At 53.1% G+C, this 57,671-nt stretch carries 45 protein-coding genes and 1 pseudogene; 27 read left to right on the forward strand and 19 right to left on the reverse strand.

Translation table 11 applies throughout. The features are described from left to right. Positions 1 to 50: 50 nt before the first annotated feature. Complete coding sequence (locus FH603_RS15745) at positions 51 to 233, forward strand: DUF3995 domain-containing protein (protein WP_222439555.1); 183 nt, start codon at positions 51 to 53, stop codon at positions 231 to 233. A 209-nt stretch (positions 234 to 442) separates the two neighbouring features. On the opposite strand, the pseudogene FH603_RS28605 reads toward FH603_RS15745, so the two are convergent. The 3 genes and pseudogenes from FH603_RS28605 to FH603_RS15760 all read right to left on the reverse strand — a co-directional run. Further along, positions 443 to 577 (reverse strand): annotated as a pseudogene (locus tag FH603_RS28605) (AraC family transcriptional regulator); the annotation flags it as partial. Positions 578 to 620: 43 nt separating this feature from the next. Next, positions 621 to 1,547, reverse strand: coding sequence for an alpha/beta fold hydrolase (locus tag FH603_RS15755; protein WP_186738496.1), 927 nt, complete (start codon positions 1,545 to 1,547; stop codon positions 621 to 623). 128 nt (positions 1,548 to 1,675) lie between these two features. Continuing rightward, positions 1,676 to 2,554, reverse strand: a complete 879-nt coding sequence (locus tag FH603_RS15760; RefSeq protein ID WP_186738497.1) for a helix-turn-helix transcriptional regulator — start codon at positions 2,552 to 2,554, stop codon at positions 1,676 to 1,678. A 395-nt stretch (positions 2,555 to 2,949) separates the two neighbouring features. On the opposite strand from FH603_RS15760, the gene FH603_RS15765 reads away from it, so the two are divergent. Together FH603_RS15765 and FH603_RS15770 are read left to right on the forward strand one after the other, a co-directional pair. Further along, a complete protein-coding gene (locus FH603_RS15765) occupies positions 2,950 to 5,877 on the forward strand; it encodes a hybrid sensor histidine kinase/response regulator transcription factor (RefSeq protein ID WP_186738498.1) in 2,928 nt (975 codons plus the stop codon). Between the two features lie 172 nt (positions 5,878 to 6,049). Continuing rightward, complete coding sequence (locus FH603_RS15770; RefSeq protein ID WP_186738499.1) at positions 6,050 to 7,897, forward strand: PD40 domain-containing protein; 1,848 nt, start codon at positions 6,050 to 6,052, stop codon at positions 7,895 to 7,897. 234 nt (positions 7,898 to 8,131) lie between these two features. Here FH603_RS15770 and FH603_RS15775 read toward each other — a convergent pair whose 3' ends face one another. After that, positions 8,132 to 8,452 (reverse strand): hypothetical protein, encoded by a 321-nt coding sequence (locus FH603_RS15775; protein ID WP_186738500.1) that lies wholly within the window; start codon positions 8,450 to 8,452, stop codon positions 8,132 to 8,134. Positions 8,453 to 8,706: 254 nt separating this feature from the next. Here FH603_RS15775 and FH603_RS15780 point away from each other — a divergent pair, with 254 nt between their 5' ends. From FH603_RS15780 to FH603_RS15805, 6 genes are all read left to right on the forward strand, one after another. Next, positions 8,707 to 9,012 carry a YtxH domain-containing protein gene (locus tag FH603_RS15780; RefSeq protein WP_186738501.1) on the forward strand — a complete coding sequence of 102 codons (306 nt, stop codon included), beginning with the start codon at positions 8,707 to 8,709 and terminating at the stop codon, positions 9,010 to 9,012. 226 nt (positions 9,013 to 9,238) lie between these two features. Further along, entirely contained in the window at positions 9,239 to 10,225 is a 987-nt protein-coding gene (locus tag FH603_RS15785; RefSeq protein ID WP_235985263.1) for a YrzE family protein, read from the forward strand. A gap of 180 nt (positions 10,226 to 10,405) precedes the next feature. Beyond that, positions 10,406 to 11,326 carry a YsnF/AvaK domain-containing protein gene (locus FH603_RS15790; RefSeq protein WP_186738503.1) on the forward strand — a complete coding sequence of 307 codons (921 nt, stop codon included), beginning with the start codon at positions 10,406 to 10,408 and terminating at the stop codon, positions 11,324 to 11,326. Between the two features lie 218 nt (positions 11,327 to 11,544). Then, positions 11,545 to 12,843, forward strand: a complete 1,299-nt coding sequence (locus FH603_RS15795) for an OmpA family protein (RefSeq protein WP_186738504.1) — start codon at positions 11,545 to 11,547, stop codon at positions 12,841 to 12,843. 404 nt (positions 12,844 to 13,247) lie between these two features. After that, on the forward strand, positions 13,248 to 15,710 hold the full coding sequence (locus FH603_RS15800) for a PAS domain-containing sensor histidine kinase (RefSeq protein ID WP_317171190.1): 2,463 nt from the start codon (positions 13,248 to 13,250) through the stop codon (positions 15,708 to 15,710). A 27-nt stretch (positions 15,711 to 15,737) separates the two neighbouring features. Next, positions 15,738 to 15,953, forward strand: a complete 216-nt coding sequence (locus FH603_RS15805; RefSeq protein WP_186738506.1) for a hypothetical protein — start codon at positions 15,738 to 15,740, stop codon at positions 15,951 to 15,953. Between the two features lie 28 nt (positions 15,954 to 15,981). On the opposite strand, the gene FH603_RS15810 is transcribed toward FH603_RS15805, so the two are convergent. The 3 genes from FH603_RS15810 to FH603_RS15820 all read right to left on the reverse strand — a co-directional run bounded on the left by FH603_RS15810 (position 15,982) and on the right by FH603_RS15820 (position 20,745). Then, a complete protein-coding gene (locus tag FH603_RS15810; protein ID WP_186738507.1) occupies positions 15,982 to 16,968 on the reverse strand; it encodes an aldo/keto reductase in 987 nt (328 codons plus the stop codon). A gap of 108 nt (positions 16,969 to 17,076) precedes the next feature. Further along, positions 17,077 to 18,681: a Na+/H+ antiporter gene (locus FH603_RS15815; protein ID WP_186738508.1), complete on the reverse strand. Its 1,605-nt coding sequence runs from the start codon at positions 18,679 to 18,681 to the stop codon at positions 17,077 to 17,079. A gap of 444 nt (positions 18,682 to 19,125) precedes the next feature. Beyond that, the gene (locus FH603_RS15820; RefSeq protein ID WP_186738509.1) at positions 19,126 to 20,745 is read right to left on the reverse strand and encodes a DUF1593 domain-containing protein; all 1,620 of its coding nucleotides are present in this window, start codon (positions 20,743 to 20,745) and stop codon (positions 19,126 to 19,128) included. A 242-nt stretch (positions 20,746 to 20,987) separates the two neighbouring features. On the opposite strand from FH603_RS15820, the gene pyrR reads away from it, so the two are divergent. The 3 genes from pyrR to fdhD all read left to right on the forward strand — a co-directional run bounded on the left by pyrR (position 20,988) and on the right by fdhD (position 25,136). Further along, positions 20,988 to 21,527 carry a bifunctional pyr operon transcriptional regulator/uracil phosphoribosyltransferase PyrR gene (gene pyrR / locus FH603_RS15825; RefSeq protein WP_186738510.1) on the forward strand — a complete coding sequence of 180 codons (540 nt, stop codon included), beginning with the start codon at positions 20,988 to 20,990 and terminating at the stop codon, positions 21,525 to 21,527. Between the two features lie 118 nt (positions 21,528 to 21,645). Next, on the forward strand, positions 21,646 to 24,222 hold the full coding sequence (locus FH603_RS15830) for a DUF5686 and carboxypeptidase-like regulatory domain-containing protein (RefSeq protein WP_186738511.1): 2,577 nt from the start codon (positions 21,646 to 21,648) through the stop codon (positions 24,220 to 24,222). A gap of 65 nt (positions 24,223 to 24,287) precedes the next feature. Further along, on the forward strand, positions 24,288 to 25,136 hold the full coding sequence (gene fdhD / locus FH603_RS15835) for a formate dehydrogenase accessory sulfurtransferase FdhD (protein ID WP_186738512.1): 849 nt from the start codon (positions 24,288 to 24,290) through the stop codon (positions 25,134 to 25,136). Here fdhD and FH603_RS15840 read toward each other — a convergent pair. Beyond that, complete coding sequence (locus FH603_RS15840; RefSeq protein ID WP_186738513.1) at positions 25,129 to 26,007, reverse strand: diacylglycerol/lipid kinase family protein; 879 nt, start codon at positions 26,005 to 26,007, stop codon at positions 25,129 to 25,131. The genes fdhD and FH603_RS15840 overlap by 8 nt on opposite strands. 207 nt (positions 26,008 to 26,214) lie before the next feature. On the opposite strand from FH603_RS15840, the gene FH603_RS15845 reads away from it, so the two are divergent. Beyond that, entirely contained in the window at positions 26,215 to 27,129 is a 915-nt protein-coding gene (locus FH603_RS15845; RefSeq protein ID WP_317171189.1) for an App1 family protein phosphatidate phosphatase, read from the forward strand. A 24-nt stretch (positions 27,130 to 27,153) separates the two neighbouring features. On the opposite strand, the gene FH603_RS15850 is transcribed toward FH603_RS15845, so the two are convergent. Both FH603_RS15850 and FH603_RS15855 read right to left on the reverse strand, forming a co-directional pair. Continuing rightward, complete coding sequence (locus tag FH603_RS15850; protein ID WP_186738515.1) at positions 27,154 to 27,735, reverse strand: O-methyltransferase; 582 nt, start codon at positions 27,733 to 27,735, stop codon at positions 27,154 to 27,156. A 15-nt stretch (positions 27,736 to 27,750) separates the two neighbouring features. Then, a complete protein-coding gene (locus FH603_RS15855; protein WP_186738516.1) occupies positions 27,751 to 28,518 on the reverse strand; it encodes a class I SAM-dependent methyltransferase in 768 nt (255 codons plus the stop codon). A gap of 252 nt (positions 28,519 to 28,770) precedes the next feature. On the opposite strand from FH603_RS15855, the gene FH603_RS15860 reads away from it, so the two are divergent. The 5 genes from FH603_RS15860 to FH603_RS15880 all read left to right on the forward strand — a co-directional run bounded on the left by FH603_RS15860 (position 28,771) and on the right by FH603_RS15880 (position 34,881). Further along, positions 28,771 to 30,207: a GWxTD domain-containing protein gene (locus FH603_RS15860; protein ID WP_186738517.1), complete on the forward strand. Its 1,437-nt coding sequence runs from the start codon at positions 28,771 to 28,773 to the stop codon at positions 30,205 to 30,207. After that, entirely contained in the window at positions 30,180 to 31,004 is an 825-nt protein-coding gene (rlmB, locus tag FH603_RS15865; RefSeq protein WP_186738518.1) for a 23S rRNA (guanosine(2251)-2'-O)-methyltransferase RlmB, read from the forward strand. Before FH603_RS15860 ends, rlmB begins: the two co-directional genes overlap by 28 nt. A gap of 162 nt (positions 31,005 to 31,166) precedes the next feature. Continuing rightward, a complete protein-coding gene (locus FH603_RS15870; RefSeq protein WP_186738519.1) occupies positions 31,167 to 32,081 on the forward strand; it encodes an EamA family transporter in 915 nt (304 codons plus the stop codon). A gap of 529 nt (positions 32,082 to 32,610) precedes the next feature. Then, positions 32,611 to 34,266, forward strand: coding sequence for a catalase (locus tag FH603_RS15875; RefSeq protein WP_186738520.1), 1,656 nt, complete (start codon positions 32,611 to 32,613; stop codon positions 34,264 to 34,266). A gap of 126 nt (positions 34,267 to 34,392) precedes the next feature. Continuing rightward, positions 34,393 to 34,881 (forward strand): ankyrin repeat domain-containing protein, encoded by a 489-nt coding sequence (locus FH603_RS15880; RefSeq protein ID WP_186738521.1) that lies wholly within the window; start codon positions 34,393 to 34,395, stop codon positions 34,879 to 34,881. A gap of 95 nt (positions 34,882 to 34,976) precedes the next feature. Here FH603_RS15880 and FH603_RS15885 read toward each other — a convergent pair whose 3' ends face one another. Further along, positions 34,977 to 35,393 carry a c-type cytochrome gene (locus tag FH603_RS15885; RefSeq protein ID WP_186738522.1) on the reverse strand — a complete coding sequence of 139 codons (417 nt, stop codon included), beginning with the start codon at positions 35,391 to 35,393 and terminating at the stop codon, positions 34,977 to 34,979. A gap of 171 nt (positions 35,394 to 35,564) precedes the next feature. On the opposite strand from FH603_RS15885, the gene FH603_RS15890 reads away from it, so the two are divergent. The 4 genes from FH603_RS15890 to FH603_RS15905 all read left to right on the forward strand — a co-directional run bounded on the left by FH603_RS15890 (position 35,565) and on the right by FH603_RS15905 (position 42,439). Further along, positions 35,565 to 36,308, forward strand: coding sequence for a class I SAM-dependent methyltransferase (locus FH603_RS15890; protein WP_186738523.1), 744 nt, complete (start codon positions 35,565 to 35,567; stop codon positions 36,306 to 36,308). 103 nt (positions 36,309 to 36,411) lie between these two features. Continuing rightward, positions 36,412 to 39,399, forward strand: a complete 2,988-nt coding sequence (locus FH603_RS15895) for a SusC/RagA family TonB-linked outer membrane protein (protein ID WP_186738524.1) — start codon at positions 36,412 to 36,414, stop codon at positions 39,397 to 39,399. Positions 39,400 to 39,417: 18 nt separating this feature from the next. Beyond that, positions 39,418 to 40,935, forward strand: coding sequence for a RagB/SusD family nutrient uptake outer membrane protein (locus FH603_RS15900; RefSeq protein ID WP_186738525.1), 1,518 nt, complete (start codon positions 39,418 to 39,420; stop codon positions 40,933 to 40,935). 100 nt (positions 40,936 to 41,035) lie between these two features. Next, positions 41,036 to 42,439 (forward strand): glucoamylase family protein, encoded by a 1,404-nt coding sequence (locus tag FH603_RS15905; protein ID WP_186738526.1) that lies wholly within the window; start codon positions 41,036 to 41,038, stop codon positions 42,437 to 42,439. Here the strand turns inward: FH603_RS15905 and FH603_RS15910 are convergent. Then, positions 42,431 to 44,119, reverse strand: coding sequence for a VRR-NUC domain-containing protein (locus FH603_RS15910; RefSeq protein WP_186738527.1), 1,689 nt, complete (start codon positions 44,117 to 44,119; stop codon positions 42,431 to 42,433). The two genes, FH603_RS15905 and FH603_RS15910, sit on opposite strands and share 9 nt — an antisense overlap. 128 nt (positions 44,120 to 44,247) lie before the next feature. Here FH603_RS15910 and FH603_RS15915 point away from each other — a divergent pair, with 128 nt between their 5' ends. From FH603_RS15915 to FH603_RS15935, 5 genes are all read left to right on the forward strand, one after another. Continuing rightward, positions 44,248 to 45,234 (forward strand): DUF2157 domain-containing protein, encoded by a 987-nt coding sequence (locus tag FH603_RS15915; RefSeq protein ID WP_186738528.1) that lies wholly within the window; start codon positions 44,248 to 44,250, stop codon positions 45,232 to 45,234. Beyond that, positions 45,221 to 46,420, forward strand: a complete 1,200-nt coding sequence (locus FH603_RS15920) for a hypothetical protein (RefSeq protein ID WP_186738529.1) — start codon at positions 45,221 to 45,223, stop codon at positions 46,418 to 46,420. Before FH603_RS15915 ends, FH603_RS15920 begins: the two co-directional genes overlap by 14 nt. A gap of 45 nt (positions 46,421 to 46,465) precedes the next feature. After that, positions 46,466 to 46,681 (forward strand): type II toxin-antitoxin system VapB family antitoxin, encoded by a 216-nt coding sequence (locus FH603_RS15925; RefSeq protein ID WP_186738530.1) that lies wholly within the window; start codon positions 46,466 to 46,468, stop codon positions 46,679 to 46,681. Continuing rightward, positions 46,669 to 47,085 (forward strand): type II toxin-antitoxin system VapC family toxin, encoded by a 417-nt coding sequence (gene vapC, locus FH603_RS15930; RefSeq protein WP_186738531.1) that lies wholly within the window; start codon positions 46,669 to 46,671, stop codon positions 47,083 to 47,085. Before FH603_RS15925 ends, vapC begins: the two co-directional genes overlap by 13 nt. Before the next feature lie 69 nt (positions 47,086 to 47,154). Further along, on the forward strand, positions 47,155 to 48,342 hold the full coding sequence (locus tag FH603_RS15935) for a phosphoglycerate kinase (RefSeq protein ID WP_186738532.1): 1,188 nt from the start codon (positions 47,155 to 47,157) through the stop codon (positions 48,340 to 48,342). A gap of 95 nt (positions 48,343 to 48,437) precedes the next feature. Here FH603_RS15935 and FH603_RS15940 read toward each other — a convergent pair whose 3' ends face one another. From FH603_RS15940 to FH603_RS15970, 7 genes are all read right to left on the reverse strand, one after another. Further along, positions 48,438 to 49,892 (reverse strand): tetratricopeptide repeat protein, encoded by a 1,455-nt coding sequence (locus FH603_RS15940; protein WP_186738533.1) that lies wholly within the window; start codon positions 49,890 to 49,892, stop codon positions 48,438 to 48,440. Between the two features lie 67 nt (positions 49,893 to 49,959). Further along, positions 49,960 to 50,715 carry a zinc ribbon domain-containing protein gene (locus FH603_RS15945; protein ID WP_186738534.1) on the reverse strand — a complete coding sequence of 252 codons (756 nt, stop codon included), beginning with the start codon at positions 50,713 to 50,715 and terminating at the stop codon, positions 49,960 to 49,962. A gap of 106 nt (positions 50,716 to 50,821) precedes the next feature. After that, positions 50,822 to 51,922, reverse strand: a complete 1,101-nt coding sequence (locus FH603_RS15950; protein ID WP_186738535.1) for a Nif3-like dinuclear metal center hexameric protein — start codon at positions 51,920 to 51,922, stop codon at positions 50,822 to 50,824. Between the two features lie 58 nt (positions 51,923 to 51,980). Continuing rightward, positions 51,981 to 52,718: a DUF6503 family protein gene (locus tag FH603_RS15955; RefSeq protein ID WP_317171188.1), complete on the reverse strand. Its 738-nt coding sequence runs from the start codon at positions 52,716 to 52,718 to the stop codon at positions 51,981 to 51,983. 80 nt (positions 52,719 to 52,798) lie between these two features. Next, positions 52,799 to 53,053, reverse strand: a complete 255-nt coding sequence (locus FH603_RS15960) for a hypothetical protein (RefSeq protein WP_186738536.1) — start codon at positions 53,051 to 53,053, stop codon at positions 52,799 to 52,801. 68 nt (positions 53,054 to 53,121) lie between these two features. Further along, positions 53,122 to 56,553 (reverse strand): ThuA domain-containing protein, encoded by a 3,432-nt coding sequence (locus FH603_RS15965; protein ID WP_186738537.1) that lies wholly within the window; start codon positions 56,551 to 56,553, stop codon positions 53,122 to 53,124. A gap of 163 nt (positions 56,554 to 56,716) precedes the next feature. Then, positions 56,717 to 57,499, reverse strand: coding sequence for an META domain-containing protein (locus tag FH603_RS15970; protein ID WP_186738538.1), 783 nt, complete (start codon positions 57,497 to 57,499; stop codon positions 56,717 to 56,719). Positions 57,500 to 57,671 lie beyond the last annotated feature (172 nt).

Genomic DNA, 57,671 nt, shown 5'->3' on the forward strand with positions numbered 1-57,671 from the left:
ATTCCGAGACGTAGACAAAACCATAGAAAGTTCGGAGGCTATGCTACGAATTGGCTTTATTTCAATCCTGCTCAATAGGCTGGCCAAATAATAGTCCCAAACATACTCTTAGGTATGTTGGGTTTTTCAAGAAAATTAAGCACACGCCATTTGGCAAAAATGACACCAGGTATTATTCCCCCTTATGTTTGCTCATTGGGGTGTTGACGCTAGTCGTGGTGCTGAACCCGTAAATCACTAAAGGGGTGTTTCACATCCAGCCATAGATTCCTCCTTCTTTTTGGGGAAGTTCAGCCCCTACACCGCCAAGTATGTCAACTGCGTGCGCGACTAATAGAGTTTGATGGTCCTTAGAATGTCACCCAGTTAAAGTATAGAACCATCCGTTACTAGTTCATCATGAGTGCTGAACCGTGTCAGACGAAGTTGTAATCGACACTCCTCAATGGAAAGAAGCTCTAGACTCCAGCGGTGACTGGTTCGTTTGTGTTTTGAACAGCTTGCTAAACGAATGGAAATGTTCAAATCCCAATCGTTTAGCAATTTCACTGATGGTTAACTCGCTGGTCGACCTTTTTAAAGGAGTACGCAGGGACCTTGTGAATGAACGCGATACTGGTTTAGCCCAGGAAATTATAGACGGCTTCCAGTACTCGGTCCGGTTTTTCTTCAAACAGATAGTGTCCGCTGTCCAGAATGCCGATCACCTCAACCTGCTCGGCCATGGAGGGCAAACTCATTTGCAGGTAGTGGTAAGATACGTGGCTCCCAATACCCAAAACCGGCATCGTGAGTCGGGCATACATCCTGGCATCGGCTATGTCCTGGTCGAACGCCTGGTACCAGGCATTTGAAGCCCGGATGCTCTCGGGTTGATTGTATACGCTGGCGTAGAGGGCTCGATCGAAAGCGGACATCCGACTCTCATCCAACATAACATAGCCGAAGAGGTAATCCAACAGGTATTCGAACCGCCCCGCCAGTAATTGTTCCGGCAATCCCTTGACCTGATTGAAAGCCATCCACCAGGGGTAGGGGTACTGCCCGTTCATTTTTCGGGTAAATGATCCTGGGGCTGGCAGCATGGGCATCTGCATCATCCCTTCGCTGGGATGGGCTCCATCCGCCACGATGAGTTTTTCTGTCGCCTTTGGATAATTGAAGGCAAAGCTACTCGCCACCATACCGCCAATATCATGCCCGAGCAGGGAAGCCTTTTCCAGACCCATATGACCGAGTAGTTCGTAGATGTCTTGAGCCATCGTCTTTTTATCGTAGCCTGCCAAAGGTTTCTCGGAGCTACCCATACCGCGAATATCAACCAGGATGACCCGGTAGCGCTGGGCCAGTTGAGTGGCAATGGGATGATAGGAATACCATGTCTGCGGCCAGCCCGGCAGGCAGACCAGCGCCGGTCCACTGCCGCCGTCAGCGTAGTGGAGCCGCACCCCGTTGACGGTAGCATAGTGGTTGGTAAACCCTGGCAGATGTTTAATCAACTCCTCGTCGGAGTAGGCACCTGAAGAATCAGAAGATAAAGTTTGCATAAATATGAGGGGTAAGGCAGCCGGGAAAAACAGCTGCTTTGACTGGATCAAAGGTAGTCTGACCCCTCCCGGCCGATGGCCTCATTCCTGCGCACTTCTTACGTATTCCTGCGCTTTTAGCGCCTGGCTTAGCCCTGTTGAAAGACGCGGGGACTTACCCCTACGATCCGCTTGAAGGTAGCTGAGAAATGGGCGGGCGAGGTAAAGCCCAGGACGTCGCTCACGAGGGCCACGGGTAATTCCTCGGTGCGCAGTAGCGACTGGGCGCGCTGGATTTTCCACTTCAGTACGTACTGGTAGGGTGAATAGCCAGTCGTTTGCTTAAAAAGGCGGGCGAAGTGGAACACGCTCAAATTGGCCAGACCAGCCAGTCGTTCCACCGACACGAGCTGTTCAGCGGATGCTTCCAGGTAGTTGTCAATTCGAGCCAGCACTGCCCCCGACAGCCGCGCGCCGGGGTTTTGGGCCAGACGGCGCTTCCAGGTGGCGTGGTGCTCGATAAGGTGATAGCTGAGTGTGTTTGCTAACGATTCGACGTACAAATGCCCAAGCGAACTCGCCTGGCTTAGCGTCCCTATTAGTTGCTGGCCTAGCTGGGCCAGTAAGCCGTCCTCCGAGCGGAACCGTTCCCGCAGGGCGAAGTGAGTCAGGTCCAGGTCCCGGCGGGCCCGGGTTTCCAATTCCTGGGCATCCAGATGCACGTGAATCAGGTCGACTGACCCATCCCAGCTGAAAGGGCCATATTCCCCGCTGGGGTAAAGGCCCACATCCCCACGGCGAAACTGATCGACCTCCCGGCGGTGGCCGGTTTGGCGGTTGGCAACAACAGGTAGAGCGCCTTGATGAATGAGTAAAAGATGCTTCTGGTGGACATGAGCGGGTAGCGACATTGCCCCCAGGTGGTAGCGTTCTACTCGTATACCCGGCCCGACCATTTCGGTGTTACTGACCAGCGCCGGGCGGTCATATAGCTCGGAGGTGTAGGTATACGTTGGCGAATCGACCATAACGAATGATGGAGTGTGGTCAAGGGAGCTATTGTATAGTAGCTATTGATCGGTTTTTTGATCAGCAACAAGGGGAGAACCTATATGATTGCATTCAGGATAAAGTCAATCCGGTAGCGAAGGCAATAAAGGTCTTCGCAGCCTGGATTAGGGGTGAAAATTAGCCGTTTCGGGCGGCATTTTTCGCGGGGCTCCCATTACCTGGATTTGTAGCCTAAATAGTTAATGCTACTCGCAGACATGGGCAAAGGTTAGTCGATAGCGTAGGTAAATAAAGTAGTGGTCAAAATAATGGTCTGTTTTCAGGTAGAAGGTAATTAGACCAGGAGCGGAGAAAAAAGAATAGGCATTAGCCGACGAAAGTTTTATCTTTCCTGAGTAACCTTCTTTGGCGTATGAAGCTGTTATGCCGAGTTTTCCTGCTCATGCTTCTGTTCACGAGTAGCAGTCGGGCTGATCCAATTCCGGATTCCGTTCTTTTGGTTACCCATCTACCCGCAACCGGTTTGCTGCTGGATAAAGGGTGGCGATACCAGGCGGGTGACAAGCCGGACTGGGCAACGCCTGAGTATAATGATCGGAACTGGCAGCCAATTAATCCGACGCAGGATATTTACCAGTTACAGCCCATTTGGAACACGCCCATTGGCTGGTTCCGGTTGCATCTCTCGGTAACCGACTCGCTCTCCCGACAGGCCCTTGCCCTGCAAATTGAGCAGACCGGCGCATCCGAAATTTACCTCAATGGACGATTGCTTCTCCGGCTGGGGAAGCTAAGCCCCCGACCCGAACGAGTACAAGCCCAAACACTGCCTAATCAACTACTTCCTTTACCGCTGGCTGGTGGGCGGGATCAGGTGATTGCCGTACGATTCGCCTTGCAGCAACACATTCCCTACATCCAGATACTGGGCCGGGGCAATCCAGGGCTGCGGCTGAAAATGCAGGAAGTGCAGGCCGCCGTTCAGGCAATAGAAGCCAACGACAGCAAAGGGGTGGAGTCGTTCCGGGCGGGTGTTTTCTTTATGCTGGCTATTCTGCACCTGGCCTTTTTCTGGTTCTATCCGGCTCAACGAGCCAATCTGTATTTCTTTATTTATTCCTTTTTGGTGGCCCTGTCCACCCTGGCGGGGATTCAGGCGCAACAAGCTTACTTGGTGGAGGCTAAAATGTACCTGTTGATCCTGAGGCTGACGACGGGTATTTTGCCGAATACCTACTTTTTCCTGCTGGCCCTTTATAGTTTATTCGGCTTCCGAAGGGGACTTATTTTCTGGCTGTTATCGGCCGGTATGCTGGTGCTGTACCTGTTCAAGCTTTCCTATCAGGATGACTACCTGAAAAACTTTTTATTTGTCCTGGCCGTCTCGCTGGAATCCATCCGGCTTGCCCTCCGGGCGATGAAGAAAAAACAGCGGGGAGCCACACTAATCCTTTGGGGAGCTACCAGCTTTCTGGTTTTCTTCTGCCTGTTCCGGCTGTTGATTTATGGGTACATACCCGCCCCGCTATCCTACCAGGACTGGCTGTTCAACGTTAGCTTCATCAGCTTACCGATAGCCGTCTCGCTGGTGTTGGCCCAGGACTTTGCGTTCGTAAACCGGTCCCTGGGGACCAAGCAACGGGAAGTAGAACAGCTCGGGGAGAAGATGCGCCGGCAACAGCAGGAAAAGCAGCAGTTAGCGGAAATAAATGAGCTTCAATCGCGCTTTGTAGCCAATATCTCCCACGAGTTCCGCACCCCCCTGTCATTAATCCGGGGGACGACCGAAAAGCTCCGGCAACGGGAAGGAACGGTTGGCGAAAGGCAAACGGATTACCAACGTATTGATCAGAGCGCCGGGCAGGTATTAGGCATGGTGAATCAACTGCTGGACCTTTCCCGGCTTGAAGCAGGTAAACTTACCATCCACCCTGAACCAGCAGAGTTAAGTTCTTTTTTGAGAAGACTGGCGGGATCCTTTGTTTCCCTCTTTGAAAGTAAAGGCATTATCTATGAATATTCGGCTCCCTTGCAGTCGCTATGGGTAGCCGTCGACAGCGCCAGGCTGGAGCAAATTCTGTCCAACCTCCTGTCCAATGCGGCCAAGTTTACCCCTGGAGGCCGTGCCGTGCGGTTTGCGGCCAGGTTTGAGTTGCTTTCTGCTGAGCAGATGTCATTGCAGCTGGTCGTGGAGGACACGGGAATTGGCATTGCCCCGGCTGACCAAGACCGCATCTTTGACCGTTTCTACCAGGCCGATACGTCGACAACCCGTTCCTACGAGGGCAGTGGCCTTGGTTTGGCTATCGTGAAAGAACTGGTTGAGCTGCATGGGGGATCGATACATGTAGAGAGCACGATGGGCAACGGAACGACCTTTACCATACAGGTACCACTACCCCTGGTGACGGCCCCTGAAACGGTTTCGGCTACGGAAACGGCTTCGATCACCGAGCCCCTGCCCACGAATCGATCTTCTCAATGGCAGGCTCCCCAACACCCGGTAACCACATCGAAAGGTACCCCCCGTAAGACGCCGGCAACCAGTCAAGTGCTGGTGGTGGAAGACCACGCAGGACTTCGGCAGTTTATCCGGGAAGCGCTGGAGATGCAGTACACGGTGGAGGAAGCGGCCAATGGACAGGAAGGTTATCGACTGGCGCTTAAACACTTGCCCGACCTGATCATCTCAGATGTAATGATGCCCGGCCTGGATGGGCCCGGCCTGGATGGGCTGATGCTATGCGAGAAACTCAAAAGCGACCCGCGAACGTCGCACATCCCGATCATCTTACTGACTGCCAAAGCGGGTACGGAAAGCAGGCTACAGGGACTGAAAAATGGAGCTGATGAGTATCTGACCAAACCGTTTAGCTTGGAAGAGCTTCACCTCCGGGTGAATAATATCGTGGAAAGCCGCCGAAAGCTCCGGGATAAATACGCCCGGCAGGTAACGCTTCATCCGTCCGGAATTGCCGTTACCTCTACCGACGAACAGTTTCTTCAACGGGCTCTCGCTACGGTAGAGGCCCAGCTGGCAAACCCCACCTTTGACGTAGCGGATCTGAGCCGTGGGGTAGGCATGAGCCGGTCTAATCTACACCGCAAACTAACCGCCCTGACCGGACTATCCGCCAATGTGTTTATTCGCTCCGTTCGCTTAAAACGAGCCGCTTATTTACTGGAACGAGGCTACGGGAATGTGGGTGAGGTAGCCACACAAGTAGGTTTCAATAGTCTGAATTATTTTGCCAGGTGCTTCCGGGAGGAGTACGGAAAAACCCCGTCTGAATACAGTCGCCCTCAGACGGTCATCAACCCCGAGCCCTTACACCCATAAAAGCCCGGCTGTTTTCTGAGCCAGCACGGTTAAGGTAGCATCCATGTGCCAAAGCATAGAACAGGTGTTGCATGCACGAAATAGCGCTGCTTGTGGTACAGCTGTGCTCACTGAGTGGCGTTGACCGGCGTACGTTTGGGCCATATCTCCAAACCATTAACCGGTAATCAAGATGAAGACGTACTTATTGATCGCTTGCCTGTTCACTAGTAATCCCTTAATTCTCCGCTACACGGGCGCTTCGCTTCCCAACCGATACCCGGCTCCTGAGCCAGCCTATCAATTGGCTTTTGCCCATTTTGGGCCGCTTAATACGGATATTTTTATGGCGGACGCCGACGGCAGGAATGCCCGGCCCTTGCTTCCTCATGCGGCACTCGACTATAATGCGTCTTTTTCCAATGATGGTCACTGGGTGATTTTTACGTCTGAGCGGAATGGCTCGGCCGATATTTTCCGGGTTCACCCCGATGGGACAGAACTGGAGCGGTTGATTAGCGATCCTTCCTTTGATGATCAGGCCAGCTTTTCTCCCGATGGGAAGCGCGTTGTTTTTGTTTCCAGCCGGTCCGGTAATACGGATATTTTCACGCTGGACCTGGTCACGAATAAAGTAACCAATCTAACGCATCATCCCGGCGGTGATTTTCGGCCGGCCTGGTCAGCCGATGGTCAATGGATTGCCTTCACTTCAGACCGGGATTCTAAAAAGCCAATCCCGGATAAGGACTTCAGAACCTTACATTCCACAGAAATATACACCATGCGCTGGGATGGAACCGATCTGGTGAGAAGAACCAGTCAGGATGCTTTTGTGGGAAGCCCTTGCTGGTCGAAAGACGGCAAGCAACTGCTGGTATATCAGACCACCCTGGAAGGCGTCAGAAAACTAACAACCGTACAGCCCAAACTGAAAGCAGGAGCCACTTCGCAGATTGCCCTGATCAACCTCCTGGATCAGTCCATCGAACCGGTCGCTGCCGATAGTGGCGCAAAATTGTCACCCCAGTGGTTGGCCGATGGCAGCATTGCCTACGTCAAGGCAACAGCGCCCGGCAGCCTCGTTTTTCAGAATGGGCGGCCCAGTTTAGACGGTGAATACAATCATCCCCGCTGGTCGAAGGATGGCAAAAAAATGCTGTTTCACCGGGAACAACAGCACACCTGGCCGCCCATGTATCCCCTATACAGTCGAAATGCCCAGTTTGGGCTGCTGCGTTCGGGGGTATTTCCGTCGTTTTCACCGGCTGCCGGAAACGTGCTTATCTGTAATGACAAAACCGCCGGGGCCTTACACAATCAAATTTTGCAAATGAATCCTGATGGCACCGGGAAGAGAATTCTGTTTGGCGATTCGGTGAAAAGTGCCTTAGCACCAGTATGGTCACCGCAAGGGGATCGAATAGCGTTCGGGTTTGGCAGCTTTTTTCAAAACATGCTACAGGGGCGGTCTACAGCCGATATTGCCATCATCAATAAGGACGGGAGTGGCCTGAACGTACTGACCGATGGGCGGGGGAATTATGGTTTTCCCTCCTGGTCGCCGGACGGTAAAAAGATCGTGTATCGAGCCGCTACCGAAACCTCGAAAGGTCTGTTTATTCTGGAGGTAGCAACGGGTAAAAGCGCGCCCCTTACGCAGGACAGTCATGATAATTTTCCGGCTTGGTCGCCGGTTGCCGATGTCATTGCCTTCACCCGGAAGGCGGGTAACAACTATGACATCTATACGATCAAGGCCGATGGTAGTCAGCTTCGACGATTAACGACCGATCCCGGTAATGATGCGCAGTGTTCCTGGTCGCCCGATGGGAAATGGATCGCGTTTAGTACGGCCAGCGGTGGCTTTAAGGATGAATCTCCACTCTACCCGTTCAACCCCCAGCCCTACGGCGAGATAGGCGTCATGCGGGCCGACGGTTCTCAAAAAATGATGTTGACCGATAATCAATTTGAGGAAGGAACCATTGGCTGGATGCCGCTGGGCAGGAATCCTCAAAAGGCAAGGGCTTCCCGCTGATGCCAGTGATAGTCTAGGGTTGACCCAATTGCTGCCTAACCGTTGAGCAATTGGGTCAACTACTTGCTGAACTCAACAAAGGGACTGAACATCATGGTTTTCGGAAGCAGTCCGGACCCGGCTTCGTGTAAATAAACTATTGATTAGCCCTTTATCGGTTGCCGAGCTTGTAGAGCCTATACATTTCTATGGGTACATGTATTTAGCTTAATACTGCCTACACTTCCACCAGCTTTACTGATTACTGCTAAGATATGTCCGGCTCCCATTCTTATTGACATAATACTTGGCACCCCGCTCGCCGGTGCGGACGACTTCCCCATTGGGACCTTTCAGCACTTTATTGACGGGTGGCTGGTAGTCGGCCGACCTGGCCTTCTGTAGCTTGTTGTCGCCGGGTGCATTAGCTGGTTTAGCTATCTTTCTCTCGGTTTTAGCCGCGCGCGCTTTGGCCATTCGTGCCTCAACCGATAGCTTCTCATTGGTAACCACACCCTGACCCCGGGCGCTTAGTAGGGTAAACACCAGGTGGAACAGCAGCACTGTCTTTTTCATACAATTGAACGGAGTCTGTTTAGTCAGTAGCTAATCCATTCCCACAGCCAGTTGTTTGTAAAAATCATTCGCTAGTTATCGTACTGGCGGACATACTACCCCACATTGTAGTAAAAACGCCCCATTTAGGGGCAATCATAAAAACTACTATATCTAGCAAATAAATAGAGCATTTGCTGTAAATCCACATTTTCCTTGATGGCACGTTTTTTTAGAAGCCATTGTCAATGTCCAACATTTTCAATTTAGTACGTATGAAACATTTTTTGACCGGACTAGCCGCCGGATTAGCCGTCGGCTACCTGACCGCTCCCCGCTCGGGGAAAGAAACCCGCGACCAGCTGAAAAGCACCGCTGATGAAAAAACCAAAGGGGTGAAAGACAAGTGGAACAAAACGGTGCCCCAGGTGAAAGACCTCGTCGAAACCGTGAAGGCCAAGGTTGGCATGGGTCAATCGACACCTAACCTGTTTGCCGAAATGGAATCAGGTAGAATGGATAAATACAAAGTCGACGCCAACAATCAGCAAGAAGCTGTTAAGGCGGATAATAACAACTAGGTGGGCGAGCTGGATTCAGCTAACCCAGGCGTGAACAGGGCGGAAGATACCCTGAACAGCAAGTAAGTGCTTTCGGCCGATGCGACGGTTCGCCGATAGCATCACTGCTTGAATAGATTACTAGTTGCCTGATCTATCAGTGTTTTACTAATTATAATCAAAATGATTCAACGTTATGGAACGTGAAATTACTTATCAAGACCGGCCTTTTGACCGGACGAATTTTATGAAACGCATTTCATGGAGTGCCGTTTTTGCCGGGGTGTTGGTGGCCATTGTTACGCAGATGCTGCTCACCCTGTTGGGCCTGGGTATTGGTCTGGGAACAATTGATCCGGTTGAGGAAACAAACCCAACGGCGGGCCTGGGCATTGGTAGTGCCATCTGGTACATCATCAGCAGCTTGATTTCGCTATTTCTGGGTGGCTGGGTAGCCGGTCGGCTGGCTAGCGCGCCCCGCCTGTTCGACGGTGTCATTCATGGCGTACTGACCTGGTGCCTGGTTACGCTACTGACTATCTACTTCCTGACGACAACCATTGGCAGCATCATAGGTGGAGCCGGACGGCTGGTCGGTGGCCTCGTTCGCACGGCGGGTTCGGCCGCATCGGCAGCCGCTCCCCAATTGGGCGATGCCGTTCAGGACCAGTTGAAAGCTAATGGCATTGACATGAACGACCTTGACCTTGGTGATTTGAAAGGTGAGGTAAATCAGGTGCTTCGCCAGACGGGCGATCCGAATCTGAATCCGAACACGCTGGAACGTAAAGCCGACCGTGCTGTCGATCAGGCGGGCAACACCGCCGAACGGGCCGCGTCTAATCCACAGGGGGCCGACGATATGGCCAGTGGGTTGTTTAGCCGACTCTTCAAGCAGGGACAGGCTACGGTAAACAGTGTCGACCGGAATGACGCGGTGAATGTCGTGATGAAGCGCACGGGTAAAAGCCGGGCCGAAGCCGAGCAGACCGTCGATGGCTGGATTAAAACCTACCAGCAGGCCAGTGTAAAGGTGGAGCAGACGAAAAAAGAGGCCGAGACGAAAGCTCGTCAGGTGGCCGACGATGCGGCTTCGGCCGCTTCCAAAGGGGCCATCTTCGGATTCCTGGGCCTGCTGATTGGCGTAGCCTCGGCTGGTTACGGAGCCAAGATGGGGACCGACTCCAAAGACGATTATAACCGGTATGACCGGCCCGTTGGCGAAGTCCGTTAAGCAACCCCGGCTTACTAACCACCAAGGGGCAGCTAGCCCTGAACGAAACGCCGACGGTCCCGCTTTGCCGGGAAGATATAACCGTCAGGCAACCAATTAACCACTATGGACGGCCGGTTTGATGCACAGACCTTCGTTATAAATCAACGTTATTTTTTAATTTAAAAGCAAGTAACCCTAATGGCACTAACAGTAATCGGCATTTTCGACGATGCCAGCGACGCACAGCAGGCAGTAGAGGCCCTGGTAAACAAAGGCTTCAGCCGTAGTAACATTGATGTTTCAGCGGGTCGTAGCAGCGACACAACTTATTCGGATGGTACTGGCTCGGGCAGCACCATTCCCGACCGGCACGTAAACACATCGGGCACCCGGACCGAAGAATTCGTCGACGATACCAAAGACGTTGGCAGCGGTATCGGCAACTTTTTTAGTTCGCTGTTCGGTGGAGACGATGATAACGACGACAACCGGAAGTATTCGACCGTTGCCAGTCAGGGATCAATTGTAACGGTTCATGCTACCACAGAAGACGAAGCAGAGCAGGCGGCTGACATCCTGGATGAGGCTGGCGCTGTTGACGTGAACGAACGGGCGGCTACGTATGGCTATACCGGTTCGACGGGGATGGGCGTTGCTGATACGACCCAGCCAGTGGCTACAACCAACGCTGACCAGACGATCAAGGTGATCCGGGAAGACCTGGAGGTAGGCAAACGGACCGTTGAAACGGGCGGTGTCCGGGTGCGGAGCCGGGTTGTGTCGCGTCCGGTCGAAGAGAGCGTCCGGCTGCGTGAGGAGCGGGTCATTGTGCAGCGTAACCCGGTCAGTCGTACGGCCACGGCCGCTGACCTGAACGCGTTTCAGGAAGGACAGATCGAACTGACCGAGCGCGCTGAAGTGCCCGTTGTTTCCAAGACTGCTAATGTGGTGGAAGAAATTTCGGTGGGCAAAGAAGTAACCGAGCGCGAAGAAGTTATTCGCGATACGGTTCGCAACACCGAAGTCGATGTCGAAAACCTGGGCTCTACGGACAAGACCGTTCGCACCGACCGTACCGGTCTGAGCAGCGACGATGACGTGACCTACTCGACCAAATAAGTCGGTACTATCTCTTGAGTACCTGTTGTATCCGGGTAAACAACGTGGCGGCTGACTAAGGTCGCCACGTTGTCAATTAGATTCTACAGGCTGAAGACAAAGCATGACCAACAACCCCTGATCCGGCGATCCCATCCTATTGACGCGGTCGCTCCCGCATCAACCAGGCGTCTTCATTCCAGACTAGCCGGTAAACTATTCATCCCAATTATAACTTCATGAACACCCTTCTATTAGATCACCTGAGGTCTGTATTCACGACCTCGGCCGTGAGTGAACTGGCCCGCTCTGTTGGTGAGAATGCAGCTCCGACCCAAAAAGCCGTTGACGGCTTGCTACCCGCTGTGACGGCTGGCGTAATCAACCGCGCTCAAACCAATGAAGGAGCTGCCATGCTCTATCGACTGCTCACCAACACCCCTTTCGCTACGGACCCCAGCCTGGGGGTATTAGTTGATGCAGATACCCATCGGCAGAAAGCGGCCCAGTCGGGCAATGAATTGCTGGGACAATTATTTGCCGACCGACCCCAGCGGCTGGCCGCAGCGACTGCGGAATACAGTGGCGTTAGTGTAGGCTCGGCTACGACCCTGACGGGACTTGTTATGTCGATCCTGATGGGCTTTCTGCACAAGCAGATCACAACCCGTAACCTGTCAGAACCTCAGCTGGCGGCCCTGCTGCGCGACGAAAGCAATACAACCCGTGCCGCCGTACCAGCCGCCCTGGCTGGTTTGCTGGGCTGGTTTTTAGGAACGGGCATGAGCCGCCCGGTAACCCCTATCCGGCCCGAAGCGGTTACCCCCACCACCGACGACCGGGCGGGCGGAACTCCCTGGTGGCGTTGGCTCCTTTACATCCTGATACCACTCCTGCTGTTGTTCCTGTTACTGCGGGCCTGCAATCGGGATAAGACCGAAACAACGACCACAACGACCGAGCAATCCAGTGGAACGACGGTGGTTACGGATACGGTTGCCAGTGATCTGGACGGTAACGAGATGGCAACCGCTCAGGGCGATTCAACGGGTTCGTCTGCTAATGCAGCAGAATCATCCGGACCGGAGGTACGCGTCGGGGTCGATCTGCCGGGTGGCCGGAAATTAAACGTTGCCGAAAACTCATTCAATTATACGCTGGCTACCTTTCTGGCTACCAAGGGTGGAAAACTTCCCAAGATTTTCACGTTTGACAACCTTACATTCGAGACCAATTCGGCCCAAATTACGGCGAAGGCACGCCCTAATGTGGACGACCTGATGCAGATCATGCAGTCATATCCAACGCTTAAGATTCGTATCGAAGGCAACACGGATAGCACCGGCGACGACGCCATCAATGATCCGCTGTCGGGCGAGCGGGCCCAGGCCGTTAAACAGGCACTTGTTAAAGGCGGAATCAATGCAGACCGGATTACCACCCGGGAGCGCGGGGATACAAAACCCGTGGACACCAATGCAACCGAAGAGGGCCGTGAGAAAAACCGGCGCATCGACGTAATCGTTACCAACGTGTAGTGTTCGAGGTCCTTTCCTGAGATAGTTTAACCCGTTTCAGGAAAGGACCTTTCAAATGCAACCGTAATAAATCAGGTTATTTTATTAACACAGTAAGTCGCCCTCCTACGCGTGATCACGCGTAGGAGGGCAACTTCGTTTAGATACATCCACCATGATTTTATCAAAACACTGTAGGGGCAACAGGATGTTCTTTCGCTGGTTAGCCAGTAATAAACTTATTATATGAAGCCACGGTGTTTCGAATAGACCATACCGTAAAAAAGATAAGTTCATCGGAAATTGGGTTTGAGTCCGATCTTATCCTAATTGGTAAACAATCGCCTGGATCTCTCTACCCGATTGACTATTTTTTTATAGAACCTCAGCGATAGTAAGCGGATTTGGAAAACTCTACGAATGATGTGTACCCCTTTTTAGCGGGCCAGGGGGAGATGGCAGCGCTTATTCGGCGCTTCGATTGGGCAACCACGTCGCTGGGTACGCCTGACGGATGGCCGCAAAGCTTGCGAACGATGGTAAGCGTTATCCTCAATTCTAAATTCCCCATGTTTCTCTGGTGGGGTCCCGATTTAATTCAGTTTTACAATGATGCCTACCGGCCCAGCCTGGGTACCAGCGGTAAACACCCCTCCGCGCTGGGACAACCAGGGGAGCAGACCTGGCCTGAGAGCTGGTCAACCATCAAGCCCCTCATCGACCAGGTCGTAAGCGGAGGAGAAGCCACCTGGAGCGAAGACCAGCTTATTCCTATCGACCGCAACGGTGAGCGCCAGGACGTTTACTGGACGTTTAGTTTGAGTCCCGTAGCGAATGAGTCAGGCCAGCCAGCAGGTGTGCTGGTCATTTGCACCGAGACGACAAAAGCCGTTGTCAACTACCGAAAGCTGGAGGCAAGTGAAGCCCGCTATCGGCTCATGTTTGAACTGGCCCCCGTTGCGATTGGCACTTTGCGGGGCGAAGACTTGATTATAGAAACGGCGAATCCCAAAGTGCTGGAGATACTGGGCAAACCAGCCTCCATCGTGGGTCAGCCCTGGCTAGAGGCACTGCCCGAGCTAGTGGGCCAGCCAGCCGAAACGATTATACAAGAGGTGTATCGAACCGGTGTTCCCTTTACGATCAGTGAGTTCTCGGCACAGCTGGAGAAGAACGGTCAGCTCAGGCGCGGCTACTATACCTTTAGTTATTTGCCGCTAATCGAAGAGGGCGAGACGACGCGTATTTTACAGGTCGCCGTAGACGTCACGGAACAGGTGGCCGCCCGCCAGAAAATAGCCCAAAGTGAAGCCAAGCTCCGTTCCCTGATTGAGCATGCGCCGGTGGCCATGTGTTTGTTTGTGGGCCCGGACCTGACTATTGAGTTGGCCAATGAGTCGATGATCCGCTTTTTTGGCAAGGGTCACTCAATCCTGGGTAAACCGGTCGGGGATGTACTTAACACCCCGGGTGACCGGTTCGCCCTGCAATTGCTTGATCAGGTGTTTACCACGGGTGACGCTTATGAAGCCCAAAATGCTCCCGCTGACTTAACGATTGATGGCATACCGGGGACGTATTATTTTGATTTCAGCTTAAAGCCGCTCGTCGATGAGGTGGGTGCGGTGTATGCTATTCTGGAAACAGCGGTCGATGTTACCGGCCAGGTACTCGCCCGGATCAAGCTACAGGAAGCGGAAACAGACCTGCGCGTAGCGGTGGAACTGGCTCAGTTAGGGACCTGGAGTATCGATGTAGCCACCAACGGACTCGTCTTTTCGGATAGGCTGATCGAGTGGTTTGGCTATGACCCCGGGGCTCAGGCATACAGTCAGGTGATACCCATCCTGGATGGTAACGATCAGGAGCGCGTGAACAGGGCCGTCGCCCGGGCACTTGACCCGGAGTCGGGTGGTGTTTACGATGAAATCTACACCGTCATTCACCCAACTACCGGCCAGCGACGCATACTGCATGCTCAGGGCAAAACCGTATTTGATGCGACGGGCAAGGCGGTGCGGCTCAACGGTACGGCCCAGGATATCACCCTGCAACGGCAGTTACAGCTGGCCCTTGAAAATGAAGTTCAATTGCGCACTCAGGAACTGGCTGCGGCTAACGAAGAATTGCTGGCCAGCAACGAAGAACTGGAGAATGCCAACGAGTTACTAAACCGCTCCAACGAAAGTCTCCAGCAGTTTGCTTACGTGGCCTCGCATGACTTGCAGGAGCCCCTGCGTAAAATTCAGTCCTTTGGGGACCTGCTCCGGGGTAGTTACGGAGACCAGGATGGGCTGCTCTACCTCGATCGCATGCAGGCGGCAGGAGGCCGTATGTCAATCCTGATCAGGGACTTGCTGGCCTACGCGCGCCTGGGTATGGAGCCCTCCGAGCCTATAATGGTCAGTCTTAACCAGGTGATGGACACGGTGCAGGAGAACCTGGAGCTTCGTATCAGGGAAACGCGTGCCCAGGTGTCGGTGGCTGCCTTACCGACCGTATGGGGAGATGGCTGGCAGCTGGAGCAACTTTTTCAGAACTTGGTGAGCAATGCGCTCAAATTCAGTAAACCAGGTGATGGCGTGCCACAAGTCGAGATACGAAGCACCCTCGTACAAGCGGCAGAGATACCGCCAACTGTCAAGCCGGGCCGTACCGCTACTGCTTACTACCGAATCGAGGTGGCAGATAATGGAATTGGTTTTGAGCCCCGGTATGTGGATCGGATTTTTCAGGTCTTTCAGCGCCTGCACGGTAAGAATGAGTATGTAGGGACAGGCATTGGTCTGGCCATCTGTCAAAAGGTGGTCACTACGCATGGAGGAGCCATCACGGCTACGAGTCAGCCTGGTCAGGGTGCCACTTTCTCGGTGTACCTACCGATCTAAGACAATGACCGCCAATACGGGAATACGTTGACCGCTATTGAAATTTGCGGGCGGGCTCCCGATCAGGTCAGATTGCAACTGCCAAAGCCCGTCACCACTGTGGAGCTTATGGCCGCGCCAATGCCCATGATGAGTACGTCTTCAACCTGCGCTTGTAGCCCCAGTGCTCACCTTTCGCAGTTCGATGAAGCTGGTTCGGAGCGGGGCGCTACCCCCGGCGTGAAACAGATTTGGCGGGCATAGTTGGGGCGGGTTAAAACCAGCGTTCAGGCTACAGTCCCGTCGATTTCTCCATTTGTTCGGTATAGCGCGTACCAACGACGTTGATTTCGGCAGATGCTTTTTCAATGTCCTGGAGTTCGCCGGGCGTCAACTCAATAGCTGCGGCTCCATTGTTCTCCGTCAGGCGGTGCAGTTTGGTAGTGCCGGGAATAGGCACGATCCAGGGTTTTTGAGCCAGCACCCAGGCCAGCGCAATTTGGGCGGGCGTAGCGTTTCGGCGTTCGGCAAACTGTTGAATCAGATCCAGCAGGGCTTTGTTGGCGCTGCGGGCTTCTTCGGTGTATCGGGGCAGCGTATTGCGAATGTCGCCCGGCGCAAACTGGGTCGTTTCATCAATCTTTCCCGCCAGAAATCCCTTACCAAGCGGACTGTAGGCCACCAGTCCAATACCCAGTTCTTCGATAGTTGGAATGATTTCGGCTTCGTGCTGCCGGGTCCAGAGCGAGTACTCACTTTGCAGGGCCGACACAGGCTGTACGGCATGGGCGCGACGGATGGTTTGAGCCCCCGCTTCCGACAGACCGAAGTACTTCACCTTGCCTTCCTGAATCAGGTCTTTCACGGCACCCGCCACCTCTTCGATGGGTACGTTCGGGTCGACCCGGTGCTGGTAGAACAAATCAATAACCTCAACGCGCAGGCGTTTCAGGGAAGCTTCGGCCACGGCCCGGATGTTTTCCGGTCGGCTATTCAGACCCGCCATTTTTCCATCCTGAATGGTAAAGCCGAATTTAGTGGCTATTACCACCTCACCCCTGAACGGTTCGAGGGCTTCACCAACCAAGTCTTCGTTTACGAATGGCCCGTATACCTCAGCGGTATCGAAGAAGGTAACCCCCTGTTCAACCGCCGAACGAATCAGGGCGATCATTTCTGTGGTATCCTGAGCCGGGCCGTAGCCAAAGCTCATGCCCATACAGCCCAGGCCAAGCGCTGATACGGCTAAACCACTATTTCCAAGTTTGCGTGTTTGCATTGTTGTATTCAAAACAGTGTACGTTTATTAGGTTAAAAAACTACAGGGATGCCAGAGGGATAACTAACAAAAACCAACAGGAATTTACGAAAACCAAACAGCCCGATGTTACCTTTCTGGCTCATCTTCCTGTACCAGCTTTTCCCGGATTTTTAGCTCCTCCAGGTCAATCAGGGAGAGATGCTTCCGAATCAAATCTTCATCAAAATCAGTTTGACGATTTATCTCGCTGAGCCAGGTTCGCTGCTGCTGCAACAGTTCCAGGTAGGTACGCTGGTAATCACCGAGGGCGTTTGAATTACCCGCTCCTCCTGCTTTTTGATCGAGCCCTGCTAAATCAATGGTCAGCCGTTCGGACAGGTTGGTTAGATAGGGAGTAGAAAGACCGGTTTTCTCCAGAAACTGAAGTGATTTCCGACTTATCGTCTGTCGGATGATAAGCTCCTGCTGTTGTTCCGGAACCACGGCAGGATCGGCTTCCAGCTTCAGTTTCCGGATCAGCCAGGGAAGCGTTAATCCCTGAAAAACCAGCGTGGCCAGAATGACAATGAAGGTGATGAAAAGAATCAGATTCCGGAGGGGAAATGCTTCTCCTTCCCGGATGACCAGCGGTATGGAAATGGCCGCAGCCAGCGATACAACGCCCCGCATACCAGCCCAACCCAGAATAAGCGGATTCTTCCAGCCCGGATTTGATTCGGCTACGGTGATAAACCGGCTGGCAATGCGGGTGAAATAGGACGCGCCGATGGTACAAAGCAGCCGGGTTGCTATCAGTACCAGCGAAATAACCAGTCCGTACCCGATGGCGGTGCTTAGGCTGATTGTACCAAGTTGCTGAACGATAGAGGGCAATTGAAGGCCAATGAGCATGAAAACCAATCCATTCAGTACAAAGACAAAGCTGCCCCACACATTCACACTCTGAATCCGGCTCTGGTAGGTCAGCAGGCTTTGTCGCTTACTGGATAGTAGTAACCCCCCGCTGACTACGGCCAGTACCCCTGAAAAATGAAAATGCTCGGCTGCGTAATACATGCAATAGGGCGTCACCAGCGTCAGCACGATGTCAATACTGGGGGTGGTTGGCAGCCAGCGATGAACGATGTAGAAAAGCACCCCGACCAGTAAGCCGATGCTGATGCCCATCAAAACAACCAGCAGGAAACTAGTCGCGGCTTCCGACGCCTGAAATTGCCCGGTGATCACGGCCGCCAGGGCAAACCGGAATACAATGAGCGACGATGCATCGTTAAGCAGGCTTTCACCCTCGGCAATACTCACCAGGGGCTTGGGTACGTTTACCTGCCGCATGATGGTGGTTGCCGATATGGCATCGGGTGGTGAAATAATACCACCTAAAAGAAAGCCCAACGACAGCGTAAAACCCGGAATGAGGGCATGGGATACCAGCGCAATGACACACGAGGTAACGATGACGATAGGAAAGGCAAAACTGGTGATTACCCGTCGCCACCGCCAGAATTCTTTCCATGAAACCTGCCAGGCCGCTTCGTAGAGCAGCGGAGGGAGGAAAATCAGAAACACCAGGTCAGGGCTGATGGTGATCTGCGAAAATTCGTCCGTCAAACTCAGGGCCAGCCCCCCCAATACCAGCACAATGGGGTAAGCCAGGCGCAGCTTGTTGGCAACCATGACCAGCGCCAGAATTATCAGAATTAAAACGATGTAGTCAATAAACAAGTGCTGCATGAGGATATTATGGTTCGTTTACAACGCCAAAGCCCGGCACTTGCCAGGGCGTTTCGCGTTGTATATCGCTACTCTGATTGGGGCTATTCGTCTACTTTTTCTTACGGGAGCAGCTTGATTTTTGCAACCACCCGGCCACTTCCGTTTCAGCGGCTTTGGCTGTTTTGCCTTCCATAACGAACAGACTCCGTCTCGTTCAATGTCGCCTTTCAGGGATAACTCTTCCAGTATGGTACTGTTTGGGCAAACCTATCCCATAACCAGCATTCCTGTTGACAACGACCTGAAACGAATTACGGCGTAGACCCGACAGATAAAACTCCGCGACGTACGCACCTGTAACCGTAGGAGGATAGGTTGAGATACCCTGTCAGCTAATGGGAAGGGATCAGAACTCTCCAACTAAAATCATGACCTGTTTTCAACACAACTCAATGGGGCGAATCACCTGTTTCTTACTGTAATGATCATTCGCTGATACGTAGTGAGTGATGGTGTTCCGGTATCAACGGCTTCAAGAACAAGGTGAATCGTTTGCCCCGCCGTTGCATCTTTAGGAATAAGCACTTCGGTTTGCAATGAATCAGGATGTAGGATGGCTACTTTGTTAGGATAGCTTCCCACCTGAAATTGCCACCACTTGATTGACACGGCATTGCCGTCCGGATCGGATACGGCTCCATTTACCCGTATTTTTTCTCCCGCCGAGGCCAATACAGTTAAAGGACCTTCAATTTTTACAATTGGTTCATGGTTTGCATTCGCATAGGCAGGAGTGACCGACCAGTTAAGTCGAGCCGCAAAATCACGCTGGGCTTGCGGAAAGAAATCAGGGTAGGCCAATTCGGTTGCACTTTTGTTTGTCTGGTTATTTGACGTACTCAGCGAGGTTGCCATTGCGCTAGCACTAGTATCCTGTACAGCCGAGAATAAAGAACTAGTCGTCATGTCCCGGTTGACAGGCTCGCGACCGCCCCAGCCCCCGTAGGTGCCTGCTTCATACGCGCGCAAGCCATTTCCCAGCATATTCATAAACGTATGGTCGTCACCTTCTCCCAGCCAGGAGCCTTTGGGTTGTACAGGCATCCATACGATATAGCCCATTTTTTTGAGTTCATCATTGGTGTAGCCAGTCAGGCCAAAATAATCCAGTTTATCGCCTTTTACCATCTGTTTGCCATCCCCCCAAACACGGTATAAGGCACCTAAAGGTCCACGATCCCGTACATTCTCTTTCATCCAGGATGCGGTCAGATACATAGCATTTTCCGGCTTGGCTCCCAACTGCGCCCCGTAGGCATAATTAGGTCCACCCCTGAACTGCCGGTACTCCATATCTGGCCAGTTCGGTTTGATATAGGTGGCGTAGGTATCATCCTGATCGCCGGAGGGCAGTAGCACTACTTTTCGCGATAGTTTCTTTTTAAGAGATTCCCATTCCGTTGTGTATTCAAATTGCTCTTGTATTGACTTGAGCGCCCGGGCAATCGTGCTCTGTCCGCCCCAGGCTGTAATAAAGAGTGGTCCGGGCTTATCATCGAGCATCAGCGCTTTGATCAAATCTGAACCCGGTGTGTTTTTAGAGATATCACCATCAAATTCAATGTTGCCATACCGGATTTTTGACTGTAGTTCAGCCGGGGAAGGATACCTGGAATTATGCACCCTCAGGTTCGGGTATACTTTCGCATACGCATCAACGGCATCATGAATGAAGCGTTCGTCTTTAGCCCACCGCCAGGATTCACAGGGACACAGGTTCAAGCCAAACCGGTTGTATTCCCTGCCAGGGACAAACCACTTTGTTCCCTTGCCATCGCCTGTCCAATGAAATTGACTACTGGCGTAGATAAGTCCTTCCACGTTCAGATCGCTACTGTAGAGTAGAAAACGAATCAGTGAGTTGTTGTCATCGAGTTCAGGATCAGCCGTCACCACAATGCGTGGCCGAAGCCGTTGACCAGGCGTTTGCGCCCCGGCACGATTTACGAAGAGACACAGGAGGAGTAGTCCGAATCCATACAGGCGGACATTTTGCAGAAAACCACGGTGGTGTGAACGCATTAATTTTAGGGTTTGTGTACCGGACCAAGCTTGGTCTTGACTTGTACCAGTATAGGGGAGATTTTTTAGGCGGCTATTAACGAAGTGTAAAAATAAGATTCCTGTTGAATGATGCCTACCCGGCCTAGGCAGGATATGCTATCCAGGAGTAAAAAAGCCTGTAAATTAATCTGCACTAAGCCTGTGCGACTACTACGACTTATGAATACTATTGATTTAATTTTACGCCTTATTTTTACCCTATGAATCAACAACGCCTTATTTTATCCAGCCCGCTGCTGGAGATTGTGGTAAGCCGATTGGCGCAGGAGCTGATTGAAAAGCATCAGAATTTTGCTGATACCGTATTGCTGGGCATGCAGCCGCGCGGCATCTACTTCGCTGACCGTATTGGGCGGGAACTTAACCGGACGCTGGGTCATGATGTACCCCTGGGTTACCTGGACGCCACCTTTTACCGTGACGACTTTCGCAGACGCGATTCGCCCCTGCGCCCAAACACGACCCACGTTCCATTCGTGATCGAAAATAAGCGCGTTATCCTGATCGATGATGTATTGGCTACGGGCCGGATGGTCAGGGCTGCCCTTGACGCCATGACCGCTTTTGGCCGACCGCGCAAGGTGGAGCTGATGGTCCTCATCGATCGGCGTTACAACCGCGATCTACCCATCAAACCGGATTATACCGGTAAGCGCGTCAACACGATCGAGTCCCAGCGGGTACTGGTCGAGTGGACTGAGCAGGGGGCCGAAGCCGACCGGATCTGGCTTGTTGGCTAGCCAGCGATTACGCTCGCTAAAAAAATAGTGCAGTTTCAATAGGGGATAGTGACATTCGACTGGTCATACGTAAAAATATGGTTTGCTTCTGCCTACCTTGGCGAACCGTATCTTATTTATGAAGACATTACTACGTCCTTTCCTCTCTTTAATTTTAACCGGTAGTCTCTTTGCGCTTAGTAATAAGACCCATGCACAGGCTCTCTACACCATAACGGGTCTGGTAACCGATGCCCATACGGGCGAGCCGGTTCCCTTTGCGAGTGTAGCGCTGGTAGGCCGCCGGGTGGGTACACTTTCCGATGAGAATGGCCGATATGCATTGACCATAAAGAACCTGACCGATTCGCTGGCAGTCAGTTCCCTTGGCTACCTAACCCTGCGCCACGCTATCGACAAGGAGCGGATGACGCAGGCCATCGATTTTAAGCTTAGTCCCGGTGGTAATGCCTTGCAGGAAGTGATCGTGCGGGCAGGCGAGAACCCAGCGTTTAGGGTACTCCGTCAGGTTCGTAAAAATCGCCTGCTCAACGACCGCAGCAGACTCTCGGCCTACGAGTGTGACAGCTACGTCAAAACAGAAATTGCCCTTAGTCACGTTTCGGAAAAAATGCGCCGGAATCCGCTGATCCGACGCATCAATGAAGCCATGAGCCAGCAGGATTCCCTGCTCGATGATGAAGGCCACCGTCTGCTGCCCATGCTGGCGTCCGAATCGGTATCCCGGTATTATTCCCGCAGCAATCCACAACGCCTTCGCGAAGAAATCCGCAAAACCCGTATCAAGGGGGTAGCCGTGGACGATGCGGGCCTGAGCTCACAGCTGCTGGGTGGTACGGGCCTCGTCAATCAAAACTTCTATAATAACTACATCCCGATTCTGGGTAAAGATTTTGCTTCGCCTACCGGCGACAACTGGAAGAACTGGTATGAATTCTTTCTGGCCGATACAACGCAGATTGGCGACCGGATCTGCTACGAAATCCAGTTCGACCCCAAACGACCGGAAGACCTTGCGTTTGTGGGTAAAGTCTGGATCGATACCCTGTCGTTCGCCCTTTGCCAGATCGAAGCGCATATTGGTAGCGGGGCCAACCTGAATTATGTCCGTCGACTAACCATTGAGCAGGAACTCGAACCCACCCTTGACTCGGCCTCCGGCTCCAGTACCACAACGGGCTGGCTGCCGGTGAGTTTGCGGCTTATGGCCGATCTGGTTGGCGTAGGTAAGCAGTCGCTTGGGATGCGGGCACAGGTTACCCTGCATAACAGCAACATCCTCGTGAACCGCCCTCGTCCGGTGGGCTTCTACGATCAGCCTATCGAACTGAGCGATACCGTGGCTACTACCAATGACCGGTACTGGAACATGGTTCAGCGGGAGCTGGCCGGCACCGATTCGCTTAACCACAACGACCGAAAAGCCCGCCAGCTGATCGATTCATTACGGCAGATTCCGGTCGTTCGGACTGCCGAAGCCATTGATGAAGTGGCCGTAACGGGATTCTACAAACTGGGCGGTGTCGAACTGGGGCCGTATCCGTATCTGTTCGCCTATAACTCGGTAGAGGGGTTACGGACGCGGCTGGGCTTTCGAACCAATGACCGGTTTAGTCGTTCGTGGATTCTACGTGGTTATGTTGCCTACGGAACGCTGGACCATCGCTTCAAATATGGGGCTGAAATCGACTACCTGCTGTCGCGCCGGCACTGGACCCTGTTGGGTGGTCGTATGTCGAGCGATCTGGAGCGGCTGGGCCTGACGCCCGAACTCATCGGCGGCAACCGCATGTTCTACGCCCTCAGTCGGTTTGGTCGATACCGGGGTGCCTATCAGCGTGTTCAGCGGGAAGTGTTTTTCATGACAGAGCCTGTTAAAGGTATACTGATTACGACCACCTTGGGTAGTCGTAGTTTCCAGCCTCTTTTCCCCTTTCAATACCGCGTTGAGCCTGATTTGGGGGATCAGTCGCCCCTGCGCTCCACTATAATGGATATGTACTGGTCTATCGAAGCCCGGCTGGCCCGTAAGGAGAAGTATGTGATGGACGGAAATGACCGGATTACGCTCGGCACCAAACGTGCGCCCGTCCTTACCATCCGCTACACGCGGGGAGCCCGGACACTGGGCAGCGACTACAGCTACAGCCGGATTACCCTGCGGGCGCAACAGATGCTTCGGCTGGGGCCACTTGGGCAGATGACCTACCTGCTGGCTGCCGGGTATACCCCGTCTACACTGCCTGCCCCGTTGCTCTTTCCGCATGTTGGCAATCCAACGCCCCTGCTTACGATAAACACCTTTAACCGGATGCAGTTCTATGAGTTTGTCAGCGATCGGTTTGTCGCCATTCATATCCAGCATAAGTTTGAAGGGCTGCTTTTCAACCGCCTTCCGGGTATACGGAAACTGAACTGGCGGCTGGTCGCCAATGCCGACGCGCTCTGGGGTAGTGAAACCCGCGCTAACCGGGCTGTCGAAACATTTAAGCCGATGCCCGATGGCCTCAAACCCATACACATCGGTTCGCTCAACGGGCGGATTCCTTACGTTGAACTGGGCTATGGTATCGACAATATTTTCAAGATCTTTCGCATCCAGGGCATTCACCGGCTAACCTATCTGGGGGCTGGCAGCAATGGATTACCCATCGATAAATTTGTGGTCAAAGGGTCGGCATCGTTTAGTTTCTAGCACCGCTGTCAATCATTTCGGGATGGGTTGAGTTATCAATAAAACCTTGATTGATTCATCCGCTTATGTCCCTTGTTGCTCCCGTTACCGTCCAAAAAATCAACGGCGAAACGTTTTCCGAAGCGCCTGACCTGCTGGCTGTTGAAGAGCCGCTTGAAATTAGACTGGGCTTTGGCCCTATCCATGACCGGCAGCAGCGGCCTGTATCGGTGACGATGCGGACGCCGGGAAACGACGACGAACTGGCTATGGGCTTTTTATTTACCGAAGGCATCATTCATCAGCCTTCGGATGTAGTTTCCTGCCGCCATTGTGTGCAGGATGCCCACAAAGAAGGGAACGTGATTCGGGTAGAGCTGCATCCCGATGTCGTCGTCGACTGGTCGAGATTATCCCGAAACACCTTCACGTCATCGAGTTGCGGGTTGTGTGGGAAAGCCACGATCGAGTCGGTCATGGCTATTTCGCCGGGACCGCTTTCGTCCGATCTGGCCGTTGAACCAGTTATGCTGCATGGCTTATCGAGCCGGGTTCGGGAAGTTCAGCGGGCGTTTGCCTATACCGGAGGCATCCACGCTGCCGCGCTTTTCGACGCCGATGGTACGTTGCAACTGGTGCGCGAAGACATCGGTCGACATAATGCGCTCGACAAACTTATTGGGGCTGCATTCTGGCAAAACTGGTTGCCACTCAGCCAGTCAGGCATATTTCTGAGCGGCCGCATCGGTGTTGAACTGGTGCAGAAAAGCTGGCTGGCGGGTGTGCCATTGCTGGCTGCTGTGGGTGCTCCGTCGAGTCTGGCCGTGCAGATGGCACAGGAAGCGGGTATGACGCTGGCGGGTTTCGTCCGCGACGGGCGCTTCAACCTGTACAGTGGGGCACAGCGCGTATGTCCTGTAGCACAGACTACATAGACACATCCGGCGGGACAAGCATAGTAACGGCACCGGGCCTGATGCGGGCGTCGAGTCGGGTGATGCGTCCCCGGTATTCGCCGTCGATCTGAAAATAGGCCCGCCGGTGCGTTTCAATCGTGACCGATGTGGCCGGGATGATTTCGATGTATTTGGGGTCGAAGGGTCTGTAGCGCCAGAATAACTTTATAATTCCCCATAGATGCATACGGCGGAAAATGACCACCTCGAACCGTCCATCCGACAGGTCGCCATCAGGATTGATGACAGCACCGGTACCGTACATACGGGCATTGGCCAGCACAATCATAAACGCAATGCGCTGGATACATTCTTCGCCTGTATCGATCTCGACCCGCAACTGCCGCCGTTTGCGGAGCGTCTTCAGAACACTCCGGAAATAACCAAACATGCCGCGCCAGTTATTTTTTTCGTAATAGCGTACCACCTGCGCGTTCAGACCGATATCGCTCAGGTGCAAACATATATCATTGTCATTGATAGCAATCAGGTCTACCGCTTTCAACTTGCCGTTGACAACAACGTCCAGGCTCTCCTGAATAGCGGCCGGAATGCCCAGTTCACGGGCCATGCCGTTGGCCGATCCGGCCGGCAAAATACCAAGCGGTATGCCGGTATCGACAAGCTGTTCGGCAACGATCTTGAGTGTGCCATCGCCCCCCACGGCTACAACACGGTCGGGCTTAAGCTCGTCAATAGCCTGGCTTACTATCTGGGCGTCGGTTTTGCCATCCAGATAGCGTAGTTCCGCTACATGCGTTGAGTTGGCGAAGTAATTCTTGATACCCATTGTCCAGTCGGTTTTACCTTTCCCGCCTGAAACAGGATTGATCGCAAATAAAAATGTCAACTTATGAGCTGTTTATGTGTTGTAAATGGCGACTGCTGACAGAACGGTAGGATACCTGAACGACCAGCATTGTATTATAACGAAAATCAGGGCATGAAGGGTAAGCTTAAACATTATTTGTTAACATGGTTACGGCTGACCAATCGACCAACGGTAAAGGTATACCGTGGTTTTGGTAATACTACCGAACTCACGATCCATGGGAGTGTGTTTCGCCGAAGTGCCCTGTCACGAAAAAAATACCGCCAGAATAAATGGCTTAATCTCCTGGCGGTCGTTCGGCTGTTTATGGTGCGTCCCTATCCGCAGGCCACGGTTCGGGTGCAGTATGGCACCCAAACGGCCGACACCCTATCGGATGACGATGGATACTTCCGGTTTAGTCTGCCGCTGGATCAGCCGCTGCTGCCCGGCTGGCATCCGGTTAGTGCGCAACTGGTTTCAGAAACGATCACGAAAAAAACGGTGCTGGCCGAAGGGACGGGGGAGGTGCTGGTGCCTCACCCGACACAGCTTGCCTGTATCTCCGATATTGATGATACCTTCCTGATTTCGCATTCGTCTACCATCCTCAAGCGAATGAAAGTACTGCTGACGCGCAATGCCCACAGCCGTAAACCCTTTGAGGGCGTGGTGGCCCATTACCAGTTGCTGGCTGAAGCGAACAGCGGGTCTGACAAGACCAATGCATTTTTCTATGTGTCGAGCAGCGAGTGGAACCTCTATGACTATATTCTGGACTTCTCGAAAAAGAATGGCCTTCCCGATGGGGTGTATTTATTAAGTCAGCTCAAGCAGTTGAAAGGGTTGCTGAAAACCGGGCAAAACAAACACAAAACAAAGTTTACCCGTATCGTTCGACTACTGGAAACGTTTCCGGCTCAGCAGTTTATCCTCCTTGGCGACGATACGCAGGAAGACCCGGTTATCTACGCGTCGGTTGTTGAGCACTTCCCCGGCCAGATCCGGTGTGTTTACATCCGCCAGGTAAACGAAAAAAACAGGCTTGAAACGCAGGCCACGCTGAGCCGTATCCAGGCTGCGGGGGTGCCGTGCTGCTATTTCGCCCACAGTGCGGAAGCCCGTCAGCACTCGGTAGACAGCGGCTTTGTCGAGAGCTGAAGAGATGGGACCGGCCGTTGCGGTTTATTTCTTAACCGCCAGGATAAGGCCTGTGGACCAGTTCATCTTGGTCACCGCAAATTCGTCACTGGCTTCGAACCACTCGACCAGCCGGTCGGCCTTTTCACTATGACCGTCCGGCCAGTTCGGCTGAGGCAGCATGTCGTCGATCAAATAGATACCACCCACCTTCAGTAAGGCCAGCGCTTCGGTCAGGTGATTGTATTTGCCGGGCCAGGCGTCGGCAAAGATCAAGTCGACACTGGCGGTTGGCAAACTATCAATGATCGTTTCCCCGTTGGCCAGATGAATCGTCAGGCGCGGATCGGCACCAAGGTATTGGCGGGCAACGGCCAGTGGTTTTTCGTCATTGTCTACGGTGATCAGCGTTGAGTCGGCATGCATTCCATCGAGGAGCCAGCAGGTGGCCATACCCGTGCCGGTGCCTAATTCCAGAAACGTACCGTTGGGTTTGGTACCTGCCAGCATACGCAGCAACGAACCCGTCAGCTTATCGGAAGGCATTCCAAACTGTTGACGTACCGTTTCCTGCCATAGGACATCGTAACTGGCTGGCTCGTTGAGGTTGATCTGATCGTTTATCATCTGTAGCAATCCGACTTACTTGGTGGCTATGTAAAAGAAATCCAGGCTACCGGCTGGGTCATTGCTGACGAGGTAATCGGTATAATTGATTTCGGCGGCAATACCATCGGCCTGCAGGAGCCGGTTCCGGTTCAGTCGGTTCATCAGATCGTATGGGACCTGTAGTAGTCGGCGTGGCAGGCGATATTGCAGATTGAAAATATCGAAGCGGGTCAGCTTCTTAACGGATTCTTTATTCTGCTCGTAGTAAGTCATTACCTTACCGTTCCCGTGAATGCCCCGCGTGTTGACCGATGGGAAGTACTTTCCCATCAGCGCTTTGAGCCCATCGGCATAATATTCCCGAACGTGCCAGGGGTTGCGGGTCAGCGAGAATGATTTATTGACCGTAGTCAGCAGTAATTTGCCACCGGGTTTCAGCACCCGATGGGCTTCCCTGATAAACAGGTCGTCGTTCTGGATGTGTTCGATTACCTGAAACGTAACGATGTAATCGAACGTATTATCGGCCAGGGTGCTCAGGGGTGGTATGTTAGCTGCCAGGAAGGTAGCATTTCGGTATTCGGCGCTAAGTGCGTTGATGAGGTCTTCGTTCTTGTCGATACCGGTGTAGTGCGTGGCGGCTTTAGTGAGCAGTTCAAGCCCCCGGCCCCAGCCGCATCCGATTTCGAGCACGTTGCCGCTTACCAACTGAGCTGCTTCCATATAGGGGAACAACAGACGCTGGTGAACAGGGTTGTCCGACGCGATCTCGGCAGACGTTATTTCGGTGGTTTTATACATAGTCGGGAAGGATAATCGCTCACGTAGGCATGGAATACATAGAAAGTCATCCAATGCCCTGCCTATCCAGCATCTTATAGTTGCATTTCGGTTTGTAAAATTAGTCTTTTGCAGACCTAAAGAAAAATTGAGCCGCCTGCATAACCCGAACACGGCTGTTTTTTCGTTATTGATTAAACAGCGTTAACGTTTCCGTCGGCGGGTTTTCCTATCCGACCGTTTGTTCCTAAAACACGCAAGATCACCGTTTTTATGCGTATCGTTTATACTCTACTGCTACTAACCCTATTGGCGGCTTGCTCGTCGAATAAGAAAACCCAGCAGGCCCGCATCAATGCCGCTTATGATGCCCGTACCGAAGCTCAGCGCAACGCGCCCACATCGGCACAAGGCCCGGCAACGACACCAGCCGCTGCTCCGGGGGCATCGACCCGGCGCGATGGCGCTCGCGGGGATGCGTCATCGACGCCTGTTCGGCCGGATGGCCCCGCTGTCAGCACCGGCTCTGTGCCCTTGTCGAAGTCGGGCGGGGAGTGGGTCGTTACGTCGATAAAGGGTAAGTTTCTGGCAATCGATACCAGCACGGTTCGGGTCTACATGGACCTGACCGCCAAAACCCCCACGGGCGAAGCCGTTGTTAAGCCCACCGATTTTATCCAGCATTTTCTGGTAGCCTACGTCATGTATCCCGATTATAACAACCGGGAGCGGCTGGGTTATGGAAACGTTACGCTCACCGAGCAATCGGTTGGCCGGCAGGATGATCACCTGACGCTGACCTTCGATGTAAAACGGGGTAAAGACATTGCCAACACCATTCTGTTAACCGAAATCACCGAAATAAACACGGGTACGAAAGCGCGCAATGACCTGGCGCTGCGGTTCAAGTCGCCCAAATTGAGCGACCGCTTTACGTTGCTCGATGCGGGCGGCAAACAGCCTCAACTACGGAACTTCGCTAACGTAAACGATAAGGTCATCATTGGCGATGTGGCGGGTACGCATAAAACGCTGCTGGGGTTCCGTTATAAACATGAGTTCGACGCGGCCTCATCGCCCATGAATACGTCGGCCCGTCCGGTATCCAAATCGCTGACCATCGATTCGACACTGACCATTACAACCGGTGAGCCTTTTTCGCTGCCAAAAGAAGGTCTTTATTATTTTGTAGAAGACAGTACCGACGCCAGTGGTATTGGTTTGGTGGTAGCCGACAAGCGTTTTCCAAAAATGACGCGCCCCGAAAAGCTGATCAAGCCAGTGTTGTACATGAGCACCAGCACCGAAATCAGTGAACTGAACCAGGCCCAGGACACAAAAAAGGCATTCGACCGGTACTGGCTGAGTTTGATGGCCGGAAATGAGGACGTGGCCCGAAAAACGCTGAAGGCCTACTTTAATCGCGTGGAGGAAGCTAATCGGCTGTTTACCAGCTATAAAGAGGGTTGGAAGACCGACAAGGGCATGATCTATATTGTGCTGGGAGCGCCCGACCGGGTGCAGCGCAACCGGGAGCGGGAGGTATGGGTTTACAATCGCCGGGCCAGTGTGTCGGAGATAAACTTTACCTTTACCAAAAAACCGAATCAATTTGTCGAGGATCATTACGAACTGGTGCGCTATATTGAATACCAGCCCATTTGGTACCCGATAGTCGAAGCATGGAGAACCGGCGCAATCCGCGAGTAAATCGCCCCAATCAAAATCGCAGTTATAACAGCAAACCACAGTTCAGCCCCGGGCCGGACGAGATGGTATTTGGTATCCAGTCGGTGATCGAGACGTTGAAGTCCGATCAGCAGATCGATAAACTTTATATGGAAAAGGGGCTCAGCAACCCCGACATCCAGAATCTGGCTTTTCAGAACCGCGTAACTATCCAGCGTGTTCCCGTTGAACGGCTCGACCGGCTGACGCGTAAGAATCACCAGGGTGTGGTGTGCCTGATTGCGCAGGTTCAGTACGTGAAGCTGTCCAACGTTATCGCCGACGTTTTTGAACGGGGCGAAGTGCCGTTCTTTCTGCTTCTCGATCGCATCACCGATGTCCGGAACTTTGGGGCTATTGCCCGAACCGCCGAATGTACGGGTATTCAGTGTATCGTGATTCCTGGGCGGGGGGCGGCAGCCATTAACTCCGACGCCATGAAAACCTCATCGGGAGCGCTCAACCACATTTCCGTGTGCCGCGAACCGGACTTGACCGAAACCGTAAAGTATTTACAGGAATCGGGTGTTCAGGTTATCGCCTGTACCGAAAAATCGGCCCGCGACCTGTATGAGCGAACAACTGATCTGACCGGCCCGATGGCGATCATCATGGGCTCGGAAGAAGACGGTATCTCACCGGAACTGCTTCGGATGGTCGATAATCACGTGAAGATTCCTTTGCTGGGCGCCGTAGGATCGCTCAATGTATCGGTTGCTACGGGCGTGGTGTTGTACGAAGCGGTACGGCAGCGCAGTCAGGCGGCACCGGCTCAGTAGCCATTCCGGGAAACCTTACTAAACCCCCACCCGCAGGCAGTTGATGCACGGGTGGGGGTTTATTTGTGTAGGGTAAGCACCGGACAAATAGCAGGCTGGTCAGTATGTAGTGGTATGCCACCCCTGGTGTATCTTTGGGTATACACCTGATTGATTCAACCGATGAATTCAGCACCAGCCAATACCCGTATTCTCATCATTCTGGCCTTTGCCGCTATCTACCTTATCTGGGGATCGACTTTTCTGGCTATTGCCTGGGCTGTTGAAACGATACCACCATTTCTGATGATGGGGCTTCGGTTCTCGGTGGCGGGTCTGGTCATTTTCCTGTATGGTCTCCAGCGTAGCGGCAGGTCGATGCCCTCGGGCCAGCAGTGGTTCTGGGGCGCTGTTGCCGGTATACTGATGATCCTGATCGATTACGGATCACTCAGCTGGGCCGAGCAGTATGTGCCATCGGGCGTTGCGTCGGTGGTGCTGGCCACGACGCCCATCTGGCTGGTGCTGTTCGATGGTCAGCAGCGATCGCAGTTATTGACCAGCAAAACACTGGCGATCGGGATTATTGCCGGGCTGGCCGGGGTATGGCTTATTTTCTGGAGCAGTCGTCAGGCGGTTCCATTGACGGGCATTGCTGAATCGAGGTACATACAGGGCATGGTCGCTTTACTTATCGCTTCCCTGAGCTGGGCGGTAGGGACACTGCTGTACCGGGATCGTAATACGGACGTGAATGTGCCCACGCGCATGGGGATGCAGATGCTGGTGGGTGGGAGCTTGTTACTGGTCACCAGCGGATTGGCAGGGGAGTGGCGTACGTTTTCGGTCGGGCAGGTATCGAGTACTTCCTGGCTTTCGCTGCTATACCTGATCACGCTGGGTACGCTGGTCGCTCATACGGCCTATTTGTGGCTGCTACAGGTACAGCCTCCGGCGCTGGTTGGCACCTATGCCTACGTCAATCCGGTCATTGCGTTGATGCTGGGCTGGTGGCTGGATGGCGAGCCACTCACGCTCGTTATTGGACTGGCTACACTTATCATTCTGGGAGCCGTTATCCTCATTAAACGTGCCTGAGCTGTTTCATGAAGGTGAGTGTTACCCATGTTCCGCAACTGATTCATCACGCTCAACGTGTGCGTATCAGGGAAGCTTCTCCCATAAAAAGGTGATGAGTTGGTCGAAGCGGGTATTGACACCTGGTGCGAGATTAGTTAATCCTTTTGCAGTAATCGACACCGTACGCTCAACACCATATAGGTTCGATACCTCGTCAATGGCCTGACCATTACCGTCAATAAGCCACCAGGCTGCTTCTACTACAACTTGCTGACCGCTACGAGGCCAAAAAATCTCATAGGCGTGTTCAATTTGGTTATACCGTCAGCCCGGTTTCCTGGTGTTACTATAATCAAAGAAAGAAATTGGTTGACTTAGGGACAAATTCGCGGAGGGTCATCAGACGTGGCTATACACCGGTCTAGTTGCGGTGCAGTTAAAATATACCCCTATAAAACTACCCACGTCAACCGTTAAAATGCCCGTTTTTCAAACCATTGTGCGCCCTTGCCGGTTAAATTCATCAAGATGTTATTCTATAGAATTTATGGAAAATAACCCAACTGATACTGGCCAGAATGGCCATACGCCAACAGCCGAAACGACAAACGGCTCGCCAGAGAAAGCAGCCTTTGGCGCAACTGGTCTGCAATCGAACGACCAACCCATTGATCAAACCTTAACGACTCGCCAGGGTCATCCGCTTACCCACAACCAGAATGTTCGTACGGTAGGTAGCCGGGGGCCAACCACACTGGAAAATTATCCGTTCCTCGAAAAGATCAGCCATTTCGACCGGGAACGGATTCCGGAGCGGGTTGTTCACGCGCGCGGGGCTGGTGCTCATGGCGTTTTTGAAGCGTACGGTACCGTGGGCGATGAGCCTGTTTCGACGTATACCCGCGCTAAATTGTTCCAGCAGAAGGGTAAAGAAACGCCCGTTTTCGTCCGGTTCTCGTCGGTAATTCACGGCGGGCACTCACCCGAGACCCTACGTGATCCGCGTGGTTTTGCCGTTAAGTTTTATACCGAAGACGGTAACTGGGATTTGGTTGGTAATAACCTGAAGGTGTTCTTTATTCGGGACGCGATGAAATTTCCTGATCTGGTCCATGCTTTTAAACCCGATCCGATAACGAACCGGCAGGATGGTGAGCGTATTTTTGATTTTATCAGCAATACGCCCGATGCTATGCACATGATCACGTTTCTGTTCTCACCCTGGGGTATTCCGGCGAACTATCGGATGATGCAGGGTTCAGGCGTGAACACCTACAAATGGATAAACGAGGCTGGTGAAGGCGTACTTGTTAAATATCACTGGGAGCCTAAACAGGGAATCAAGAACCTGACGCAGGGTGAAGCAGAACAGATCCAGGCCAAGAACTTCAACCATGCTACCCAGGACCTGTACGACGCCATTGAAGCAGGTAACTTCCCACAATGGGAGTTGCTGGTACAGATCATGAGCGACGACGACCACCCTGAACTCGATTTCGATCCGCTTGACGACACGAAGTTGTGGCCACCCGATAAATTCCCCTGGTTACCGGTAGGCGTGATGACGCTTAACAAAAACCCCGAAAACTATTTCCACGAGGTTGAGCAGGTCGCCTTTGGCACCGGTGTTCTCGTAGACGGGCTGGACTTCTCGGACGACAAAATGTTGCAGGGCCGTACGTTTTCCTATTCGGATACGCAGCGGTATCGGGTAGGAACAAACTACCTGCAATTGCCGATCAACGCGCCCAAAAAACACGTTGCCACTAACCAGCGCGACGGGCAAATGGCGTACCTGGTCGACACGGCACCGGGTCAGAACCGCCATGTAAACTATGAGCCATCGTCGATGAACGGGCTTAAAGAAGCACCTAAGAAAGGTGCAGAACATACCCCTTACGTGGGCGGTAATCTGGTACGCCAGCCTATCGACCGCTTGAATAATTTTGGTCAGGCGGGCGAACGATACCGGACGTTCGAAGACTGGGAACGCGATGACCTGATCAGCAATCTGGTGTCTACGCTGGCACCAGCCAAGAAGCATATTCAGGATAAAATGGTCGAGCTGTTCACGCAGTGTGACGAAGAGTACGGTCGGCGTGTGCGCGAAGGTCTACAGCAGGTCGCAACCAGTGATGCGCAAAAGAAAGAGCAAGCTGTTCAACAGGCCGAAGAGCTGTCACACGAAGGACAGCCTTATTAACTAGGAAGTAGCTTACCCATAAAAATGTCCTGCAACGGCACGATCAGCCGTTGCAGGACATTTTGTCGTTATAATCCTCTTAATTAGCTCTCGATTTCTTACCACTAAAACGAACACCTACATTCTATGTCTTTTTACTCAACCCGACCCGAAGATTTACTCTTCGATGCGGCCCGCAAGGGGGATGTCGATTATGTAAAGGAACTCATCCTGGCTAAGGTTGATGTCAATATCACGGATGGCAAAGGTTTCACGCCGTTGATTATTGCTGCCTATGACGGCCATCTCGAAACGGCAAAAGCCCTGCTGAGCGCCAAGGCCGATGTGAATGTCCAGGACGTCAGTGGCAATACGGCACTGATGGGCGTTAGTTTTAAGGGCTACGTCGACGTAGCCCGTATGCTGATCGAGTACGGCGCTGACCTTGATATTCAGAATGGTAATGGGGGGACGGCGTTGATGTTTGCCACCTTATTCGGACGGAACCAGATGGTGAAACTGTTGCTCGAATACGGTGCTAATGCAGGTATACGGGATGTTCGGGGTTTAACGGCCCTTGATCTGGCCGTTCAGCAGGGTAACGAAGAAGCCATGCCGCTTCTACAAAATCGTTGATTAGGTTCGGCTCTAACGAAAAAGCCATGAACAGTCGCCAGTCCGGCTTATGTTCATGGCTTTTCTCGTAGCGGTCAAGCCGTTGAAAAGTTGTATTACGCAGACTTCTTGGTCGACGACTTGGTGCTTTTGCTGGTGCTGCTTTTCTTGCTGCTGCTAGCCTTCTTAGCCGGGCTACCATCGAGCGAGTTGATCCATACAGCCAGTTTCATCGCATCTTCCTTTGGAACCTGCTTCATAGGTGCCATTGGAGGATAACCAGGCCAGTGGCTTGGAACCGGATTATAGATCAGGTTCACGATCTCCTCGTTCGAGTATTTCTTCTTAGCCACGTCGGCATAAGCCGGTCCAACTAAACGCTGATTGGGGCGGTGGCAGGCAATACAGGTATATTTGCTCATCAACGCGTTCATATCTGCTGGAATGTCAGAAGCAGGTGCCTGTGCATTTACGTTGAACGAGGCCACAGTCAGTGCAACCGTAGCAAGGAGGAATCCAAACGATTTTTTCATGTGAATCGGGTAAGCGATTGATTGGTAAAAAAACTAAATAGGTCTTGGGCAAACATACAAAAGTAGGCCGTTCCAAACTATAAGACAATTCGGCGTTTGCTTTTCCTATTAAAACAACTGTTTGACAATAGTTTCTTTAAATCGTTTAAAAAATATCTGAAATCATTTTATATGGTACCACCCATTGACCGCTTTTCGGGTCATGCAGGCCTCTACGCGCAGTTTCGCATCGATTACCCGAAAGAACTTTATGACTTTATTTTGCAGAAGGTACCGGACCGTACGGTTGCCTGGGACTGTGCTACGGGTAACGGGCAGGTGGCCGGTGCTTTGGCTGACTGGTTTGAACAGGTGGACGCTACGGATATCAGCGAGACCCAGTTATTGCTGGCCGTTAAGAAACCGAATATCAATTATCAGCTCAGTCCTGCCGAGCAAACGCCCTTCGCCAATCATACCTTCGATCTGATCACGGTGGCGCAAGCCCTGCACTGGTTCGACGTGAACGCGTTTCACCAGGAAGTACGGCGAGTGGCCAAACCCAACGCCGTGATTGCCGAGTGGGGTTATGGGCTGGCGCAGATTAGCGACGATATCGATTCCATACTCATCGACTTTTACCGCAACCGCGTTGGACCCTACTGGGACCCCCAGCGCAAGCACATCGATGCCGCCTATGCTACATTACCATTTCCCTTCGCCAATGTGGAGCAACCTACCTTCGACGTTCGGCGCATGTGGACGCTGGACCGGTTTCTGAACTATCTCCGTACCTGGTCGGCGGTACGGCAGTATATCCATGAAAATGAGGAAGATCCGGTTGGTGCCCTGGGAGAGGAGCTGATAAAAAGCTGGGGCGACGGCGAACGTGAAATTGCATTCCCCGTCTTTACCCGTATAGGTATAGTATGTTAATTTGTTCATAATCAAAGCGTTGATTTGAATCCTGCCACGAACAAATAGCATACAGCCAGGTTGATTGTATATTTGTTCCACAGATTATAAAACTCAACGCTTCATGAATAAACTTCGCTACCTTCTTCTGGTGGTGTGGCTTGCCGTCTGCGGACAGGCGCATGCCCAGACCCAACCCGTTACGGGAGTGGTTACCTCAAAGAACGACAAACAAGGGTTACCGGGTGCTAATGTCATCGTTAAAGGCACCACAACGGGTACGTCGACGGACGTAAACGGTTCTTACACAATCACCGCGGGTGAGGGGGCCGTGCTCCAGTTCAGTATGATCGGCATGCTGACGCAGGAGATTCCCGTTGGCAACCAAACCCAAATCAATGTCGAACTGGCCGACGACGCTCAGGCGCTCGAAGAGGTCGTTGTGGTTGGGTACGGTACCCAGCGTAAACGCGACCTGACCGGGGCGGTTGCCCAGCTCAAAGGCGAGGAAATCATCAAGTACCCGGTTCAGACACCCACACAGGCACTACAGAGCAAGCTGGCCGGTGTGCAGGTCATTGCCTCCGGCCGGCCGAACGAACAGCCCCAGATTCGGGTGCGGGGCGTTGGGTCAGCGCTAGCTGGCGTGAGTCCGCTCTACGTGGTCGACGGCGTCCTGACCGACGATATCCGGAACATCAGCAACAACGATATTTTAAGCATTGAAGTACTTAAAGACGCGTCTGCGGCTATCTATGGTGTGCGGGCAGCCAACGGAGTGGTCATCGTTACCACCCGTCGGGGCAAATCGGGAGCAACACAGGTGCAGTACGATGCCAACTTCAGCATGCGCCAACCGGCCAATCTGGTTAAAATGGCGAGTCGGCAGCAGTACATCGATTACCTGACCGATGCTGCCCCGAACCAGAACGTGAGCAACCCGCCCCTGACCTCGGACCAGACCACCGACTGGTACGGTCAGGCGTTGCGGAACGCACCCCAGATGAATCATAATCTGTCGATCTCGGGCGGTGGCGAACGCAATACGTTTTTCTTCAGCGCAGGCTATTTCTCCGATTTTGGCGTTATCAATACCAACGATTTCCGGCGGCTGACCATCCGGGCCAACAACGAAGTAAAGATCAACGATAAGCTGACGTTCAGCAACCAGCTGTCGTTTTCGCGCGGAAACGAACGGGCCGTCAACCTGGACGGTACCTACCAGAGTCTGTACCGCGCTGCCCCTATCGTGCCCGCCAAAATCGGCGACCTGTACGGCAACCTGTCGGCTTATGGGAACGTCAGTAATCCAATTTTGAGTCTGGAAGCCCGCAACCAGCGTATCCTGAACAACCGGCTTCAGGGCAACCTGGCCTTGTCGTACAAGCCTGTCGAGTGGCTGACGCTGCGCTCGGCGTTCAATACCGATCTGGTGTTCAACCGCGATCAAACGTACCTGCGCGGATTCCAGAATGATGCCAATACGTTCATTACGGCGGGCGGTAACCAGCGTCAGCAGAACAGCCAGCTAACCGTGGGCGATACCAAGTCGCTTCGGTACATCATCGACAACACGGCTACGCTCGACAGAAGCTTTGGGGAGAGCAACCTGACGTTTTTGCTGGGGGCTGTGACGGAGCAGTTCACGACCGATTTCCTGCAAGGGTCACGTATCAACATCCCCAACGACCCTAACCAGTGGTACCTGGGTCTGGGCGATCCCAACCAGCAACTGGCTAACAACAGCACCGGCGATCTTCAAACCCGTCAGTCGTTCGTAACCCGGCTCACGTACAGTCTCAAAAACAGATACCTGTTCAACGCGTCGCTGCGGGCCGATGGGAGTTCCAAATTCAGTGAGCGCTGGGGCTATTTCCCAACGGTGGGGGTGGGCTGGGTCATCTCCGACGAAGATTTTATGAAGGACCAGTCGCTGTTCGATTTTCTGAAATTTCGGGGGAGCTGGGGTATCCTCGGTAACGACAACATTGAGAGCAACGCCTATATCACGACGGCCACGGTCAATATTCCGTACTTCTACAACAACGGCTTAGCGCTGGGGTCGGCTATTCAGGATATTAAAGACCAGCAGTTGAAGTGGGAGCGTACCCAGCAGATCGACGCGGGGCTGGAATTCGCCTTCTTCAACAACCGGCTGAGTGGCGAAATCGATTACTACAACAAAACTACGCGGGATGCGCTGGCGTTTCGGGTTATCCCGGCCATTTTCGGCGATCCGGACAACCAGTTTCTGACCAACATAGCCTCGTTCCGTAACCGCGGGTTCGAGTTCGTTCTAAACTGGAAAGAGACACTCAAGAGTGGCCTGGGCTACAGCATTGGCGGTAACCTGACCATCAACCGGAACGAACTGGTTGGCCTCAACGGGGGGCAGGCGCTGCTGGCGGGTGGCGTTGGACAACAGGGGTTTGTGACCCGTAGCGACAACGGCCAGCCGGTGGGTAGCTTCTACGTCCTGAATGCAACGGGGGTTTACCAGAACCAGTCAGAAATTGACGGGTCGCCCGTATACGGCAACCGCGCCAACGTCCGCCCCGGCGATCTTAAATACCAGGATGTTGACGGAAACGGCGTTATCGATAATAATGACCGCATCTACGCTGGTTCTTACCAACCCAAAATGTACTATGGTATCAACCTGGGTCTGACCTTTAAAGGATTCGATCTGACGGCCGATGTATATGGGAATGTGGGCAACAAGATTTACAACGGCAAGAAAGCATTCCGTTTCGAGAATACGGACAACATCGAAGCTGCCTACGCCGATGCCCGCTGGCTGCCCAACCGCCCGTCGCAGACCGACCCCCGCCTGATTACATCGGCAACACCCGCGTCGACCTATTTTGTCGAATCCGGCTCGTTTGTCCGGCTCAATAACCTGACGCTGGGCTACACCATTCCGAACGGGTTGAAGGAGAAGGCCAGGCTTCGCACAGCCCGTATCTACGTGACCTCGCAGAACCTGTTCACCATTCAGCAATTCAGCGGGTTCAGCCCCGAATTAGCAGGTGGCGCGCTGGATTCCGGCATCGAACTTAATTCATACCCAACGACCCGGACGTTTGCCGTTGGTCTTAATGTGGGTTTTTAACCAATCGACTTTATCAACATGAATTATAAGAAACACCTCATTCGGATGTCGTTGCTCGTAGCCCTGCTGGGGGGCGTGCTGACGGCCTGTAACGATTTCCTCAATACACCGCCCCAGGGCCAGATTGGTGAAGCGGCCGTGCGCAGCGATCCGGCGGCCGCACAGAGTCTGGTAACGGGTATTTATAACACCATGTGGCAAGGGGGCATGCACGGTTTCGACTTTGTAGGCATGACGAACATCGCGTCGGACGATGCCGACAAGGGCAGTTCCCCGGCCGATGGCGCGAACACCTTCGGTACGCTCGATAACCTGACTGTGACGCCCAGCGTTGGCAATCTCGATAATGTGTGGGCCACTTACTTTCGGGCTATTGCGCGCGCCAACCAGGCGCTGTCGCTGATTCCGCTCAGTCCGGCCGAGGCTGCTACGCGCAACCAACTGGAAGGGGAGGTGCGTTTTCTGCGCGCCTATTTTTACTTCAACCTGGTGCGGTTCTTTGGCGGGGTACCGCTCATTGTTGACGTGCCGCCCGTTGACGAAATTAATAATACGGCGTTGCAGGCACGCGCCAGTCAGGAAGAGGTCTACGCACAGATTGCCAGTGACCTGCGGTACGCTGTCAACGCGCTGCCCATTAAGACACAAACACAGACGGGTAAAGCCACGAAAGCAGCTGCGATGGCGATGTTGGCCAAGGTGTATCTGTATCAGAAAAACTACCAGCAGGCGTATGCCCTGACCGACTCGATCATCAAAAATCAGGCGGGTACCTATGATCTGCTGCCCAACTACGCGACCATTTGGCGCGAGACCGGTGCTAACAGCGTTGAATCGATCTTTGAAGTTCAGACGGGTATAAATCTGTCGTGCGATGCAGCCATTGAACTGTACAGCGTTTCGCAGGGGCCCCGTGCCGGTGGCCGACGGGGTTGGTCAGATCTGGGCTTTGGCTTCGGGACGCCATCAGCAAGTCTGGTAGCCGAATACGAACCAAACGATGTACGCCGGGCTGCCACGATCATGTTCATCAATCCGGCTCCGCAAGGAACGGTGTTGTGGGATGGCTTCCGGGTGCCGAGTCGGGACTCGGTCGAGAATGACCGGTATAATTACAAATCGTACCACAGCCGGACGTCGGAGCGGAACTGCGGCAACAACGACCGTCTACCCAAAAACCTCCGGATCATGCGGCTCGGCGAAGTGTTGCTGATCCATGCCGAAGCCGCGCTGGCTACTGGCCGGAATGCCGAATCGCTGGTCGACATCAACCGGCTGCGTACCCGCGCGGGGCTACCGGCTCAGACGACCATCGATCTGGCGAAGATCTGGCACGAACGGCGGGTCGAACTCGGTATGGAACACGACCGTTTCTTCGATCTGGTCCGGCAGGAAAGCGTACAGCCCGGCCGGGCGGTGCAGGCGTTTGCGGCCCATGGTAAAACGTTTACAAAAGGAAAGAACGAAGTATTTCCTATCCCCCAGAACCAGATACAGTTAAGCGGAGGGGCTCTGACGCAAAACCCAGGTTATTAAATAAATGGACCTGTTGTGGTGTCGGTTGCTCAAGGCTGACACCACAACAGGTACTACGTACCCGACGTCACGTCGTATCAACTTTCTGTATGTTTGACTTATGAAGCAAGTTCTCGTTATAGCCCTTCTTTGTGGGTCATTGTCCATCGTTTGCTGTCAGCCCCGGAATACACCACCTGCTGTAACACCTGGGCCTGTTCTTGCCGCGTCGGATCAGTCGTTTCTGGATAGTCTGCAACGCGATACGTTCCGTTATTTCTGGGACACAGCTAACCCGGCCAATGGATTGATTCCTGACCGGGCGCCTTCGCCTTCGTTCAGTAGCATTGCCGCCGTAGGTTTCGGGCTTACGGCCTATCTGGTTGGTGTCGAACGAGGCTACGTCACCCGGCAGCAGGCCGCCGATCGAACGCTGCGGACGCTACGCTTTTTCGCCACCGCGCCCCAGTCGGAACAGGCATCGGGCGTAGCCGGTTACAAGGGATTCTTCTACCATTTTCTGGATATGAAGACGGGGGAGCGCTTTAAACAGGTGGAGTTATCGACCATCGATACGGCCTTGTTGCTGGGCGGTATCCTCAGTGCTCAATCCTACTTCGATCAGAACACACCCGCCGAAACGGAGATCCGGCAACTCGCCGACCAGATCTATGGCCGGGTCGACTGGACCTGGATTCAGGCACGCCGGCCTTTCGTTTCCATGGGCTGGCATCCCGAAACGGGTTTTATCAAAAACGACTGGACGGGCTATAACGAAGGGATGCTGCTCTACGTGCTGGCCCTGGGTTCGCCTACCCACCCGGTCGGAGCCGAGGTCTGGCCCGCCTGGACGAAATCGTATCCTTGGGCTACATTCTACGACCAGTCGCACGTCAACTTCGATCCACTCTTCGGCCATCAGTACTCGCATGTATGGATCGATTTCCGGGGTATCCAGGATGCGTACATGCGGGGGAAGGGTATCGACTATGCCGAGAACTCACGCCGGGCCACTTACGCCAACCGGGCTTACTGTATGGCGAATCCCGCGAAGTGGCAGGATTACAGCTCGACCATCTGGGGGCTAACCGCCTGCGACGGCCCCAACGATACAACCGTCGCTGGCCGTCAGTTCTTCTCCTACCGGGCGCGTGGCGCTGCTTCGACGCAGATCGTAGACGACGGCACCATTGCCCCAACGGCAGCGGGTGGATCGATGGCGTTTGCGCCGGAAATATGCCTGCCGGCTTTACGGGCCATAAAGACTAAATACGGTTCGAAAGTCTACGGGCAATATGGTTTCCTCGATGCGTTCAACCCAACGTATCGCTATGCCTCGGTTTCGGCCAACGGGCCAACCACCAACGGCTGGTTCGACAAGGATTACCTGGGTATCGACCAGGGACCCATTCTGCTGATGGCCGAGAACCTGCGCACCGAGTTTATCTGGAACCTGATGAAGAAAAACCCGCATATCAGGCGCGGACTGGTGAAGGCCGGTTTTACGGGCGGCTGGTTACGATGACCAGATAACCCGCATCACTTTGCCCCGTACGCCAATCGTCTGGAAAAACTCCAGCCAGTGCAACTGCTGCGGGCCAAGGTGGTCGGTAGGGGATTTGACTTCGACAAAGTCGTACTCGCCCTGCTCGTTCCAGATCAGCAGGTCGGGGAAGCCCCGGGTATGCTCACGGACGTTGCGGGCCATTTCGAGCAGAATCAGCCGGAGTTGGTCGATATCGAGTAGTTCGACCATCCGTTGAACGAGTGAAAGAAGTTCGTCCGACCAGTCGACGAGCACGTTGGTGATGCCGTATTTGGCGTTAAACGTCCGACCTGTATGCACCCGCCAATCGTCTTTCGTGACCAGGTCGGCCAGGCGTTTCTTTAGCAGCTCTTCCCGTTTGAGGTAAAAGTCGGGCAGGTAAAAGTCTGACGGAGCCCGTTGCAGTGGATGGTGAATGGCCGACACGTTGGCGTCGTAAATGATGTCCCAGAAAACCAGTCCAAACAGCCCGCGCCAGGGATAGTTCTCGGTAAAAGCGGCATCGTAGCCCTGCTCCAGGTAATGGTTCATCACCCCCGCTTCGACGTGGTGGCGGTAGGCCGCCGGAATCTCGACGCTCTCGGCATCGGAGAGGAAACGGGTCGTGGCCTTGCGGGATTTTTTCTTTGCGCCCGCACTCAGAATCTTTTCCCGGAAATCTGTGGCAAAATAGCGCTCTTCAGCATTAAGCGGATTCACGGCGATCTCGTCGCAGAGGGCCAGCGCTTCATCTACCGATCCGTTTTTGAACAACAGCCGCACCCGTCGTTCGCGGGCCGGAACCCGGTCGGAGAGTTCATAAACGGTCAGGGCCTGTTCGGGTAGTTTCTGCCGTTCCAGAAAAGCACCTACGCGGCACACCAGTTTCTGGTAGCCCGGAATGGCAATCTCGGTCAGTTCAGGGCGGGTTTCGTTCCAGTTCAGAAACCAGTTGTATATATCGTCGGCCGGGGCTTCGGCTTCTTTCAATTCATAAAATTCTTCGTTGGTGAGCGAGATCAGCAGTTTGTCCTCCACTTCTTTGCGACTTCGAAAGCGGGCTGTCATCTTACTTTCGTCGTACCGCTCGAAGTTGACCATGCCAAGGTCGCGCACCACAAAATCGGTCATGCTAGCCCCGCGGTTGCCAAAAAACAGGTATTTGATCATCATACCTTCGGCTTCGAAGTTCATCTTCACCACCGTTTCCCGGGTAGTAAGGCTCGTGATGATCTCGGCAAAATTCAGTTCGTGGAGTGCATACCGAACCACACCTTCTTTTTTCTCTTTGGCCAGCGACCGCATCTCCTCTGGCTCCAGCGGCAGCAGTTCGAGTAGTTCGGGTTTGGTAAAGATGCTCAGGGCGACGTTGCCCAGGCTCTCATGACGGGCCGACAGCCGCTCGATGAATCCAGCGATCAACAACTCACCAACGGCAGCCGGTAAGTCAGTAATTTCTTTATAATGCAGTTTGTTGACCCGAAAAAAGAGTCCTTTGCGGTTGCTGAAGCGTACATACAGACACTGGGCATCGAGGCTGAGCGTTTCAAAACGGCGCACGAAATCCCACTCGGCTTCGTTCAGTAAACCGCCGTATAGCCGCTTGATAAAGTCCAGTACATACTGGAAATTCTCAAGGTAATACCGGGGGGTAAGTAAAACTTTCTGGCGTCCGATCATGATATAATAACGGCTCTCAGCCTGTTAGGTCGAAGCTGGAACCGGTGGCAGCTATAAATAATCAGTAGGCTGTAGCGTCCAAACGAGTTGATGACTCGTTCTTATAGAGAACAAAAAAACAACGGTTTATGTCCCCCGATGACGTCCTGAAAGCAATCAACGATACTGGCATTGTGCCGCAAGAACAGCAGACTCAGATGGCCGAATTTGAGCGTAACAAGCCGTTTTCGCTGCATTGGGAGTTGCGGTCGCTGCTGTATATCGGGATTCTGCTGCTGAGTTCGGGGTTGGGGTTGCTGGTGTACGATAACTTCGATTCCATTGGGCATGGCGCGCTACTGACCGCTATGGCAATTGGCTGCGGTATCTGCTTTTTCTTCGCCTGGCGCTACCGTGCCGACTGGACCCCCGGTCAAACCGTAAGCCGATCGCCCTTCGGTGATTATGCACTATTACTGGGATGCCTGTTGTTTCTGACCCTTGAAGGATATGCCCAGTATGCCTACACCGTTTTCGGTAACCGGTATGGGCTGGTGACGCTACTGCCAGCCCTGTTATTCCTGCCGATGGCTTACCGCTTCGATCACCGGGGTGTGCTGGGTATGGCGTTGACGGCGCTCATCTCCTGGGTTGGGGTTAGCGTACGGCCCCTTGAGCTTTATTTCAAGACCAACTTTTTTAACCCGTCGACCGTTTTTTCGGCCATCGGTCTGGCGCTGGTTTTGATCGGGGGGGCGTTGTTGCTCGAAAAACGGCGCATCAAACCCCACTTTACCGAAACCTACCTGACTATTGGGGGAAACTTGTTACTGGTAGCACTGCTGGGCGGGTTGTTCAATTTTGACGGTTTGCGGCTGTGGTTTGTTCTGGGTCTGGCGGTAACGTGCTTCGTATCCGACCAGTATGCCCGGCGTCGCAAGGCGTTTCTGTTCCTGCTAATGAGTACAGTATACGGCTACATCGGTGCAACCTACCTGGTTTTTCATTACCTGCTTGGTGGATTTCTTAGCGGGTCAGGTCTTGATTACTGGTACTTTATTCTGACCGGTATTGTGCTGATTGCTTATTTGCTGCGTCAGCTGCCTAAACGAAACACGGCGAATGAAAGCATATAACGAAACATGGATACGGAATCGGGCCGTCGTGCAGCAGTCCGAGCAGTGGAACCGCCAGCGGTTGCTGACCGATGCGCAGACTGAAGCCGTCCGCCGGGCGTTCCCATTCGATTTCCGGCAGACGAATGGATTTCTCGAGGTGGGTCTATTCCTATTTACCGTAGTGGCGATCCTGAGCTGTTACCTGTTGCCGGCAACCGCTATTGATGGATTGCTGGATGATCGGCATCTATCCAGCCTGTTCAACATGGGGTTTGGTGTCGCTATTGGTCTGTTGGGGCGGTTTTTAATTGCCCGGCGGCAACTCTATCGCAATGGTGTCGACAACGCCTTCGCGCTGATGCAAACGGGATTTCTGGCTTTCGGCTTCAATCAGCTATTGCCGTCCGATATGACCATCGCCATGTATTGTCTGTGTACGTTGCCGTTGCTGTTGCTGGTGCTCTGGTACTACGGCGATACATTGATTGCCTTCATAACCGTGGCTACTTTTTACACCTTTGTGTTCAATGGCGTTCTCCAGTTCAGTGCAGGAAAGGCCATACTGCCGTTTGTCATGATGGTGGTTTCGGCGGTACTGTTTGGGCTGGTACGGCGGATTGACCGATCGCCCTACTATGCCGATCCCCTGAACCTGATAGAGTGGGTCGCGTTGATCGTGCTGATTGCCAGCGGAAACTACTTTATGGTTCGTGAACTGAACGGACTACTGCTGGACGTCTCGATCCGACAACTGGCTAAAGGGGTAGCCCCCGAAATTGGCTTGTCCGGCTTGTTCTGGCTACTCACCTTCGCTATCCCTGCCGCTTACTTACAACAGGGATTTGCGCGTAAAAACCGGATGCTGATCATTCTGGGCTGTCTGGGGTTGATTGCCGCTGTCATGACGCTACAAAACTACGTAGTGCTGCTGCCGCTCAACGTGGCGCTAACGGCTGGCGGTATGCTGCTGATTGGGCTGGCGGTGGCGGGAATCCGGTTCCTGCGCCGGTCGTCAGGAGAGGGCGGGCACTTCCGGAACGGGTTCACCGACGACCCGGACTATGAGTCGCCCAATCAGTTTTTTGTCAATGTGGGTACGGCGGTGGCTACTCAGGCGGCTGCCGGTGCACAGCACCAGCCAAAAGAAGGCGTCCGGTTTGGCGGGGGTAATTTCGGCGGTGGCGGCAGTGAGGGGACGTATTGATGTGTATGAAATAGCCTATATTTGTGTATAATGTAGCCTGATATTATGCGGACAAATATTGATATCAACGACGAATTGCTCCAGGTAGCCATGGAGATCAGCCATGCAAAGACGAAGAAAGCGGTTGTTGAAATGGCCCTTAAAGAATACATCGACATGACGCGTAGACGGGATTTGGTAAGCCTGTTCGGTCAGGTAGAGTGGGAGGGAGATCTCAATGAGATGCGTACGGATACAACGCCGAATGAATGGGACAACTGATCGTAGATACCTCTATATGGATAGACTGTTTTCGAGGTATTATCAACGAGAAGACCAAGTTGGTTGCTGAAGGGTTAGCCCGCACAGATCGAGTTACGATTACGCCTACAATCCTGCAAGAGGTGCTACAGGGTATTCGGGATGATGCAAAACTGGAACGGGTAAGGACGAATTTGCTCAGCGTATCGATGCTACGGCTTGACCCTGTCGACGCAGCTATTGGCGCGGCCGATTTGTACCGGATGCTCCGTAAAAAGGGCGTTACCATCCGTAAACCGAACGCCTGTCTGATTGCCCACTACGCAGTCTTTTATGACCTTGCCATCCTGCATAATGACAGTGACTTCGACCAGATAGCCCGCTTTACGGCGCTGCGTATTGCCCTACCCGGCCAGAAGCAATAGACTTTACGCCCGTGTCTGCCGAAAAACCGCTAAGTTTGGGCTCGCAACCAAACAGCTTGTTTCCAGCGCATGAAAACAGTAGATTCCTATAATTTTTCGGGTAAGAAAGCCCTTGTTCGGGTCGATTTCAACGTCCCGCTTAACGACAAGTACGAAATCACCGACGATACCCGCATCAAAGCGACTATCCCGACGATCATGAAAATCGTCAACGATGGCGGATCGGCTATTTTGATGTCGCACCTGGGTCGGCCGAAGGGTGGTCCCGAAGATAAATACTCCCTCAAACACGTTATTCCCGCCCTTAACGAAGCCTTCGGACGTACGGTGAAGTTTGCAGATGACTGCATCGGTCAATCGGCGACGGATCTGGCGGCTAGCCTCCAGCCCGGCGAAATCCTGCTGCTCGAAAACCTGCGTTTCTATAAAGAAGAGGAAAAAGGGGATGTGGCCTTCGCCGAAAAGCTGTCGAAACTGGGCGACGTTTGGGTGAATGACGCCTTTGGTACGGCCCACCGGGCCCACGCCAGCACAGCCGTCATTGGTCAGTTCTTCGATGACCGCGTTTGTGGTTACGTGATGCAGGCTGAACTTGACAACGCCAAGAAAATACTGGAAGCGCCCGACCGTCCGTTCACGGCGATCATGGGTGGAGCCAAAATCTCCGACAAAATTCTGATCATCGAGAAGCTGCTCGATAAGGTCGACAACCTCATTATTGGCGGAGGCATGACCTATACCTTCACCAAAGCACAGGGCGGTAAGATCGGTAAGTCGCTGCTCGAAGCCGACAAGCAGGAACTGGCGCTCCAACTGATCAAAAAGGCAGAAGAGAAGGGCGTCAACATTTACATGCCTGTCGATAACCTCTGCGCCGACAAATTCTCGAACGACGCGAACCGGCAGGTTGTGGCTACCGGCGATATTCCTGATGACTGGGAAGGACTGGACATTGGCCCAGAATCGGCTAAACTGTTCGCCGACGTGGTCATGCAGTCGAAAACAATCCTCTGGAATGGCCCCATGGGCGTGTTCGAGTTCGAAAACTTTGCCCACGGCACCAACGCCATTGCGGAGGCCGTTGTAAAAGCTACGGAAGAAAACGGTGCGTTCTCCCTAATCGGCGGTGGCGATTCGGCTTCGGCGGTGAACCAGGCGGGCTACGGTGACCGTGTCAGCTATGTTTCGACGGGTGGTGGTGCGCTGCTGGAATACATGGAGGGCAAAACCCTTCCCGGCGTCGCTGCACTGGAGTAACAGTTGGTGAGTTGGTGAGTCAGTTAGTCGGTCAGTGGCTGACGCGAAGTTTGTACTCGGGCGTCAGCCACTCACTGACTCACTGACTGACCGACTCACCGACTCATCCCCGCTCTCGCTTTATTGTCTACGCTGTTTTTATACTCATGGCGTTTGAAACTGAGTGCTTTCTGGAAGAACGACCGTGCTTTGGTGCGGTCGTTCTTTTGCTGGTAGATATAGCCTAATTGTAGCGCTGCGGTTGCTCCAAACGATAACTGACCGGGTTCACTCAACACGAGAGCCCGTTTAAGGTATGGAATGGCCTTGTCGGGTTCGTCACGACGTTGATGGATGCGCCCCAGGCGGTAATTATATTCCGCCTGCTCACCAGCAGTTGTAAACCGGCCTTCGGTATAGGGCCTCAGGTAAGCCAGCGCACTGTCGGTGAAACCACCGTCGGAGGCCAGCCGTGCCCGCATCAGCACCTTCTGATTTGCCGAAACGCCCCGCTTGAGGTAGGACTCGGCAAATTTCTGAGCCGCCTTGTCCGACTCGACTGTTGTTCGGCCTATGCCGGGTACCTGTGCCAGAAAGGGACGGGCTCTCGCGTCGGGCTGGTTGGCGAGCCAGTAACACAGGAATAGTTTATAGTGCGAATCTTTGAGGAAGTTCTGGCCGGTATAGACGTGCAAAAATTGCTTGAAGTGCGTCTCGGCCGTTGCATACTGCCCCTTCTGAAGATAGATATCGCCCAGAATGTTATCCACGATCGGTAATGGCTGGTAGTCAGAACCTGTGGGGCGGGTGTTAAGATAGGTAAGTGCCTGTTCGCTGTGCCCGTTTTTTTGCTCGATGGTGGCACCGAAGAAATGCAGCAGCAAGTTGTCACGGTTTCCCTGGACCAGCCGTTGAAGCGTCTGCCCGTCGGTATCCGTAAATTTCAGCACGTAAGCCCGAACCATCAGGTCGATCAGCCGGGCTTCCAGACCGAACGTGGAATCTTGCTGGGCGCGTAGTAGTTCCTGCTGACCTTGCCTGATATTGCCGTGTAAACCGAGCAGGTTAGCCACCCATAGGTAGCTTTCGGGTACCGAGCCGATCATTACGTGCAGCGTGCCAAGTGATTTATACGTCGGCAGAAAGTCAGGAAACCGCTTCTGATTTTCGGCCAGTAAGTTATAGGCGCGAATCACATCCCAACTGGCGCTAATTTCTTTGCCGAATTTAAGTTTGACGAAGGCCCAGTGAAGCCGTACTTCGGCCTGTAGAACACGCTGCCAGGGGGAGTTGTCGTCCATATGTTTCAGGGCCGTGAGCCGTTCGTCCTCCCGGTCAGCCAGTTGACTGAACAGCCGGTCATTGTCCGACGTGACGAGTGTGAGCATATCGGCATAGTCGGCTACGAACAGGCGAACACCATTGTCAGGCTCGCGGCTGGCCAGCTGCCTGCCAGTCTGAACACGGAGCTTTTGCAGGTCGGTATAGGCCCGCTGCAAACCCGGCGTCCAGACGAAATCCTGGGCAGTAGCGACCTGTATGGTCAAGAGGAAGATCAGCAGGTAGCGCATGAGCGAAACGGTGTACAAAAAAAGGTCGCCAACCTGACGACCTTTTCTCTCTTGAATAGTGCGGCTATTACCGGCCTTTCGTAGTTGGTGCTGGCTCAGGTATACCTTCTACATCGGCGAAAATCCGTCCGCAATGTTCGCAAACGATAATTTTCTTTTTGTCTTTGATGTCGGCCTGCCGTTGGGGCGGTACTACGTTGAAACACCCGCCACAGGCACCACGCTTCACCATGACGACGGCTAAACCGTTGAGGGCGTTACCGCGAATTTTGTTGTAGGAATTCAACAGGCGGGGTTCAATCGTCGTAGCCTGCTGATCGCGTTCAACGACAATTGCCTTTTCTTCCTCCTGGCTCTCCGAAGTGATCTGGTCCAGTTCCGATTTTTTGGCTTTCAGGTCTTCTTTACGCTCGTTGAGAGCGGCCTGCGTCGTTTTGATCTCTTCTTCTTTACCCCGAACCCGAAACTGCGCTTCGCCAATACGTTTGTCGGCCAGTTCGATTTCGAGTGACTGTAATTCGATTTCTTTCGAGATGGCGTCAAACTCGCGGTTGTTGCGGACGTTCATCTGCTGATCCTTGTACTTGGTGATCAGTTTCTCGGCGTCTTTTTTAGCAACGCGATTGCGATCAATTTCTTCGTCGAGTGTTTTTATTTCGGCCTGGAACTTCCCAATCCGCGTTTCGAAACCGGCGATGTCGTCTTCCAGGTCACGAACTTCTTCGGGCAACCCTCCACGAATTTTAACGAGTTCGTCTAGTTGAGAATCAAAGGTTTGCAGTTTAAGAAGAGCGTCTAATTTTTGCGCAATTGTCAGTTCCATTCGGGATATTTTTTAATTTGTCTTGTCTTGGGCAATGAAAAATGGGCGATGCGCTTGCCGGGAGCATTGTTCTACACAACCCGTCCGGGCCTGCCCGCGCTGTTCATTAGTAAAAGTACCGAACCGGATTCGTGTTCGTTTCGGATAAAATCACCGCAAAAGTAGCGAATTTTTCGGCCAAATACTGCTGAATCAGGTCCTTCGTGTAGACCTCACTTTCATAGTGGCCTATGTCACAGATACTGATTCGGTCTTCAGCGTCGAAAAACTCATGGTATTTGTAATCCGCCGTCACAAATGCATCGGCCCCGGACCGGATGGCATCCGGCAGTAAAAAGCTTCCTACACCCCCACAAACGGCTACCCGGCTGATAGTTCGGTCGGGTAGGTCCGTGTAACGAATCAGGCTCAGGCCCATTTTCTGCTTCAGGTAAGCTAGCCAGGCGGCACTGTCCATCGCTTCCGGCAAATTACCAATTACGCCTGACCCTACCTCCTGATTGGCATTCGCCAGGGGCGTCAGGTAGTAGGCTACTTCCTCATACGGATGGGCGTGCCGTAAGGCGGTCAGTACCTGGTGTTGCTGGTGGGTGGGCAGAATGACTTCGATCCGGTCTTCGGGTTCCTGATGGTAAACGCCCCGTTCGCCCAAAACCGGGTTGGCCATCGAACCGGGTTGATAGGCACCTGTGCCTTCGGTTTTAAAGCTACAGTTAGCATAATTGCCGATTTGACCAGCCCCCGCTGCGTGAAGTGCATCGAGGACCCGCTGCGTATCGGCTACCGGAACGAAGGTGACCAGTTTGGTTAACACCTGCGTTTTAGGGGCCAGAATCTGCACCTGTTGCAAGCCTAACTTCTCGGCAATTTTAAAATTGACACCTCCCGTAACATTATCCAGGTTGGTATGGGCCGCATAGAGAGCTACGTCACTTTTAATGGCTTTTATCACGGCGCGCTCCACATACGTGCGGCCATTGAATTTTTTGAGCCCTTTGAATACAATCGGATGATGCGCCACCACCACGTTACAGCCCCTGGCAATGGCTTCGTCGATGACCGATTCGGTTGCGTCGAGGGTGACGAGCACACCCGTAATGTCGGTGGAGGGGTCACCCACGATCAGCCCAGCGTTGTCGTAAGATTCCTGATAGGCGAGCGGAGCCAGCTGCTCCATATAAGCAGCCAGGTGGCGAATTTGAGGCATAAGGAATGATCGTTTCTGGATAAAATAGAATTGGTTTTGCCGTATGATCGTGGCTCGGCTATTCGCGTGGAAGCGCTATGACCTGAATATGTTTCTGTTCAATGCGGGATAGCTCGGTCAGCTGCTTTGCCTCATACCGGCGATCGTAGGTGGCAACGGAGGTAGTATCATTCGTATCGCCCTTGTAGTTGATATAATCCTGAAAACGGATGCCACCGATGGTTTGCGGGTTGATGGCCTTCCGAAAACGGGGGCCGCCTTCGCTGTAGGCGAGGTAATCCATGGTGTGTGTCTGCTGGTTGAACCAGTAAAAGAACGTATCGCCATGATCTTTACCGCCCCCTTCGGCCTGAAAGCGTACCCTGACCTTCTGATATGATTGTCCGTCAATAGCAACATCGCCCACCACATCGGCCAGTACGGCTGGGTCGGCTAGTTTCTGGGGCAGCAGAACGAAGTAAGCAACGGAGTTGACGGCCCGGCTGTACTTGCCCGTTTGGGCGGTATCGAGCGTCTGAGGTTTGCCGTTCAGTGACCGGGAAAAACGATCGTTGGTCAGCACTTCCTGAATCGTAACCCCGGCCGAATCGCGGTAAGTGCGGGTGTAGCTGTACCGACCGTTCTGGTGTTTCAAGACGAGGTGAAACTGCCGGAAATCGAACGTGATTTGTTTATTCTGGTAGGCATCCCCGCCATGGGCCTCAATGGCCTGATCGATGATGGTACGGGCATCAGGAGCGGATTGGCAGGCAAATGCCGTAAGCAGCAGCACAAGGTAAGGCAGGAATCGGCGCACGGTTGAGAGCAGTAAATGAAGTGTAAACCTACAAAAAAAGCGCCGGTCCCGGCGGGTCGGCGCTTGACGATGAGAATAGCCTATTTAGCCGTCTCTGCGTAATCCCGCCACTTCATAACAGTCATGCCGTTGCTTCTCTTCTGGAGTTGATTACCGGCATAGAGAACGATTGACATCCGTTCTCCGCTCAAAGCAGTCCAGTAGGTGAGATTTTTGAAAAATTCAGCGTTATTGGCAAGGTCTTTAGTTTGGTTTCGGCTGTTCTCAAAATCATACGCTAACCTACGAAAACTGGAAAAATATGGAATTAAACTCCATATTTTTCCAGTTTCCACAACTTACATTGGTAAAAAACAAAAAAGCCCCGATCCTGATAGACCGGGGCTTGGCAATTGAATGATGCTTACATACCCTGCGTGCTGAATTCTATCTTGTCCATGGCGAACAAAGGTTTTTGGCCAGCCGTAGGATTGACGAAGACAAGGTAGAGCTTATGAACCCCCGACACTGGCTGACGGAACGGTAAATTAACCGCACCGGCTGAACCTTGTTTGACCTCGGCTTCTCCCAGCAGGGTACCCGTAGGCGAATCTAGCCGGGCTTCAAGTTTACCGCCTACAACCTGATCGTTGGAAGCAAACACGGAGGGTGTCAGTCCATGAATACCTGTTAGGTCGATATCATTGAAAACCAAATAGCTACCCGACTTTGTGCCAATAGCTGCCGGTCCCAGTTTGGGAATATCGTATTCGAAGATATCGTGCTTTTTGTCGGCCGAAACCGCTTTGATCATAGGAGACCGCAACGCAATGGTTCTCGAACTCGTCAGCGGACCTACAATTCCATTACCACGGTCGGTATAACTGGCGGTTAACACATACGAACCATCTTTTTTCTGCTGAGCTGGTACATAATCACCCGCAAGTGGCTGTTTATTAACCGCTTTGTCATTAGCCAGCGACAGAATGTAACGGACCATATCGGTAGCCTCACTTTCTTTCAACTGGGGGTGGGCGCTCATCGCCTGTTCGCCCCAGACACCGCCACCACCATTGATGACTTTGCGTGCCAGTTTGCCTTCGATCTGGAAAGCGCCCTTGTACTTTTTGGCCACATCGACATAAGCGGGTCCGATGGACTTTTTGTCGATAGCGTGGCAGGATTTACAGTCGCTCAGCTCAATCAGTCGTTTGCCGGCAGAAAAGCCCAGATTGGCCTGGTGACCCTGGGCCAGCATCGTCTTGTCGAATCCTTCGAGGTAGTCGATGGTCATGGTAACATCATCGGCGCTGATGCCCTTCTTCAAGGTACCGTCTTCTTTATCGACAACATTGACCGCGTATTTGACCGGCTTGTTGGGGAAATAGAACGTTTTGTTGCCCGTAACTGCTACGTCGACCTGAGGCTCATCGTTACCTACTTTGATCTCCATCGATTTGGTAGCAACGTTTCCCGATGCATCGGTAACGCGCAACGTGGCCGGGTACACACCTGGCTTGGTAAACGTAACCGTTGGCGATACTGTGGTTTGTTTTGGCATCCCTTTGCCGAACGACCACTCATACTTGATAGCGTCACCGTCGTAGTCCATTGACTCTTTACCGTCGAACTTTACGGTGAGTGGTGCTGAGCCAACCGTTTTATTAGCGGTGGCCATGGCAACGGGTTTCCGATTGCCAGCATTGTACGTGATGCGCGACAGGCGGGCATCGGTGTTGGCGGCAAACCACTGCTGGCCGTATTCGAGTGTATAGAGCGATCCATCGCTGGCGAACTGCATATCGATGACATGGGAGAACTTCGTGCTGGGCATAAACGTCTCCATCTTCACGAAGTCACCGTTCTCTTTCATCGTAACCGGGTGAATCCAGTCACGCATCCAGTCGTAGGCGAAGAATTTACCATCGTAGGCACGAGGAAATTTCACCGGCGATTCGGCATAGTCGTCATAATAGTAAACCGGGCCGCCCATCGCATTCCGGCCTCCTTTGCCAACGATGGCTCCGAATTCCGGCGAGTCGGCATAGGGGTAGTAGATGAACGCCTTTTGAGCCGGTGGCAACTCCGTCAGACCCGTGTTATGGGGCGAATCGTTGATAGGCTTCATTGGGTCGAAGAGCGCACCCGTGGTACTGTCCGCAAAGTTACGCGCGTTGTACGGGCGGTTATCGGCCACAAACAGGGGCCATCCATAATAACCCGCCTTCCGGGCCTGGTTCATTTCGTCATGACCGCGTGAACCGTATTTCGCGCTGTTTTCACCGGCGTCCGGTCCAACTTCACCCCAGTAGAGGAAGCCCGTGCGCTGGTCGACCGAAATCCGATAGGGATTCCTGTTGCCCATTACGTAGATTTCAGGGCGGGTTTTGGGCGTTCCTTTCGGGAATAGATTTCCCTCGGGAATGGTGTAGGTACCATCCGCTTCGGGGTGAATGCGCATGATCTTACCCCGCAGGTCGTTCGTGTTGCTCGATGTCAACCGGGCATCCCAGCCGCTGCGGCCTTTGCGATTGTCGATAGGGGCGAAGCCTTCAGAGTTGAACGGGTTGGTGTCGTCCCCGGCCGACAGGTACAGGTTGCCTTTCCGGTCCCAGGCAATAGAGCCCCCTGTATGGCAGCATCCATCGCGTTTGACCGGAACCGTTAGCAGCACTTTTTCGGTGCTCAGCAGCAGGGTGTCACGAGCGTCGTCATAAACAAAACGCGACAGGTGTTGCGCTGTATCGGCAACGGTATTGCCTGTCAGTGGCGAGTAATACGCATAAATCCACTTGTTCTGCTTGAAATTAGGATCGACGTTCAGGCCCATCAACCCATACTCAAACTTGGTGAATACGGGGAAATTAGCCACCACTTTTACCGCTTTCGTCTTTGGATCGTAGAGCTTCAGCGCGCCCTTACGCTCGGCGAAGAGAACTTTACCATTGTCGAGAACAACCAACTCGGTCGGTTCGTCCAGATTGGCTGTCAGAACCTGACGATCGAAGCGGTTTTCTTCCGGAAACGGCAGTGTTTTGGCCTGCCCGAATTTCAGGCTGGTTGCCATAACCGACTTGATGCCGCCCAGGATGTGCTGTAAAAACATAGCATCGACGTAGGATTCATCCGTGTGGCCACCACCCGTGTAAAAGGCTTTACCCCCATCAAAGTCGTGATGCCAGATAAAAGGGTGATTATCCCCGTTTTTGCCGCCCTGGTAGGTTTTTTCATCCAGCTTGCCAAGGACCTTCAGGTCTTTGCCAAGGCTCTTGTAACTATACCATTCATCGAAGCGCTTCCAGCGGTCGGGCAGCATCTTCGTAGCCGGGTGGTTTTTGTCGACGATCTCGATCTCGGCATTCTGCTGTTTCGGGTGATCCAGGAAGTAAGCACCGGCCAGTTCGTTATACCACGGCCAGTCATACTCTGTGTCGGCAGCTGCGTGGATACCCACATAACCGCCCCCGGCCTGAATATAGCGTTCGAAAGCCGACTGCTGGGCATCGTTGAGTACATCGCCCGTAGTGCTGAGCCAGACTACGGCGCTATACTGCTTTAGGTTGGCTTCGGTAAACTTATCTGCATTTTCAGTTGTGTCAACGGCAAATCCATTTTCTTTGCCGAGCTTCATAATGGCCACCTTTCCCGCCGGAATAGAGCCATGGCGATATCCTTTTGTTCTGGAGAATACCAATACCCGGTTCAGGGCGACAGCGTTTTGGGCTGAAGCCACTGCCGGTTTCGTAGCGCGTTTGGGCGTCGTTTGTGCCCACACGGGCGAATCCATGACAGGCACAGATGCCGCCAGCACACCCGCCAGCAACAAGGCGCGGGAGGGGAGCCGTAGTTTTTTCATAGAGATAGGAGAGTTATGCAATTTGGTTGGGTAAGTGCTGCCGTCACTAGATTTGAGGTTCACTTATTCCATTGTTTGATTGACTTTTAACAAGAATCAAAAGTACGAATAAAACGAACGCCGTTAGCGGGCTGCCGGTGAAATACAAAGACATTAAGAGACTTTAATCTACTTTTTTGAAGGTCATCAGCGAAACGTTGTTGCGGAGTAACGTTAACTGCCTCTCGCCAACCTGATAGGAAAGAGATTGGGTCTGTAATCCCTGTAGGAATTCATTCTCCAAATTACCGGAGTCGTTTAAACAGGCCATCTTCGTCGTAATCAATGGGCCAAACTGGAGCTGTCTGCTATCGGCCCTGACGCTTCCGCTGAGCCGGTTACAACTCGTCGTTCCGGTTACCCGGCCTTCGGTCAGCATAAACTCCAGACGGGGTCTTTCCCGGCCTTCACTGTCGGCCGAAACCGGTTTGCCATTCAGCTCGGTCAGCACCCAGATGTCCTGCAACAGCGTCATCTGTCGAAGCGAAACTCCGCAGCCAACGTAATGCTTACCCTGAGCCGTGACATCGACACGGTAATCGAACCGTTGTCCCGATAGGGCATCGACACAACTGTCGGGTCGGAAAATGGCCAACAGGCGTCCTGATGCCAGGTCAGCGGTGTAGCGGAACCCGCCGTTCGAATCGGTGATCCGGTCGGGTACGGGCGTGTTGATGGAATCACCGTCCGGCGTTTTGAACCGCATGGTGTTCTTCGATGGGTTGATGGTTAATGACCAAATGGGTTTACTGCCCAGCGCCACAACTTCGTCACCTGCCTTGAGGTAGCGGCTGTAATCGGCTGGTTCGCTGGAACTACTCACGGGGGTAAGAGTCGATTTGATCTGGCTCGATGGGCGTCGGCAGGCGGTAACTGCCAATAAAAGGCCGAATAGCAGGATACGCATGGTATTGGTAGCGGATGTAAAGCTATTCGTATGACTTAGTACGGGCGAAAAAGTTTAATTCAGGGTGGTTTGGTTACGCCCTGCCAGTGGTCGTAGACCCTGGTAGTGGCTATATATTGCTGGTAAATAAGCCACTGGCAGGGTCCTAATCACAGTCACTACCAGGGTCCTA

Source organism: Spirosoma utsteinense (genome assembly GCF_014282275.1).
Taxonomy (GTDB): Bacteria; Bacteroidota; Bacteroidia; order Cytophagales; family Spirosomataceae; genus Spirosoma; species Spirosoma utsteinense.

What these genes read in the sequence shown, in the direction of transcription:
- FH603_RS15920 (WP_186738529.1), top strand. Translation starts at nt 45,221, where the DNA reads ATGAAAGCATATAACGAAACATGGATACGGAATCGGGCCGTCGTGCAG.
- FH603_RS15815 (WP_186738508.1), bottom strand. Translation starts at nt 18,681, where the DNA reads ATGCAGCACTTGTTTATTGACTACATCGTTTTAATTCTGATAATTCTG.
- FH603_RS15945 (WP_186738534.1), bottom strand. Translation starts at nt 50,715, where the DNA reads ATGGAACTGACAATTGCGCAAAAATTAGACGCTCTTCTTAAACTGCAA.
- pyrR (WP_186738510.1), top strand. Translation starts at nt 20,988, where the DNA reads ATGAATCAACAACGCCTTATTTTATCCAGCCCGCTGCTGGAGATTGTG.
- FH603_RS15820 (WP_186738509.1), bottom strand. Translation starts at nt 20,745, where the DNA reads ATGCGTTCACACCACCGTGGTTTTCTGCAAAATGTCCGCCTGTATGGA.
- FH603_RS15755 (WP_186738496.1), bottom strand. Translation starts at nt 1,547, where the DNA reads ATGCAAACTTTATCTTCTGATTCTTCAGGTGCCTACTCCGACGAGGAG.
- fdhD (WP_186738512.1), top strand. Translation starts at nt 24,288, where the DNA reads ATGTCCCTTGTTGCTCCCGTTACCGTCCAAAAAATCAACGGCGAAACG.
- FH603_RS15940 (WP_186738533.1), bottom strand. Translation starts at nt 49,892, where the DNA reads ATGCGCTACCTGCTGATCTTCCTCTTGACCATACAGGTCGCTACTGCC.
- FH603_RS15785 (WP_235985263.1), top strand. Translation starts at nt 9,239, where the DNA reads ATGAAACGCATTTCATGGAGTGCCGTTTTTGCCGGGGTGTTGGTGGCC.
- FH603_RS15760 (WP_186738497.1), bottom strand. Translation starts at nt 2,554, where the DNA reads ATGGTCGATTCGCCAACGTATACCTACACCTCCGAGCTATATGACCGC.
- FH603_RS15870 (WP_186738519.1), top strand. Translation starts at nt 31,167, where the DNA reads ATGAATTCAGCACCAGCCAATACCCGTATTCTCATCATTCTGGCCTTT.
- FH603_RS15765 (WP_186738498.1), top strand. Translation starts at nt 2,950, where the DNA reads ATGAAGCTGTTATGCCGAGTTTTCCTGCTCATGCTTCTGTTCACGAGT.
- rlmB (WP_186738518.1), top strand. Translation starts at nt 30,180, where the DNA reads ATGGAGAACCGGCGCAATCCGCGAGTAAATCGCCCCAATCAAAATCGC.
- FH603_RS15830 (WP_186738511.1), top strand. Translation starts at nt 21,646, where the DNA reads ATGAAGACATTACTACGTCCTTTCCTCTCTTTAATTTTAACCGGTAGT.
- FH603_RS15900 (WP_186738525.1), top strand. Translation starts at nt 39,418, where the DNA reads ATGAATTATAAGAAACACCTCATTCGGATGTCGTTGCTCGTAGCCCTG.
- FH603_RS15780 (WP_186738501.1), top strand. Translation starts at nt 8,707, where the DNA reads ATGAAACATTTTTTGACCGGACTAGCCGCCGGATTAGCCGTCGGCTAC.
- FH603_RS15880 (WP_186738521.1), top strand. Translation starts at nt 34,393, where the DNA reads ATGTCTTTTTACTCAACCCGACCCGAAGATTTACTCTTCGATGCGGCC.
- FH603_RS15905 (WP_186738526.1), top strand. Translation starts at nt 41,036, where the DNA reads ATGAAGCAAGTTCTCGTTATAGCCCTTCTTTGTGGGTCATTGTCCATC.
- FH603_RS15885 (WP_186738522.1), bottom strand. Translation starts at nt 35,393, where the DNA reads ATGAAAAAATCGTTTGGATTCCTCCTTGCTACGGTTGCACTGACTGTG.
- FH603_RS15915 (WP_186738528.1), top strand. Translation starts at nt 44,248, where the DNA reads ATGTCCCCCGATGACGTCCTGAAAGCAATCAACGATACTGGCATTGTG.
- FH603_RS15790 (WP_186738503.1), top strand. Translation starts at nt 10,406, where the DNA reads ATGGCACTAACAGTAATCGGCATTTTCGACGATGCCAGCGACGCACAG.
- vapC (WP_186738531.1), top strand. Translation starts at nt 46,669, where the DNA reads ATGGGACAACTGATCGTAGATACCTCTATATGGATAGACTGTTTTCGA.
- FH603_RS15770 (WP_186738499.1), top strand. Translation starts at nt 6,050, where the DNA reads ATGAAGACGTACTTATTGATCGCTTGCCTGTTCACTAGTAATCCCTTA.
- FH603_RS15970 (WP_186738538.1), bottom strand. Translation starts at nt 57,499, where the DNA reads ATGCGTATCCTGCTATTCGGCCTTTTATTGGCAGTTACCGCCTGCCGA.
- FH603_RS15890 (WP_186738523.1), top strand. Translation starts at nt 35,565, where the DNA reads ATGGTACCACCCATTGACCGCTTTTCGGGTCATGCAGGCCTCTACGCG.
- FH603_RS15895 (WP_186738524.1), top strand. Translation starts at nt 36,412, where the DNA reads ATGAATAAACTTCGCTACCTTCTTCTGGTGGTGTGGCTTGCCGTCTGC.
- FH603_RS15850 (WP_186738515.1), bottom strand. Translation starts at nt 27,735, where the DNA reads ATGATAAACGATCAGATCAACCTCAACGAGCCAGCCAGTTACGATGTC.
- FH603_RS15925 (WP_186738530.1), top strand. Translation starts at nt 46,466, where the DNA reads ATGCGGACAAATATTGATATCAACGACGAATTGCTCCAGGTAGCCATG.
- FH603_RS15795 (WP_186738504.1), top strand. Translation starts at nt 11,545, where the DNA reads ATGAACACCCTTCTATTAGATCACCTGAGGTCTGTATTCACGACCTCG.
- FH603_RS15935 (WP_186738532.1), top strand. Translation starts at nt 47,155, where the DNA reads ATGAAAACAGTAGATTCCTATAATTTTTCGGGTAAGAAAGCCCTTGTT.
- FH603_RS15860 (WP_186738517.1), top strand. Translation starts at nt 28,771, where the DNA reads ATGCGTATCGTTTATACTCTACTGCTACTAACCCTATTGGCGGCTTGC.
- FH603_RS15965 (WP_186738537.1), bottom strand. Translation starts at nt 56,553, where the DNA reads ATGAAAAAACTACGGCTCCCCTCCCGCGCCTTGTTGCTGGCGGGTGTG.
- FH603_RS15875 (WP_186738520.1), top strand. Translation starts at nt 32,611, where the DNA reads ATGGAAAATAACCCAACTGATACTGGCCAGAATGGCCATACGCCAACA.
- FH603_RS15775 (WP_186738500.1), bottom strand. Translation starts at nt 8,452, where the DNA reads ATGAAAAAGACAGTGCTGCTGTTCCACCTGGTGTTTACCCTACTAAGC.
- FH603_RS15855 (WP_186738516.1), bottom strand. Translation starts at nt 28,518, where the DNA reads ATGTATAAAACCACCGAAATAACGTCTGCCGAGATCGCGTCGGACAAC.
- FH603_RS15810 (WP_186738507.1), bottom strand. Translation starts at nt 16,968, where the DNA reads ATGCAAACACGCAAACTTGGAAATAGTGGTTTAGCCGTATCAGCGCTT.
- FH603_RS15910 (WP_186738527.1), bottom strand. Translation starts at nt 44,119, where the DNA reads ATGATCGGACGCCAGAAAGTTTTACTTACCCCCCGGTATTACCTTGAG.
- FH603_RS15950 (WP_186738535.1), bottom strand. Translation starts at nt 51,922, where the DNA reads ATGCCTCAAATTCGCCACCTGGCTGCTTATATGGAGCAGCTGGCTCCG.